The sequence below is a fragment of the Streptomyces sp. NPDC102451 genome (genome assembly GCF_044765485.1).
Classification (GTDB): Bacteria; Actinomycetota; Actinomycetes; order Streptomycetales; family Streptomycetaceae; genus Streptomyces.
This window is the reverse complement of record NZ_JBIWKD010000003.1, coordinates 609,315-663,200: the sequence shown is the minus strand read 5'-3', so window position 1 is coordinate 663,200 and position 53,886 is coordinate 609,315. Positions and strand designations below refer to the sequence as shown.

The window sequence follows — 53,886 nt, the reverse complement described above, 5'->3', positions numbered from 1 at the left end:
GAGGCGGGGGTGACCATGGTCTCCAGATACGACTGGTTCTGCGCCGCGGCGGTGCCCGCCACATCGGCCAGCATCTTGCCGCGGTGCGAGGTCGCGGCGCCGAACTTCCCGAACGTGGCGAAGAAGTGGTCGTGCCCGGACTCGTTCTGCGGGAAGTCCTGCATGGACCAGGCCCGGACGATCTGCTGCCGGAAGGCGGCATCTGTGAGGGCGTCGGCGGCGGGCCGGGTGCCGGTGACGCACGGGGGTGCGACGGCCGTCGTCGTGGCGTCGATACAGAGGCCGTCCTCGGCCGCGAGCTGGATGAGGTACTCGGTCCGCACCGCGCCGGAGAGGTGGTTGTGCAGGTCACCTCCCTTGGGCAGGTCCCGGTAGAAGCGGGCGGCGTCCTTCGGGTGGCTGTCCAGCCAGGCGGCGGTGCGGGCCTCGGCGGGGGTGTCGGCCCGGGGCGGCGGTGCGTAGGCGGGGGCGGCGGCGGCCCGGGCCGGTGTGCCGGTGGGCAGTGAGGCGGCCAGAGCCGCTGCGGCGAGCCCGGCGGCGGTCAACAACCGGAGGCTTCGCGATGAGTTGTGGTGTACGGAGATCACGCCTGCATGATCACGAAGAGCCGTGCGCATGACCCCGGGCCGCGAGGGCGGTGCCCCGTAAACCATCCGTCCGGGTGACGACCGGCCGCCCGGGCCGCCTTACGCGCGGAGTTCCGGGGGGAATCCGGTCCAGCGGAGGTCCTCCGGGAGGTGGCCCATGTCGTTGACCATGAGCAGGGCCGCGGGCCTGCCGGGGGCGTACCGGATGACGGTCAGTGCCGCGTTGGCGTGGTTCAGGCCCAGCCAGCGCCAGGCGGGGGCGTCGAGGGCGTCGCGTACCAGCCAGGCGGCCAGGAACGCGTGGGTGACGACCAGTTCGTGGCGGGGCTCCTCGCCGTCCGCCGGCCCGGTGAACCGTGTCTCCGCGGCGGCGGCCAGCTCCGGGCCCCGGCTGCGTTCGGCCTCCGGGAACTGCTCCACGAACGCGAGGAACCGGTCCGCCGACTCCTCGGGGAGCTCCTCGCGCCGCGGTACGTACGGGACGTAGTCCCCGGCCGGTTCCGCGGCCTGGAGGGGGATGTCCCGGCGGAGCTGCTCATGGACCAGCCGGGCGGTCTGCGCGGCCCGGGGAAGCGGTCCGTGGTGGATGGCTGAGAGGGGTATGCCCCGGAGCCGCTCACCGAGCAGGTCGGCCTGGCGCCGCCCCTGTTCGGTGAGTTCGGTCTCGTCCGGGGATGCCTGGGCGTGGCGGGCGATGTAGAGGAAGCGGGGTGCGGTCGTGGTGGCCGGGGTGGTCATGGGCGCCCTTTCGGCTGGTCCGGTGGATGCCGGGATGGACGGTGTCCCCACCGGGTTGGTTCCGGGTCGCGCGTTCGGGTGATCTTGGCGGAGGGCGTTCCTTGCGGGGGCGGGGCTGCGGGCCCACGTCGTGGGGGTGCCCGGCGTGTCGGGTACGCCGCGTTTGGCACAGTGCCGCTCCGTGATCGATGAACGGGGTGAGTGGGATGACCGTAGTGCACGGGGCGAGTGATCCGGTGGGGAAGCCGGGCGGGGGTGGCGGGGGTGACTGCGGGCCGAGGCTGAAGCACAGCGACGGCCCGTGGCTGCGGGCCGCCGGGGGCGCGGACGAGCTGGTGGCCCAACTGGCGCCGGTGCGGGGCGAGTTGGGTCTGGCGCACCAGGGGCTGATGGCGGGGGCGGGCAGGCTGAGTGCCCTCGCGGAGCTGGCGGCCGTACGGGAGTCGTGGGAGCGGCGGATCCAGGCGGCGCAGGGCGAGTGCGGAAGCCTGGCGGCCAAGCTGCGGGACGTCGCCCGGACGCAGGGAGCCACGAACGAGGCCGTCAGGTCGTCCTTCGCCTCGGTGCTGCCGTGCGGGGGTGACGAACGGTGACGTCGACGCTGACCTGGGCGCAGTTACGGGACCTGAAGTGCGCCGAGCTGGAGGGCGCGGCCGACGGGTGGGGCAGGTCGAGCAACCGTGCCGACGCGGCGCGTGACCGCATCGAGCAGCAGCTGCTCACCGGGCTCCGCGAAACGCAGGAGGGCGAGGCGGCGCAGGCGGCGGTCGCACGGCTGCGGCAGCTGGGGCGGAACTTCCAGTACGTGTACACGGAGTGCGGGCTCCTCCGTACGACGCTGAACTCCCTGGCCCACGAGATGAAGACTCAGCAGCGGGTGCTGAAGGATGCGCTGGACGATGCGGCCGCGCTGAAGTTCACGGTGCACGCGGACGGCTCGGTGACGTACCCGGCGGGCGGCGAGGGCCTGGTCGACGGCGCGCCGCTGCGGGGCGGCACGGCGGCCTCGAACGGGCTTCCGGGGCTGGTGCCGCCCTCGGGGCTGGTCGCTCCGAACCCCAACGTGGCCAAGGCGCAGGACGTCGCGGACCGGGTGGCCGGGGCGGTGCGGGCGGCTGCCGAGATCGACTGGCGGTACGCGGGGATCCTGCGCCGGCTGAAGGCGGAGGAGGGGCTGAAGGTCCCGGACGCCACGTGGAAGGACGCGGCGGGCGACGCGGCGGCGGTCCGGGACGCGGCGGGGGCGTACCTGAAGGACGCGATCCCGCGCGATGCGTCTCCTGCGGAGCGGCGGGACTGGTGGGCGGGGCTGACCCAGGAACAGCGCGAGGAGTACCTCGCGGTGTACCCGGACCAGATCGGAAACCTGGACGGCATCCCGGCCCTGGTCCGCGACGCGGCGAACCGGGACAACTTGTCACTGCTGATCGGCGAGCTGGAGGGCCGGGACGACGAGAAGTCGGCGACGCAGCTGGCGGGGCTGCGGGAGATCGACCGGCAGTTGGGGGCGGGGACGCAACCGCCCATGTTTCTGCTCGGCATCGGCGACGAGGGGAACGGGCGGGCGATCGTTTCGTTCGGCAACCCGGATACGGCGAAGAACGTGGCGGCGTACGTGCCGGGGTTGAATACGTCGCTGGACAGGGACTTTGCGGAGGGCGATCTCAAGCGTGCCAGGGACACAGCCATTGCTGCCCAGGACATCGATCATTCCAGCGCGGTGATCGCCTGGTTGGGGTATGACGCTCCGCAAACCCCTGACGGCTTTGCGAGTTTTGCGGTGATGGGCGACGAGAGAGCTAACGAGGGCGGGCGCGCCTTTAGTGATTTCATGGGCGGAATTGTGGAGACGAATGAAACAGGTGACGCTCACCTGACGGCGATTGGCCATTCGTACGGCTCGCGCACAGTGGGTGCGGCGACACAGCAGGGGGACGGCATCCCTGGAGTCGATGACATCGTTCTCGTGGGCAGCCCTGGGGTCGGCGTCGATAATGCCGATGACCTCAAGGTGGGAAGCGGGCATGTGTTTGTGGGTGCCGCTGAGAACGATGTTGTGACAAAACTCCCGTCCAAGCAGCAGGTAGCTGTCGGGGCGGCGACCGGCCCCTTCGCGTACTTCGTCGGAGACGTCATGGACCAAGGGGACGATGACTTGTGGTTCGGTAAGGACCCGGCTAGTCAAGCATTCGGCGCGAGACGCTTCCCGGTCGACGAAGGTCCGCACCTGGTGGGTCCTCGTGGTGTCTCGATCGACGCCCATTCGCAGTATTTTGATCCGGAAAGGGACGCCGTATCGGCGGATAGCATCGCTCTCATCACTGCCGGTCGGTCAAGTGAAGTCAAGATGGAGGAGCCGCGTTGATGCGCTCGGTCCGGGGGTTGGCGCTCTTGCTGATCTGTTTGTCGCCAGTCGGGTGTGCTGGCGAGGTTATTTCGACGAGTAGCGAAGGGCGATCCGGCATGGATATGCAAGAGGCCGCTGATCGAGCAGATTCCATTCTCGACTCCGCGTTGAATGAGATTCAGCCGAAGGTCAACTGGGCCCACGGGATCACAACCACGGGAAGCTGCGATGTATCCCGCAGGCGTGCCGTTATGACTAGTATTTCGCCTGAGCGTAGGGGCAGCTTCTTGGGTCTGATGGATCGGCACTGGAGGAAGAGCGGCTACCGAATCAAGGCAGTGAACAATAGTGCGGAGCTTCCTGCGATTTACGCCCAGACCGACGAGGGGTTCGGTGTGAGCCTGCGCTTCGGCGGCCAAGGGCAGGCATTCTTCCAAGTGGACAGCCCCTGCGTGGACAAGTCCGAGGTGGCCGAGTCGACCACGCCGCCGAACGGTCCGGCCTACGAGGGCGTCTACCCCCTTCCCCGCCCCAACATCCGCTCGCCCTTCTGGTCCGCCGGCGCCCCCTGACCCCCCGCGGCCGCCCCTGACGCCCCCTCATGCCCCCACCCACCCGTACACACCAGCGAATCGCGTCGTGAACCGCGCCCGAATGGGGGATGGTTGAGGCGTGCGGAAATACTGGGTGTTCGTCGGCGGTGGGGTCGGGCTGGGCCTGTGCTTCATCGCCCTGCTCGTCGTCGGTACGTACTCCGCCGCCGCCGGGATCGCCGGGGCGGCGAGTGGGGCCGTCGGGCTGGCCAAGGGGGCCGTGCCTGCGCGGTATCAGCCGCTCGTGGAGAAGTGGGGCAACCTCTGTCCCGCCATCAACCCCGCCCTCCTGGCGGCCCAGTTGTACCAGGAAAGTGGCTGGAATCCGCGCGCGCAGAGTCACGCCGCCGCGCAGGGCATCGCGCAGTTCATCCCCGGGACCTGGGCCTCCCACGGCATCGACGGGGACAACGACGGCGACCGGGACGTATGGGACCCCGCCGACGCGATTCCCTCCGCAGCGTCCTACGACTGCGAGCTCGCCGGGTACGTCAAGAAGGTGCCGGGCGACGCGACCGACAACATGCTCGCCGCCTACAACGCGGGCGCCTACCGCGTGATCCAGTCCGGCGGTGTGCCCGCGATCAGTGAGACGCAGAACTACGTCAAGATCATCCGTTCCCTGGAGAAGAGCTTCGCCAAGCCGGTCGGCCGGGTGCAGCCCTCGCAGCAGGCGGCCGGGGCGATCTACTTCGCGCAGAAGAAGCTGGGTACGCCCTATCTCTGGGGTGGGAACGGGACGGCGGACCAAGGGGGCCGGTTCGACTGTTCCGGGCTGACCCAGGCCGCGTACCGGACGGTCGACATCGAGCTTCCCCGGGTGGCCAACGACCAGTACAACGCCGGGCCGCACCCCTCCCGCGAGGAGCTCCTCCCCGGTGACCTGGTGTTCTTTTCGGACGATCTGAACAACTCGCGGGCCATCCACCACGTGGGCCTCTACGTCGGTGGCGGCTACATGATCAACGCGCCGTACACCGGTGCGGTCATCCGGTTCGACAAGATCGACACCCCCGACTACTTCGGTGCGACAAGGGTCACGAAGGACGGCGCGGCGGCGCTTCCGACCGCGCTCCCGGAAAGCTGACAGCCAGTCGGCCGTGGCCGGAACTCTCCGTGAAGCCCGGGCCCTGAGCTGCGACGATGAGTCACTCTTCGATAACGTCATGGTGATCATTCGGTGGAGAGCGGAACGCAGAGAGCTGACAGGTCGTTCCCTGGACTGGGACAGCATGCGCACATGACCATGCGTGACTGTCCAGACCGGTCGAGCGTGACGGCATCATGGCGTGACGCGGCACCGAATCCGCACCGACCACGGGGGTCAGACCAAGGCGACGCACGCCCTTGTGCGTCGCAGCAGCAGACAAGACAAGGGGCCGCGGCAGATGGCTGGACTCGCACTCGATGGGTCGAACCCCGACGTCAGCCTGCTCTACGACATCAATGGGCTGGCGAAGGCCGCTCCGACCTGGTTCGACCGGGTCATGGAGTTCGTCGGTGAATTCGGGATCATGCTCGGCATGGTCCTGGCGGTCCTGTGGTGCTGGTGGAGCGTGCGCCGACGCGGGACGACCGAGGACTCGGTGACGGCGGTTGCCGGCCTCGTGTGGGCGCCGCTCGCCGCCGGGATCGCGTTGCTCATCAACATCCCGATCCGGGGTTTCGTGGAGCGGCCGCGTCCGTTCTTCGACCACAAGGGACTTGAGGTCCTGGTGGAGGGGAAGACGGACTTCTCCTTCGTGAGCGACCACGCGACGATGGCGATGGCGATCGCCGTGGGGCTCTTCGTGGCCAACAGGAAGTTCGGCCTGGTGGCGATCGCGCTGGCGCTGCTGGAGGGCTTCTGCCGCGTCTACATGGGCGTGCACTACCCGACCGACGTGATCGGCGGCTTCGCCCTCGGCACGGCCGTTGCCCTGCTGCTCGCCCCGCTCGCGATGATGCTGCTGACGCCTCTGGTGGGGGCCGTGGCCCGCGCCGGTACGGTCGGCCGGCTCGTCCGCTCCCGCACCGTGGTCGCCTCGGCCGACGGACGGGGGGACTCGCAGGGGATTCCCGAGCCGAGCCCGGGTTCCGGCCGTGGCGGTTCGCCCGGCGAGCGGGACCTCGCGGCGTAGGCGGAGCAGAGACCCGGACCTTGCCGCGTAGGAGGAGCAGAGACCCCGACCTCGCGGCCCAGGCGCAGAGACGGACCGGCGGTTCATGGGGGCGTCCCGAGAGGGGCGCCCCTTACGCATGGGCCGAGCGGTACCCGCGACGCATGGGCCGAGCGGTACCCGCGGTGCCTCTCGGCCATGCGGTTCCCGCGCGCCCCGTGACGGGGCATCATGTCCGGAGATCCGGGGGCGGTGGTGCATGTGGCTGGTCGGCGGCCGACGCGGCAGGAAGTCAACCGGCGGCGCGAGCGTACGGGGTTCGTGGGGCGCCGCGGTGAGCTGGCGGTGTTCCGGGAGACGTTCGCGCGCGACCCGGAGGAGCCGGACTTCCCGTTCCTCTTCCATGTGCGCGGGAACGGCGGCGTCGGCAAGTCCACCCTCGTGCGGCAGTGGGAGTCCACCGCCCGCGAGCAGGCCTCCGTGGTCACCGCGTTCGTCGACGATGATGTGCACGACGTGTTCGAGGCGATGGAAGCGGTCAGTGCCCAGCTGGGCCGGCAGGGGCACCCGCTGAAGAGGTTCGACAAGCAGCTGGCGACCTATCGGCAGCGTAGGCATCAGGCCGAGAGCGCCCTCCCCGCACCGCAGCCCGACCCCCTGGACGGCCCGGCCGCCTCGCCGTCCAGCACGGTGGCCGCGCAGGTGGGGCTGGTCGGTCTGGGCATGGTGCCCGGCGTCGGCGCGTTCGTCGGGGCGGTCGATCCGCAGCAGATCGCGCTGGGCGCGGACCGTGTGCGGGCCGCTCTCCACATGCGTCTGCGCAGCCATGACGACGTCCAGCTGGTGATGAATCCGGTAGCCGCCCTCGCCCCGGTCTTCATCGAGGACCTGGCCGATGTCGCGGAGCGGTGCGAGCGCGTGGTGCTGTTCTTCGACGTGTACGAGCGGACCGGGCCGGTGCTCGACGCGTGGCTGCACGACACGGTGTTCGGTGAGGAGTACGGGGGCCTCCCGGTCAACGTGCAGGTCGTGCTGTCCGGGCAGCTGCGTCTGGACAGCCGGGTCTGGGGCGACCGCCTCGGACAGGTCACCGAGGTGAGCCTGGAGGTGTTCACCGAGGAGGAGGCCCGCACGCTGCTCGCCACCCACGGCGTCACCGACGAGCCCAGCGTCGAGCTGGTCCTGCGGCTGTCGGGCCGCCTCCCGCTGCTGGTCGACATGCTGGCCCGGAGCGACCCCGGCGGGGGCGCGGGTGCGGACGATCCGTCGGAGACCGCGGTCGAGAGGTTCTTGAAGTGGGAGCCGGACACGGAGCGGCGCGAGGCCGCACTGGCCTGTGCGCTCCCCCTGCAGATCGATGAGGACATCTACCGCGCGGTCGTCCCGGAGGCCGCCGCCCGGAGCTATGCGTGGCTGCGCGGCTTGGCCTTCGTCTCTCCCCAGGCGGGCCGCTGCCGGTACCACGACGTCGTACGCGCCGCGATGCTGCGTCTGGAGCGGACCCGGTCGCCCGCGCGGTGGCAGCAGGCGCACACCCGTCTTGCCGAGCTGTTCCAGCGGTTGCGGTCGGCGGTGGAGGCGGAGGTCGGCATCGATGACGAGGACCACTGGAAGGACGCCGCCTGGCGGGAGCACCGGCTGAACGAGACGTACCACCGGCTGTGTGCGAACCCTCGTACCGCCCTGCCCGACGCGCTCTGCCAGAGCGCACTCGCCGTCGACCACGATGTCGCCACGCTGCGCCGCTGGGCCCAGATCCTGGGCCGGGCGGGACTCGACACCGACTCGGTGGCCCTCACCTCCTGGGGGCATCGGCTCGAAACCGCGGCCGAGCAGGAGCGGCCGGGCCCGGTCGCGCTGACCTTGTTGCTGGGTGCGTCCGAACTCGACGTACGGGGAAGGGCGTTGGTGCACTCCCTCCGTGCCGCCGAATGCCGGGGTGCGGGTGACGCGCAGGGCGCGCTGGCGGACTGCGAGGCCGCCGTCTCCCTCGCGCCGGACACGGTCCGGCCCCACGCGGGGCTCGGGGAGACCTACCGGATCCTGGGCCGGTACGAGGAAGCGGTCGCCTCCTGCACCCGTGCGGTGGAGATCGACCCGCTGTACGTCCTCGCCTACGGCAGCCGCGGTGACGCCTACCGGAATCTGGGGCGCCACGACGAGGCCCTCGCCGACTTCGCCCGGGCCGTGGAGACCGACCCGCGGTACGCGTGGGCGTACGCCAGCCGGGCGCGGGTGCACGAGGCGATGGGCCGGCAGGACGACGCCCTCGCCGACTACGACCGTGCCGTCGGGATCGACCCGCGCTACGAGTGGGCCCTCTCCAGCCGCGCGCAACTGTTCGAACGGATGGGCCGGTACGAGGAGGCCCTGACCGATTACGGCCGTTCCATCGCCATCGATCCGCAGTACGCCTGGGCCTATGCCAGCCGCGCGAAGGCGTACCAGGCGATGGGCCGGCACGAGGAGGCCCTCGCCGATTACGACCGTGCCGTCGGGATCGACCCGCTGTACGAGTGGGCCATCGGGAGCCGGGCGCAGCTGTTCGAGCGGATGGGGCGGCACGAGGAGGCACTCGCCGACTACACCCGGGCCGTGGAGATCGATCCGCAGTACGCGTGGGCGTACGGCAGCCGTGGGGGGCTCCTCGAGGCGATGGGCCGGCAGGAGGAGGCTCTCGCCGACTACACCCGGGCGATCGAGGCCCAGCCCGGATACGGCTGGGCAGCCGGCAGCCGGGGCGAGCTGTACGAGCGGATGGGCCGGTACGAGGAGGCGGTCGCCGATCTCACGCGGGCCGTCGGGATCGATCCGTCCTCCGACTGGACCCTGTGTGCCCGTGCCCGGGTGTATCTGCGCCTGGGCAGGCACGAGGACGCCGTGGCCGACTGTGCCCGGACCGTCGAGATCGACGCCGAGGACGGCTGGAACCAGATGCTGTACGCCCTCGCACTGCGCGTGGCGGGCGACGGCCGGGGGGCGGAGGAGCGTTTCGGGCGTGCCCTGCGCATCTTCACCGCTGCCGAGGGGGGCGACGACGGCGTGGCCGTGGACGCACGCCAGGGCCTGCTCGTTCTCGCCTGTGCCCTGCTCGACGGTGACGCTGCCGCTGCCCGGTGCGAGGCGCTCCTCGGGATCGGGGAGGCCCTGATCGCGGAGACGGTCGAGGACCTGCTGTTCCTCGGTGAGGTCTTCCCGGAGGCGGGGCCGGGCGCCGAGGCCGCCGTGCGGCGCCTGCGGGAGGCGCTCTAGCCGTCCGTTTCCGGCGTCCCGAGGTGCTCCGCCGCGTCCGTGCGGGCCCGGTCGCGGGCGCGCCGGGCCGGTCCTGACCAGCCGCAGACACAGCGGGCCAGACAGAACGAGCCCCGTTCGACGGTCGTGGTGCTGTGTGCCGGAGCGGGGTTGTGGACGGGGGAGTCCGGGGGGTCCTGATGCACGCGTCCACGCTACCGGGGAGCCGTACGGCGGTCGGCGTGTGGGCCGATCGGCTTCCGGAAGGGCGCCGGTGGCGTGACGAGGTGCTCCGGCCGTCGTTAGGCGAGGCGGGCGGGAACCCGGTCAGGTGTACGTCGTTGGGGGTTGGCAGGCGATGGTGGTGCAGCAGCGCAGGTGCGGAGGCGGGGCACTGGCGGTGTTGGCCCTGACTGTCGCAGGTGTGATGACGGTGGGCAGCGGATGCTCGGGCGCGGGCGGTGACGGTGGTGACGGGGCCGGTGAGCGAGTCGCCGGGGACGGCCCGGCCGGGTCGCCGGCGGCCGTGGTCGGGCGGGCGGCCGAAAGGCTGGCCGATGCGGGCAGCGCCGAGACGCGTACGTCGATGGAGACCGCGGCCGGTGGGACCCGGGTGACGATCAGGGGCCAGGGTGCGTACGACTTCCGCCGACAGCTGGGCCGGATCAAGGTCGTCCTGCCGAAGGACGCCGCCGGGGCCGAGGAGCACCGGCCGATCACGGAGCTGCTGGCACCCGGCGCGCTGTACATGAAGAACCGCGGTGCCGGGGTGCCCGACGACAAGTGGGTGCGGATTGACACGACGTCCCTGGAGGACGGCAATCTGGTCACCGGCGGGGTGACCGATCCGACGGCCGCCGCCGAGCTGCTGCGCGGTGCGGGGGGCGTGACGTACGTCGGGCGGACGGAGCTGGCCGGGGTCACGGTCCGGCACTACCGGGGGACCGCGGATCTCGGGCGGGCGGCGCGGGAGGCGTCGCCGTCCTCGCGCGGGGCGCTGGCCGCCGCGGCGAAAGGGTTCAGCACGGACGCGGTGCCCTTCGACGCCTATCTGGACGACGCGGGTCTGCTGCGTAAGGTGCGCCACCGCTTCACCTTCGCGACCGAGGGGCCGGCGGTGACGGTGGTCTCGACGATGCTGCTGTACGGCTTCGGCGCACCGGTCTCCGTGAAGCTGCCCCCCGAGGAGGACATCTACACGGGGCGGGTCCAGCAGAGCGGGAGTGGCCCGGAAACGCCGTAGGGAGGGGGCCGAAATGGTCCTTCCGTGCCATGCGCGGTGTGTGCCGCGCTCCCTACGCTAGGTCCACACAGGACCCACGGAGTCGGTGCGCCAGGAGTCGGCGACAGCAGAGAGAGGTGACGCAGGTGGTGACGCTCAGCGCTCCGAACGCTCAGGACTGTGTGGCTCTCGCCGAGATCGAGCTGTGCGGCGAGCTCATGATCGCGGCGGCGGGCGCGCTTGAGGACCGGCTCAGTCCCGACCGTATCGACGAGGTGCTCAACGTCGGGGTGGATGCCCCCGAGCCGGTGCCGACGATTCCCCGGCAGGCCCGCCACCGGGGATGACGGGGTGAGTTATCCCTCGCCCGGCTTTCCCTCGCCCGGCTTTCCCTCGCCCGGCTTTCCCCCGCCCGGCTTTCCCCCGCCCGGCTTTGCCTCCCCCGGCCGCCGTCAGGTCCGCAGGAGGCGGGCGATCGCCTTCGTGGCCTCCTCGACCTTCGCGTCGATCTCCTCGCCGCCCTTGAGAGCGGCATCTGCGACACAGTGGCGCAAATGCTCCTCCAGCAGCTGGAGCGCGAAGGACTGCAGGGCCTTGGTGGAGGCCGAGACCTGGGTGAGTATGTCGATGCAGTAGACGTCCTCGTCCACCATCCGCTGGAGGCCGCGGATCTGGCCCTCGATGCGGCGCAGCCGCTTGAGGTGCTCGTCCTTCTGGTGGTGGTAGCCGTGGATCCCGCGGTCGTGGTCGGTGACGACCGCTTCCGTACCGGCTGCGTCGGCGGCCTCGGTGGTGGTCATGGGGTCCTCCCGTTGTCCTCGTGGCCTGCGGTGAGCGTGCCGTTCTGTGCGGTCTGTATACCCCCGCCGGGTATATCGTAACGAATCCAGCCGAAACGTGACCGGGGGGCCGTGCTGATCACTGTGCCCGATGCGCGACACTGAAGAACGCCGGTTAGCCGTGGCCGGATGATGCGCCTAGCATCAGCCTGACCGAATCCAAAGCACCCCGAGGACCCCACGTGCGCTTTCGTCTGACCCCCAGGGAGACGAGCTTCTACGACATGTTTTCCGCATCCGCGGACAACATCGTCACGGGCTCGAAACTCCTGATGGAACTGCTCGGGGCGGATTCTGCCTCCCGAGTCGAGATCGCGGAGCGTATGCGGGCAGCGGAGCACGCGGGGGACGATGCCACCCACGCGATCTTCCACCAGCTGAACTCCTCCTTCATCACGCCGTTCGACCGCGAGGACATCTACAACCTCGCGTCGTCGCTCGACGACATCATGGACTTCATGGAGGAGGCCGTCGACCTGGTCGTGCTGTACCAGATCGACGAGCTCCCGAAGGGTGTCGAGCAGCAGATCGAGGTCCTGGCCAGGGCGGCGGAACTGACCGCCGAGGCCATGCCGAGCCTGCGGACCATGGACAACCTCACGGAGTACTGGATCGAGGTCAACCGTCTGGAGAACCAGGCCGACCAGATCCACCGCAAGCTGCTGGCGCACCTCTTCAACGGCAAGTACGACGCCATGGACGTGCTGAAGCTCAAGCAGATCGTGGATGTGCTGGAAGAGGCGGCTGACGCGTTCGAGCACGTCGCCAACACCGTGGAGACCATCGCGGTCAAGGAGTCCTGAACCTCGTGGACACCTTTGCGCTGATCGTGACCATCGGCGTCGCGCTCGGCTTCACGTATACGAACGGCTTCCACGACTCGGCGAACGCCATCGCCACCTCGGTCTCCACCCGGGCGCTGACCCCGCGTGCGGCTCTGGCGATGGCCGCTGTGATGAACCTCGCAGGTGCCTTCCTGGGCCAGGGGGTCGCCAAAACCGTCAGCGAAGGGCTGATCGCCACGCCCGAAGGCCAGAAGGGGATGGGCATCCTCTTCGCGGCACTGGTCGGCGCGATCATCTGGAACCTGGTCACCTGGTACTACGGCCTGCCGTCCTCGTCCTCGCACGCCCTGTTCGGCGGCATGGTCGGTGCGGCGCTGGCCGGCGGGACGCTGGTGCACTGGGACGGGGTGCTCGAGAAGATCGTCATCCCGATGTTCCTGTCTCCGGTCATCGGCCTGGTCGTCGGCTATCTCGTGATGGTCGGCATCATGTGGATGTTCCGGAAGTCCAACCCGCACAAGGCCAAGCGCGGCTTCCGTATCGCGCAGACGGTCTCGGCGGCGGGCATGGCCCTGGGCCACGGTCTGCAGGACGCCCAGAAGACGATGGGCATCGTGGTGATGGCCCTGGTCATCGCCGATGTCGAGGGCCCGAACGACGAGATCCCGGTCTGGGTGAAGCTCGTCTGCGCGCTGATGCTGTCGCTGGGGACGTACGCCGGTGGCTGGCGCATCATGCGCACGCTCGGCCGCAAGATCATCGAGCTGGACCCGCCGCAGGGCTTCGCCGCCGAGACGACGGGCGCGTCGATCATGTTCGGCTCGGCGTTCCTGTTCCACGCGCCGATCTCCACCACTCATGTGATCACCTCGGCGATCATGGGCGTCGGCGCCACGAAGCGGGTGAACGCGGTGCGCTGGGGGGTGGCCAAGAACATCATCCTGGGGTGGTTCATCACCATGCCGGCTGCGGCGCTGGTCGCCGCGCTGAGCTACGGGATCGTCGTCCTGCTCTTCGGGTGAGCGGGTCCTGGTGGTCGGTGGCCGCTTCGCCCTCAATCGCCGGTCAAGCTTGAAACGATGCCCTCAATCGCCGGGCGGGCTTGATGGTGCTGGGCCGATGGCTGTCATGGGTCCGCCCCCGCTCTCCTGTCGGAGAGTGGGGGCGGACCCTTTCGCCTTGTGGTGGCACCGCCATGCAGCACCCCAAGGCCGTCTGGGGATGTTCCGGTTATCCGAAGCGGCCGGAGATGTAGTCCTCGGTCGCCTGGACGGACGGGTTGGAGAAGATCCGCTCCGTCTCGTCGATCTCGATCAGCCGGCCGGGCTTGCCCACCGCCGAGAGGTTGAAGAAGGCCGTACGGTCCGAGACGCGTGCCGCCTGCTGCATGTTGTGCGTCACGATGACGATCGTGAAGCGCTCCTTCAGCTCGCCGATCAGGTCCTCGATGGCGAGGGTCGAGATCGGGTCGAGCGCCGAGCACGGCTCGTCCATCAGCAGCACCTCGGGCTCGACCGCGATCGCGCGGGCGATGCACAGGCGCTGCTGCTGGCCGCCGGAGAGGCCGGAGCCCGGCTTGTTCAGGCGGTCCTTGACCTCGTTCCAGAGGTTGGCGCCCCGGAGGGACTTCTCGACGATCTCCGACAGCTGACTCTTGCGGTACGAGCCGTTCAGCCGCAGGCCCGCCGCGACGTTGTCGAAGATCGACATGGTCGGGAAGGGGTTCGGGCGCTGGAAGACCATGCCGACCGTGCGGCGCACGGTGACGGGGTCGACCCCGGAGCCGTACAGGTTCTCGTCGTCCAGCAGCACCTTGCCCTCGACGCGGCCACCGGGGGTGACCTCGTGCATGCGGTTCAGGGTGCGCAGGAAGGTGGACTTGCCGCAGCCGGAGGGGCCGATGAAGGCGGTCACGGAGCGGGGCTCCACCGTCATCGAGATGTCCTCGATGGCCTTGTGGGAGCCGTAGTAGGCGGTGAGGCCGCCGATGTCGATGCGCTTGGCCATGTGGATCACTGCTTCTTTCGGGTCGCCGATGGCCGCGTCAGCGACCGGTCTTGGGGGCCTTCCAGCGGGCGATGCCGCGGGCCACCAGGTTGAGGATCATGACGAAGGCGATCAGGACCAGGGCTGCGGCCCAGGCGCGGTCGTAGGACGCGGCCTCTCCGACCTTGTACTGCTCGTAGATGTAGAACGGCAGCGAGGACTGGGCGCCTTCGAAGGGGTTCGTGTTGATCAGCTGGCTGCCGAAGACCAGCAGGATGATCGGGGCCGTCTCGCCGGCGATGCGGGCGATGGCGAGCATGACGCCGGTGGTGATGCCGCCGATCGCGGTGGGCAGGACCACCTTGAGGATGGTGCGCCACTTCGGGATGCCGAGAGCGAGGGAGGCCTCGCGGAGCTCGTTGGGGACGAGCTTGAGCATCTCCTCGGTGGAGCGGACCACGACGGGGATCATCAGGATCGTCAGGGCCAGCGCGCCCATCAGGCCGGAGGGCTCGATGCTCGCGATCAGCATGATCGACAGGATGAAGAGACCGGCCACGATGGACGGGATGCCCGTCATGACGTCGACGAAGAAGGTGACGGCCCTGGCGAGCGTGCCCTTGCCGTACTCGACCAGGTAGACCGCGGTCAGCAGACCCAGCGGGGCGGAGATCACCGTGGCGATGCCGACCTGCTCCAGGGTGCCGATCAGCGCGTGGTAGACACCGCCGCTGTCCTCGGCCCCGAGGACCCCGGCCATCGAGTGGGTGAGGAAGTAGCCGTCGAGGCGCTCGGCGCCCCGGCTGACCGTGGTCCAGAGCAGCGAGGCGAGCGGGACGACGGCGACGAGGAAGCAGACCCAGACGACGCTGGTGGCGAGGCGGTCCTTGGCCTGGCGCTTGTTCTCGACGGCGGTCGTCGCGACGTACGAGATCGCCAGGAAGAGCAGGGCCGAGATCAGGCCCCACTGCACGCGGCTCTGCCAGCCGGCCGCCAGGGAGATCCCGACGCCGAGCACGACCGCCACGGCGGCGAAGCCGAGCGGGGCCCAGCGGGGGAGGCTGCGGCTGCTGAGCGCCTGCTTGCGGGGTTCCGGCGAGGTCCGCGGACGGTCGTCCTGGATGTCGGCGGTGGTGGCGTGGGTCATGCGTTGGCCCCCGAGTACTCCTTGCGGCGGGCGATGATGAGCCGGGCCGCGCCGTTGACCAGCAGGGTGAGGACGAAGAGGACGAGGCCCGAGGCGATCAGGGCGTCGCGCCCGAATTCGTCGGCCTCGCCGAACCTCGCCGCGATGTTCTGGGCGAAGGTCCCGCCGCCCGGATTGAGCACGTGCAGCGAGATGAGGAAGCTCGGCGACAGGACCGTGGCGACGGCCATCGTCTCGCCGAGCGCGCGGCCCAGGCCCAGCATCGAGGCCGAGATGATCCCGGAGCGGCCGAACGGCAGGACCGAGAGGCGGATGACCTCCCAGCGGGTGGCGCCCAGGGCGAGCGCCGCCTCCTCGTGCATCTTCGGGACCTGGAGGAAGACCTCGCGGCTGACGCTGGTCACGATCGGCAGGATCATGATCGCGAGCAGGATACCGACGGTGAAGAGCGAGCGGGCGACGCCGACCTCGGTCTTCTCGAAGATGTACGTCCAGCCGAAGAACTGGTCGAGCCAGAGGTTCAGGCCCTCCAGGTACGGGACGAGGACGAGGGCGCCCCAGATGCCGTAGACGATGCTGGGCACCGCGGCGAGGAGGTCGACGACGTACGCGATCGGGGCGGCCAGCTTGCGCGGCGCGTAGTGCGAGATGAACAGGGCGATGCCGACAGCGACCGGAACCGCGATGACCATCGCGATGACCGAGCTGACGACCGTGCCGAAGAGCAGGACCGCGATGCCGAAGACCGGCGGGTCACCGGCCGGGTTCCAGTCGAGGGTGGTGAGGAAGTTGCCCTCGTCCTTCGAGATGGCGATGACGGAGCGGTAGCTGAGGAACACGGCGATCGACGCCATGATCACGAGCAGCAGGATGCCCGAGCCGCGGGAGAGGCTCAGGAAGATCTTGTCGCCGGCACGCCCGGTGGACTTGGGGCGGCCGCGTGTTTCCGGCGGAGCCGGTGGGATGTCGAGCGGTGTAGTGGAAGCCATGGTCTTTCCGGTCTGTGTGGGGGAACCGGCGGGCTCCCCTGGCGGCGGTGCACCGGATGGGTCGGGCGGTGGGGGCCGGTCCGGAGGGGTGCGCCGGACCGGCCCGCCTGTGCGTGCGCGTCGTGCGGTGGGGCTACTCGAGACCGGCGACGGTCTCGCGGACCTTGGCGTTGATCGCCTCGGGGATCGGGGCGTAGCCGGCGTCGGTCAGGACCTTCTGGCCCTCCGCGGAGGAGGTGTAGGTCAGGAAGGACTTGACCGTTCCGAGGGTCTCGGCCTTGTTGCCGGTGTCGCAGACGACCTCGTACGTCACCAGGACCAGCGGGTACGCGCCCTCGGCCTTGGTGGTGTATTCGAGGTCGAGCGCCAGGTCCTTGCCGGTGCCCTTGACCTTGGCGGCGGCGATGGCCTTGGAGGCGTTCTCCGAGGTGGCCTTCACCGGGGCGGCGCCACCGGTGTTGATGTCGACGGTGGTGATGTCCTGCGAGGCGGCGTACGACAGCTCGAAGTAGCCGATCGCGCCGTCGACGGCCTTCACCTGGGTGGCGACACCGGAGGACTGCGACGCGGCCTGGCCACCGGGGGCCGGCCACTTCTTCTCGGCCTCGTACTTCCAGTCGCTCGGGGCCGCGGCGTTCAGGTACTTGCCGAGGTTCTGCGTGGTGCCGGAGTCCTCGGAGCGGTGGAAGGGCTGGATGGCCTTGTCCGGGAGGTCGACGCCCTTGTTGAGCGCGGCGATCGCCGGGTCGTTCCACTTCTTGATCTTGGTGTCGAAGATCTTGGCGAGGGTGGAGGCGTCCAGCGTGAGGCTGTCGACGCCCTCCAGGTGGAAGCCGATCGCGATCGGGCCGCCGACCATCGGGAGGTTGATGCCCTGGCCGGTCTTGCAGATCTTCTTCGACTCGGTGACCTCTTCGGGCTTCAGGGCGGAGTCCGAGCCGGCGAAGCCGACGGTGCCCTGGTTGAACGCGACGATGCCCTCACCGGAGGACGAGGAGCTGTAGTTGATCTCCACGCCGGAGCAGGCGGCCATGTAGTTCTTGACCCAGAGGTCCATCGCGTTCTTCTGGGCGCTGGACCCGGAAGCGCGCAGCTGGCCCTCGGCGCCGTCGCACTTGATGTTCGACGCGGCGGCGCTGGTCTTGCCGCCCTCCGCCTCGGCACCGGTGTTGTCGTCCGAACCGCACGCCGTGAGGACCAGGGCGCCGGAGACGGCGAGGGCACCGAGCGCGGTGGCACGAAGCCGGTTCTTGCGCTGAAGCTTCACTTTCGGGGTGTTCCTTCCAGGAGCCGCCGCGGCTGGTGGGGACGAGGCGGCGTGCGATGAGGAGTGGTGCTGCGGCTTGGCGCCGTGCACCTGGTACGTCCGAAATTAGGCAGAACAGGTGAAGCGGCCTACGGGGGAGAGTGAACGGCGGGTGAACCGTGTCGGGCGGGCTGGTTCCGGCGCCCTCAGACGTGCGGGTGGTTCTCCAGGAAGGCGTCCAGCTGGACGCGGTCGCCCGGGCGGCTCAGACGCGCGCGGGCGGAGCCGGGGGAGAGCCACGCCAGCCGGTCGACCTCGTCGTTGGGCGAGAACGTGCCGTCCGTCGCCTCCGCCGCCCAGTAGCTGACCTCTTTGGGGCGCCCGTTCGCCATGTAGTGGGCCGTCGGCAGCTCGGTGCCCGGCGCACAGTGGTGGCCCGTCTCCTCCAGGACCTCGCGCAGGGCGCCCTCCAGCGCGGTCTCACCGCGCTTCAGCTTGCCCTTGGGGTACGACCAGTCGTCGTAGCGGGGTCTGTGGACCAGGCAGATCTCCAGGCCGCCGCCGTCCGGGGTGCGGCGCCACAGCACGCACCCCGCCGCCCGTACGGGCGTATCGCTCATGGCGCGGTCACGGCCGCCGCGTACGGCCAGCTCTCCCGGAACACGGCGCGCGCCGCCTCCACCTCGTGCCGCTGGTCGGCGTGGAGCACCCCCAGGGCGTACGCCGTCGCCGGGGCGATGCGCGGGGTGCGCGCCGCGGCGGCCGCGGCCGCCGCCGCCTCGGCCGCGTCCCGCTGCAGGTCCAGGGCGTGCCCCGGCCCGGCCAGGGACGGATCGGGGGCGCCCCGCAGCATCTCGTACGCGTACCGGTGGAGCCGCAGCAGCAGCCGGGCCTGGTGCCAGAGGGCGTCGTGGGCCTCGTTGTACGGCTCCACCGCCACGTCGGGCGGGAGCGCGGCCACCGAATCCAGCATCAGCTGCTCGGCCAGCTCGGCCGGGGCGTGCAGCGCACCCTCCACGGGTACCGCCGCCGAGGGCGACAGGGGGACCTCGGAGGCGAGCAGCGCGACGGCGTCGGCGACGGCGTGGAAGCGGGAGGAGCCCAGTGCCTGGAGCGCCGCCGAGTGGGCGCGGGTCCGGGCGAGGGTCAGCCTGCGTTCCAGCAGGGCTCCGGCCCGGGCGGCGCCGACGCCGAGCGCCGCCCGGTCCGTGCCGCTCCCGTCCGGGTTCTCCCCCGTGGCCGTGCGGGCCGCCGGGAGGGAGGAGCCGGAGAGCTGGTGCAGAGCCTCCAGGAGCCGGCCGAGCCGGGTGGCGTACGCGTGCTCGCGTGCCAGGGTGCCGGAGAGCCAGGCCAGCTCGGTGCGGAGCTGGTCGGCCCAGGCCGGGTCGAGCGCTCCCCGGAAGGTGTGCAGCGTGCCGCTGATCCGGCGTGCCGCGTGGCGCAGCGCGCGGGCGGCCTCGTCGGCGCTCCGGCTGCCGGCGTCCGCGGGGGCGCTGTGCTCGCGGTGCAGCCGCAGGCCCCGCAGGAAGCAGGCGGCCTGCTCGCGCAGGTAGGGCGCGAGGACCGCTTCCGCGGAGAGGGTCGTCGTCTGGTGGTCAGGGCGTCGCACGCCGGCGCCTCCGGGCGTCAATGAGCATCTCTTGTACGTGCCTCAGCGGCTGCCCGTCCGCGTCCGTGGAGTGCCGGGTCCAGTTTCCGTCGGGGCCCAGGTGCCAGGAGGAGGTGGTGTCGGACATGCCTGTTTCCAGGAGCCTGCTGAGGGCGGCGCGATGCGCGGGGTCGGTGACGCGGACCAGTGCTTCGATCCGGCGGTCGAGGTTACGGTGCATCATGTCGGCGCTGCCGAACCAGACTTCGGGCTCGCCGCCGTTGCCGAAGGCGAAGACCCGGGAGTGTTCGAGGAAGCGGCCGAGTATCGAGCGGACCCGGACGTTCTCGGAGAGGCCGGTGACGCCGGGGCGGATCGCGCAGATGCCGCGCACCCAGATGTCGATGGGCACTCCGGCCTGTCCCGCCCGGTAGCAGGCGTCGATGACCGCTTCGTCGACCATCGAGTTGACCTTGATGCGTACGTAGGCGGGCCGGCCCGCGCGGTGGTGGGTGATCTCCTTGTTGATCCGGGCGATCAGTCCGTCGCGCAGGGACTTCGGGGCGACAAGCAGTCGGCGGTAGGTCTCGCGGCGGGAGTAGCCGGAGAGCCGGTTGAAGAGGTCGGAGAGGTCGGCCCCGACCTGCGGGTCGGCGGTGAGCAGGCCGAGGTCCTCGTAGAGCCGTGCGGTCTTGGGGTGGTAGTTGCCGGTGCCGACGTGGGAGTAGCGGCGCAGCGTGTCGCCCTCCTGACGGACGACGAGCGACAGCTTGCAGTGGGTCTTGAGGCCGACGAGGCCGTAGACGACGTGGCAGCCGGACTCCTCCAGCTTGCGGGCCCACTTGATGTTGGCCTGCTCGTCGAAGCGGGCCTTGATCTCGACGAGGACGAGGACCTGCTTGCCGGACTCGGCCGCGTCGATCAGGGCGTCCACTATCGGCGAGTCGCCGGAGGTCCGGTACAGGGTCTGCTTGATCGCGAGGACGTCCGGGTCGCCCGCCGCCTGCTCCAGGAAGGCCTGGACGGAGGTGGAGAACGAGTCGTACGGGTGGTGCAGCAGCACATCGCGTTCGCGCAGGGCGGCGAATATGTCGGGCGCGGAGGCGGACTCGACCTCGGCGAGGTCGCGGTGGGTGCCGGCGACGAACTTGGGGTACTTCAGCTCGGGCCGGTCCAGCGACGCGATGCCGAACAGTCCGGTGAGGTCGAGCGGGCCCGGCAGCGGGTAGAGCTCGGTCTCGGAGATCTTCAGCTCGCGCACGAGCAGGTCCAGGACGTACGGGTCGATGGACTCCTCGACCTCCAGCCGGACCGGCGGGCCGAAGCGGCGCCGCATGAGCTCCTTCTCCAGGGCCTGGAGCAGATTCTCGGCGTCGTCCTCCTCGACCTCCAGGTCCTCGTTCCTGGTGACCCGGAACATGTGGTGGGCGAGGACCTCCATGCCCGGGAAGAGCTCTTCGAGGTGGGCCGCGATGATGTCCTCTATGGGGACGTAACGCTGCGGGGACGCCTCCAGGAAGCGGGTGAGCAGCGGCGGCACCTTGACCCGGGCGAAGTGCCGGTGGCCGCTGACGGGGTTGCGCACGACGACGGCGAGGTTGAGCGAGAGCCCGGAGATGTACGGGAACGGGTGCGCCGGGTCGACGGCCAGCGGGGTCAGCACGGGGAAGACCCGCTGCCGGAAGAAGGTGAACAGGCGGGCCTGCTCCTTCTCGGTCAGCTCGGGCCAGCGGACCAGCTGGATCCCCTCGTCGGACAGGGCGGGCGCGATGTCCTGCTGGTAGCAGGCGGCGTGGCGGGCCATGAGCTCGCGGGAGCGGGTCCAGATCAGGTCGAGGACCTCGCGCGGCTGGAGTCCGGACGCGGACCGGGTGGCGACACCGGTGGCGATACGGCGCTTGAGACCGGCGACCCGGACCATGAAGAACTCGTCCAGGTTCGAGGCGAAGATCGCGAGGAAGTTAGCCCGTTCGAGGAGCGGTGTGGCGGGGTCCTCGGCGAGCTCCAGAACACGTTCGTTGAACGCGAGCCAACTGCGCTCCCGGTCGAGGAACCGGCCCTGCGGCAGCTCGTCGCCGTCGCCCTCGGGCTCGTACGCGTCCGGGTCGTTGTCCAGATCGGGGTCCAGGTCGGCGGCTGTGGACAGGCCTGCGGGTACCGCGCCGGCGACCGCGTGCGGCCGGTGGGCGGCGAGGGAGCCGACCGACGGCTGGGCGGGCTGGACCGGGACCTCGGAGCTGGGCTGCTGGCTCATGGACCTATTCTTCCGCGCGTTCGGCTCCTGGGGCGCGTCGGAGCCCGTAAAGATCGCGGGAGAAGCGGAAGTGGCTCCTGGACCGGGGCCGCTCCCGTTGCGGGGGGTGGGCAGAGCTGGCTGCATCCCGTGAGGGTCGCAAGCCCGTCTGAATGGCCGGTAACGGTGACATGACGTACAGGAAGCGGTGTGGCTGCGGTGTGTATCCGGCGCTCACCGTCGGTGAACCCCCTGCCCGGACTCCCCCCGGGGCCCGGACAGGGGTGGTCTCTCAGCCGGTGCGGCGGCGCAGCATCCGGAAGGCGAGCACGAGGGCCAGGGCGGCGAGGGCGAGCAGGATGCCGGTCTCGACGAGCTGGATCGGCCAGAAATGGGAGGCGGGGTGGTAGTCGGCGAACCGGCCCGTGATGCCGCGTTCAGCGACGCAGCGGGCCTCGTCGGCCCCCTGCCCCCAGCACACGTCCACCGGGAGCCGTTCGCCGCTGCTGGTGATCTGGCCGCTCTCGACGATCCAGGGGTTCGTGAGGCCGTCGAGCGCGCCGAGGGCGAACTCCGTCGGCCAGAGGCTCTTCCGGACAGTGCCGATGGCGGTGAGTACGGCGGTGACGGCCAGCGCCGCCAGCGCCATCGCGGGCACGGTGCGGCGTACCAGCAGCCCGGTGAGGGCGCCGACGGTGAGCCCGAGCAGGGCGTGGGCGAGGGGAGCGGTCCCCACGGTGGCGTAGACCGGGGCGTCGTACCAGTCGGCGGGGTACTCGGTGCCCGTCCTCCCCCGCACCCAGGAGAAGGCGGCGGACAGGACCGAGACGCCGGCGAGCAGCAGCACCGTGGGCACCGCGAGCTTCGCGGCGAGCCACCGGGCGGGGCTCACGGACTGCGACCAGGCCAGCCGGTAGGTTCCGGTCTCCAGCTCGCGGGCGATCAGAGGGCCGGCGGCGAAGGCGCCGACGAGGACCGGCAGCACCAGCATGAGCAGCCCGGCGTAGACCAGGACGCAGTGCAGCAGGTACTGGTCGTCGAGATAGCTCCGTACGGTGTCGCCGCACCCGAGCACCGTGTGCTCCACCGAACACCCGGTGGCCGCGAACCGGTCGGCGAACCGGGCCGTCAGCAGACGCGTGGCCGCCAGGACGGCGGCCCCCAGGACCACGAGGGCCACGGCGATCCGCAGCGTCCACCGGTGCTGGCGTACGACGACGCGGGCCGGGCCGCGCAGCGTGGTGAGGGTGCTCATCCGGCGGCCACCTCCTCGCGGGCGTGCGCGCTCGGCGTCAGCAGCGGTGGTGCCTCCGGCGAGCGGAGGTGGGCGAGCAGCAGCTCCTCCAGGGAGGGCTCCTTGACGTCCCAGGCGGCGGGGTCCACCGGGCCCTCCTTGCGTACGAGTGCGGTGAGCTGACGTCCCGTCGTGCGGGACTCCACGACGGTGTGCGGGGCGAGGTCGCGGGCCTGGCCGGTGACCAGGGCGTGCGCGGCGACGATGTCCTCGCTCTCGCCGCCGAGCCGGACCCGGCCGCCGTCGACGAGCAGGAGGTAGTCGCAGGAGCCCTCCAGCTCGGTGAGGATGTGCGACGACATCACGATCGTGGTCCCGTGCTCGGCGGTCTCGGCCATCAGGACGCCCATGAGCTGGTGCCGGACGAGCGGGTCGAGGTCGGCCATCGGCTCGTCCAGCAGCAGCAGTTCGGGCCGCTTGCCCAGTGCGAGCGCAAGGGCGAGCCGGGTGCGCTGACCGCCGGAGAGGGTACGGATCTTCGCGTCCCGGGGGAGCGGTCCGGCGACCCGGCCGGCTGCCTCGCGGTCCCAGGTGGCGGGGTTGAGCTCGGCCCCCGCCCACAGGGTGTCGGCGACGGTGAGCTGCGGGTACAGCGGCTTGTCCTGGGAGACGTACGCGATGCGGGGCCGCACCTCGGCGGGGGCCGCGCCGAGCACCCGCAGGGACCCCTCGGTGGGCCGCAGGAGGCCGGCGGCGAGGCCGAGCAGCGTGGACTTGCCGGCTCCGTTGGGGCCGACGAGGGCGCAGATCCGCCCGGCGGGCAGCCGGAACGAGCAGTCGCGCAGGGCCCACCCGCGCTTCCGTCCGTAGGTCATGCCGAGGCCGTTCGCCTCGATCGCGGCACCGGTCATCAGTGCTGGTCCCCCTTGAATGTGCTGTCCAGTACGTCGGTGAAGAGCGCGCTCACGTCGTCCTTGTCCAGTCCGGCCGCGCGGGCCCTGCGGGTCCACTCGGTGAGTTCGGCGCGCAGGGGCGCGTCGGTGGTGACCGCCGCGCTGCCGAGGGTGCGGCGGACGAAGGTGCCGAGGCCGCGCCGGGCCTCGACGAGGCCTTCGCGTTCCAGTTCGCGGTAGGCCTTGAGCACGGTGTTCGGGTTGATCGCCGTGGCCTCGACGACCTCGCGGGCCGTGGGCAGCCGGTCTCCCGGCTCCAGCACACCCAGGCGGAGCGCCTGCTTGGTCTGCTGCACGATCTGGAGGTAGGTGGCGACGCCGCTGCGCCGGTCGATGCGGAATTCGACCGCTGCGGACTCTGCCATGTGCACCACCCTTTCACTAATTGAGTAGTGAAAGGGTGTCGGAAAGAAGGGGCGGCGTCAAGTGACGCCGCCCCTGGGGGTGTTGGTGCTGCTCAGGACTCCGTGCGGTACATCAGGTCGACCTCGTGCGTGGCGAAGCCCATCCGCTCGTAGACCGACAGGGCCGCCGGGTTGTCGGCGTCCACATAGAGCATCGCCGTCGGCAGTCCCCGGGAGGCCAGGTGGCGCAGCCCGATCGCGGTGAGGGCCTTGCCGAGGCCGCCGCCCTGGGCGTCGGGGCGGATCCCGACGACGTAGACCTCGCCGAGCTCGTCCTCGGCGTGCACCTTCGTCCAGTGGAAGCCGATGAGCTCGCCGTCGCGCTCGGCCAGGAAGAAGCCCTCCGGGTCGAACCAGGGCTCGGCCTTGCGGTCGTCCAGGTCCCGCTGGGTCAGGGAGCCCTGCTCCGGATGGTGGGCGAACGCGGCGCTGTTGACGGCGAGCCAGGCCGCGTCGTCCTGCCCGGGCACGAAGGTGCGCACGGTGACGCCCGGCGGGAGCGCCGGCTCGGCGATGTCGAGGTCGGTCAAGGGGCGCCGGAGCTGGCGCAGTTCGCGGAAGAGGGAGAGGCCGAGCACCTGCGCGAGGTGCCGGGCGGCCGACTTGCCGCCGTGCGCCCAGACCCGCAGCCGCTTCCCGGTCGCGGCGAGGAGCGCGGCACCGAGCGCCCGGCCGTGCCCGCGGCCCCGGTGGGCGGGGTCCACGACCAGCTCGGCTGCGGGGGCCTCGACGGGGTCGGTGTCCTCCAGCTGCGCGTATCCGGCCAGCGCCCCGTCGACGGTGAGCAGGAAATGCCGGACGCCCTCGCGGTGCCCGCCCCTCAACTGCAGCCGCCCCTGCTCGGACACGGCCTGCCGGCCGTCGGTCCCGGCGGCCTCGCCGAGGAGGGCGAGGACCGCGTCGGCCTGCTCGGGGGTGAGCGCGTCGAGGGTCTCGATCTCACGCCCGGGGGAGGGGAGGGGTGCGTCAGTCGTCATGGGTACGAGCGTACGGCGCGGGGGGTGGGGCGTTCCATGGCGTCGGGGCTGCGCCGCCGGAAACGCCCCACCGGGCCCGGTGGAGCTACTGGATTTCCTCGAAGCCGGGGACGGAGTAGCCGGCCTGGGCGGCCGTGAGCTTCACGGTCTTGTACCCGCCGTCGCCCTTGTCGCCGCCGTACTTGCTCCAGAACTGGCACGTGTCACCGATGTCGGTCCCCCAGTCGACGGCCTTGGCGGCGGGGAGCTCCTCGCAGGACAGCTTGCTCGCGTCGCTGCGCCCGGACTCGGCGCCGTACTGCTCGAAGAACGCCTGGTACGCGGCCTTCGCGACCAGCAGGCCCTTGTCGGCCCGTGCCTTGTAGGAGGTGATGAAGCTGCCCTCGCGGTACGAGTCGCTGATCGTGACCGTGTAGGGGATCTCGGCCCCCTCGTACGTCACGGTGCACCGGCTGACCGCACTGGCCTTCTGCGTCACGCCGTCCGGGCAGGTGGCCGAGGTCTTACCGGGAACCTTCACTTCGGAGAGCACGGTCTCCTGCAGCTTGTGCTCGATCTGCTTGGTGAACGACGCTCCCTGAGCGGGCTTCGGGGTGACCTTGAGGCCCTCGTCGCCGCTCTTGAGGACCTCCTTCTGCGGGCCGTCGATCAGGACCGCGAGGTCGCCCTCCGGCGCGGCCGCGGAGCCGCCGCCCTCGTCGGAGTCGTTGCCGGAGCCGGAGCCGTGGTTCGAACGGGACTTTCTGTGCGAGCCACCGTCGTCACCGTCGCCGGAGTTGCAGCCGGCGGTGAGCAGTCCGGCGGCGAGCAGGGCTACAAGAAGCTTTGAATTCCTCATGAGGCGGAGACTAGAGGGCCCCTCCGACACGGCTTCCGGACCGGAAGGAGGGCCAGTTGAGGCTGTTCCGGGCGGGAATGACGCCATATGGCGGGGCGATCTCAGCCTCCGGTGCCCGGTTTGCGGGCCCCGGCCCGGGCCCGTGCTGATCGGCTTGTGGCGTGCCTGTCGTCCAACCGTGACAGTGACCACCCGTCAGCAGAGCGTTCCGGGCCTCCCGTCAGGTATGCGCCGTTTGCGGGCTGTGCGGCTTCCCGACCCGGACGCAACCTGCTCGTAACCGCACAACCCTGTCGCGCTACGCGCGTTGACTCTAGGCTGCGGCAGCAGGATCCAGAAGACTCGAAGGGGACCGATGTCAGCGAATCCACAGAAGAACCGTGCGTCCCGGCGGGTGCTCGCCGCCACCGCCGGGCTCGTCACCGTCGGCGCGCTCGTCGCCGCGATGCCGGCCGGTGCGCACGACCGGGGCAAGGGGCACGGCCACGGCCACCAGTCCCGCACCGTCGATGTGCAGCTGCTCTCCTTCAACGACCTGCACGGCAACCTGGAGCCGCCGGCCGGTTCCGCCGGGACGGTCAGTGAGACGCAGGCCGACGGCACGGTGACGTCCGTCCCCGCCGGTGGCGTCGAGTACCTCGCGACCTCGCTGCGCACCGCGCGCAAGGGGAACCCGTACTCCGTCACCGCGGCCGGCGGCGACATGGTCGGCGCGAGCCCGCTGCTGTCGGGGCTCTTCCACGACGAGCCGACCATCGAGGCGCTCAACGGGCTCGACCTCGACGTCACGGCCGTGGGCAACCACGAGTTCGACGAGGGGGCCACCGAGCTGGCCCGCCTCCAGAACGGCGGCTGCCACCCGGTCGAGGGCTGTTACGAGAAGGGCAAGAAGTTCAAGGGCGCGGACTTCCCCTACCTCGCGGCCAATGTGACGAGCGAGAAGACCGGCAAGCCGATCCTCAAGCCGTACACGGTCTGGAAGAAGAACGGCGTCAAGATCGGCTTCATCGGGGTGACCCTGGAGGGCACGCCGAACATCGTCACGGCCAACGGCGTCAAGGGCCTGAAGTTCCACGACGAGATCGAGACGGTCAACAAGTACGCCAAGGAGCTGGACCGCCAGGGCGTCAAGTCCATCGTCGCGCTGATCCACGAGGGCGGGGCCCCGGCCTCGGCGTCGTACAACTACGACTGCGACAGCCCCGGGGCCGGTGACGGCATCTCCGGGCCGATCGTGGACATCGCCAAGGGCATCACGCCGAAGGTCGACGCCCTGGTCACGGGCCACACCCACCAGGCGTACGTCTGCACGGTCCCGGACCCCTCGGGCAAGCCGCGCATGGTCACCTCGGCGTCGTCGTTCGGCAAGCTCTACACCGACACGACCCTCACCTACGACCGCCGGACCAATGACATCGTGCGTACGTCGGTGGAGTCGGCGAACCACATCGTCAGCCGGGACCAGGCCAAGGCCACCGACATGACGAAGCTGATCGCCCGCTGGAACACGCTCGCCGCCCCCATCGCGAACCGGCCGCAGGGCTGGATCACGGCCGACATCAACGGCCGCGGCTCCACGGCTCCCGAGAAGCCGCTCGGCAACCTGATCGCCGACGCCCAGCTGGAGGGCCTGGCCCCCGCGGACAAGGGCGGCGCGGTCGTCGCGTTCATGAACCCGGGCGGCATCCGCGCGGACCTGGTGCACGCGGCGTCCGGCAGCGAGGGCGACGGGGTGGTGACGTACGGCGAGGCGTTCACGGTCCAGCCGTTCACCAACATGATGAACGTCGTCGACCTGACGGGCGCGCAGCTGGTGGCCGCGCTCCAGCAGCAGGTCAGCGGCTCCAACGAGGCCTCCCCGAAGATCCTCCAGGTCTCGAAGGGCCTCACGTACACGCTGGACCTGACGAAGTCGGGCGCGGACCGGGTGGTCGCGGACACGATCCGGCTGAACGGTGAGGCGATCGACCCGGCGAAGTCGTACCGCGTCGCGATGAACGAGTTCCTCGCGGGCGGCGGCGACGGCTTCGCGGCCCTCGGCGCGGGCACGAACAAGCTGGTCGGCGCGTCCGACCTGGACCTGTTCAACGCGTACCTGGCGGCGCACTCCACCGCCGACGCCCCGCTGGCCCCGCCGGCCACGGACCGGATCACGCTGGTGCAGTAGCCCCGCGTCCTGAACCCCTGCCGGGGACGGCCGCACAGACCGACGGCCCGCCACACGATGTGGCGGGCCGTCGGCCTTAAGGGCCGGGTGCCCCCGGGGGGCGGATCGCGGCCCCTGCGTCGCTGCCGTCCGCTGCCCGGAGGGAAGCGCCCGAAGGGGCGGCACGGAGCCCTGATCATTCACGGTGCCAGCGAGTCGACCCGGCCCGCTTCGCGGCGTAGGCGCACAGCCGGGCCCCGTAGAGGTCCAGGGCGTCGTCCGGGTCCTCGTCGTAGTGGGCGGCCACCTCGTGCCACCGGTCCCAGGCGTAGAGGCGGGCGTGGCGGCGGTCGTCGTCCGTGCGCGCCGGGGCATCGGCCTGGCGGCTGCGCAGCCACTGCTGCCACTCCTGGTGGGCGGCGGGGTCCGCCGTCCGTTCCTTGTCCGGCCGGTGAACCGGATCGGCCCGCCGGTCCCGGGCGAGGGCGGCGGTGATGTACGCGGCCGGTCGCGCGGGGCGCCAGCCCATGGCCAGGCCGACCAGCTCGGCGGCGATGTCGTGGGCCTCCAGGCCCTGGTCGATCAAGGGCCGCAGCGCGAAGGCCAGGCGGCGGAGTCCTTCCCGCTGGGTCCAGCCGACGAGGGGCCGGACCTGCTCCGCGACCCTGATGTCGCGGGCCACCTGCCACGGGCTCCGGGGCGACGGGCCACGTCCTGTGCGGGCCTTCCGGCGTGTCCGGCCTCCGCCCTTTGCGCGCGAAGCGCCTATGCGCGACGTGTAGTTGAGCCCGCCGTCCAGATCAGAGACAGGTACGTCGTGGTGGGAGCCAGGAGAATGGGGTGCACCTTGTGCGGAACGACGCGTACCGGAGGGCATGTTGTCCACAGGCTGTGCGTTCGTGCGGGCGGCGCGTGCCGCGCGTGCCCGCCCGTGGTCCGTCACCCCGCGCACCCGGGCGCCGTAGCCGGTGCCGGTGAGCCGGTGGGCCATGGCCTCGTCGTACGCGGCCGGGATCGTCGCCGCGTAGATCGTGGCGGTGGCTGTGTACGGGCGGCCCGGGAGCCGGAGGTTCCTCTTCGTGCCGTGCCGTTGCCACGCCAGCGCACCCAGCTCCCGCAGCACCCGGACATGGCGTTTCACCGTCGCCGTCGACACCCCGCATCGAGCGGCCGTGCCGTCGAGGTCGTACAGCACGAAGCCGCGCACGTAATCCATCCGCGCGGCGAGGTCGCGGGCGACGGACAACGTCGTCTCTCCTGCGCGCGGGTGCAGTCCCGCGCCGATCAGCCACGTCACGGCAGGCAGCCATGCGCGCGGCTGGGCATGCCGGGCAGCGGTCGAACCGACCTCCTGCAGGGCGCGGGGAACGGGGGTCCAAACCGGATCCGGGCATGCCGGAGGAGCGCAGCGCGAAGCCGCGCCGGTGGTGCGGCGCATCAGTGTCCGTCGGGGTGGGGCGGGCCGGTGACCGGCCACGCCGGTGGATCACGGCGGGCGGTCAGGCCTCAAGTGCCGTGCGGGCGCGGAGCCGGGCGTTACACGGCGACCCGCGTGTCAGCGGCGAGCGTGAACCACACCGCCTTGTGGCTGGGTGTGCAGCACCCGCAGACGTCCGACCCCCAGGCCAGGGCGAGCTGCTCCAGGAGGATCAGTCCCCGCCCGCACTCCTGCGTGGGGCCGCTGGGCATCCCACCTGGTGCGGGCGCGGTCCAGGGTGCGTCGTCGGCGACGGAGACGGTCACCTGCTCCCGGCCGACCGTCACATGCACACGGATCAGTGAAGTACGGGTGTGGCGATGGGCGTTGGCCACAACCTCGGTCACGCAGAGGCGCGCGTCGTCGACGATGGCGCTGTGCGCGGTGCCGGTGAGCAGCGAGGTGACGAAGTGCCGGGCCACCCCGGCCGACCGCGCGGTGTTGGGCAGGGAGAGCCGGTAGTCCTCGCCGTCCTGAGGGAGTGGTGAGACGGAGGGTGCGGTGGTGTGGACGCTGGTCATGTCGTTCTCCCCACGTGGCGCGCTCCGAACGGGCACGCTGCTCGTTGACCCTGGTGGCGATGCGGTGATCAGGGCTCTACCAACCGATTACCTCACGCGTTGGGTATAGATGGGTAACGTGGTGGGTTAAGTGCATCCCATCGGGTGACGGGTCACACTGGGGGCCGATGGGGAGGGGAATCCGATGGCGTCGAGGAAGTCGCCCACGGCGCGCCAGCGCAGGTTGGGTACTGAGTTGCGCAAACTCCGGGAGCGCACAGGCCTGTCGCTCACGGAGGCGGCTGCCGCGTTGGGTACGGACCGCACCACCGTCAGCAACAGCGAAGCGGGACGGTTCGGAGTGAGTGCTGCACGCGTCCGCACATGGGCCGGTCATTACGGGTGCCCGGACGCCGCCTACGTCGACGCCTTGGCCGGCATGGCGGAGGAACGAACGAACGGCTGGTGGGAGGACTACCGGGGCGACCTTGTCAGCGGGGCGCTCGATCTGGCGGAGCTTGAGCATCACGCCGTAGCGATCCGGTCGGTGCAGATCATGTATATGCCGGGGCTGTTGCAGAACGAGGAGTACGCCCGCGCCGTGTTCGCGGAGGTCGTACCGCCCCTGAGCCCGGAACGCCTCCGCCGTCAGCTCTCGCACCGGCTGCGACGCCGTGATGTGCTGGACAGGGAAGGCGCGCCCGCCTGCGTGTTTCTCCTCCACGAGGCCGTGCTGCGGATGACGTACGGCGGCGCCGACGTCGCGTACAGCCAACTCAGGTACCTGCTGCAGGAGTCGGAGCGGGACAACGTTGCGGTCCGGGTGATCCCCTTCGCGGCGGGCGGTTTCCCGGAGGTCGGGAGTTCGACACAATACGTCTGCGGCCCAGTCCCACAGCTCGACACCGTGCAGACGGACACGGCGACCGGGCCTGCGTTCATCGACGCCGAAACCCGACTCGTGAACTACCGAGCCGTGCTGGACCGGGTGGAGAGCCGGTCCCTCGATCCGAAGAGTTCACGGGACTTCATTCGCGGAATCGCAGAGACTATGAAGGCGTGAGAATCATGGAAATTCAGTGGCGCAAGTCCTCGAAGTCATCCGGCGCCGAGGGCAATAACTGCCTCGAACTCGCCGAGCACGACGGCGAGATACTGCTGCGTGAGAGCGACCACCCGGACGTGGTCGTACGCACCACCCGGGCCAAGCTCCGCGCCTTCCTCGGCGGGGCGAAGGAGGGCGAGTTCGACGATCTGGCCTGAGCGGGCAGGTACGTGATCCGGATACGCCGGGGCGGCGCACGGCCGTCGAGCCTGGTCCGCTGCGTGGCTTGTCGGCAGCCCGGGGAGGTTCCTCCGGGGTACATCACTGCGGCCGCCCCAGGCGCGCGACCGCGCTCACGCGTTCGGTGTGGCCGCGTTCGTGTCCCGGTGGTAGCGGCACCCAGGCCCCGACAGCCCCAAGCGTCGGTCGGCGACGCCTTTCAGCCCTCAGGCAGTTCCGCGCTTGAGGCCCACGCCGCCACGGAACCCCATATCGTCAGGCCCCTCGGACACCGATGCGTCCGGGCGCCAGCGGTCGACGGTCACTACGCCCGGCTCCAGCAGTTCCAGTCCCGTGAAGAATTCCTCGATCTGCTTCTGCGTGCGCAGCACCACGGGCTTGGAGACTTTGTTCTGCCGGTAGAAGGCCGATGCCTCCGCTGCCCTGACGGGATCTGCGTCACCGCAGGCATGGGACAACGCGACGTACGAGCCGGCCGGAAGAGCGTCCACGAGAACCCGCAGGACACCCGCCGGGTCCTCGTCCTCGTCGAGGAAGTGCAGGATCGCGGCCAGGACCAGGCCCACCGGACGTGTCATGTCGAGTGTCTCGGTCACCTCGGGCGATTCCAGTACCGCGCGCGGGTCACGCAGGTCGGCTTGCAAGTAGGTCGAGCGGCCCTCCGGTGATACCGGGGTGAGCAGCGCCTCGGCGTGCCGCAGCACCACGGGGTCGTTGTCCACGTAGACGATCCGGGCCGACGGCACCATGCCTTGAGCGATCTCGTGCAGGTTGGGCCGGGTGGGGATGCCGGTGCCGATGTCCAAGAACTGGGTGACACCGCCCTCCTTCACCATGTGCCGCACAGCGCGTGCCATCCATGCCCGGTTCTGCTGCGCACTGCGCTGGATTTCCGGCCAGCGCTGGGCGATGCCCTCCGCGACGGCTTGGTCCACCGGGTAGTTGTCCTTGCCACCGAGGAGGCTGTCGTAGACCCGCGCCGGGTGCGGCTTTCCCTGTTCGAATGCCCCGTTGGGGAACACACGGTCTCCTTCGCGCGATGGCACGTCAGGTTCACACAACAACGCTCTGTCCAGAGCCATTTGAACATACTGGGTAGTTCCGCGCCGGCCACCTGGTCGTCGAGGAACCACGCGACCTGCAGAACGCTGCGCGCGAGGTGTCCGGCCAGTCCGCCCACCGACATCCCCGGCAGCACGGACTCCCTGTCCCGCACACTGCCCCGCCTCGGCGAGCGGAACTCTACGAGCCGCTCCGGTCGCCCGACAGCGTGGACCCCGAGGGCGGGGGCTGGGGTGCTCCCGGGAGGCGGATCGTGGCCTTCGTGCCGCCGCCGTCGGCCGGGCTCAGGGCGATCTCGCCGCCCGCCTGCTGGACCGTGCGGGCCACGATCGAGAGGCCGAGGCCGGAGCCGGGGAGCTGGCGGGCCGAGGGGGAGCGCCAGAAGCGGTCGAAGACGTGCGGGAGTTCCTCGGCGGGGATGCCGGGGCCGTGGTCCCGCACGGTCAGCTCGCCGCGGTGCAGGGCGACGTCGATCGTCCCGCGCGGGGGGCTGAACTTCACCGCGTTGTCCAGGACGTTGACGACCGCGCGCTCCAGCGCCGCCGGTTCGGCGCGTACGTACCAGGGGGCCAGCTCGGCGGTGATCGTCAGCTCCGGTCCGCGCAGCCTGGCGCGCTGCAGAGCGGTCCGGGTGATGTCGTGCAGGGCGACCACCTGGAGCGGGCCCGGCTCCGCGGCGTCGGGGCGGGAGAGCTCCTGGAGGTCGCCGATGAGCGCGGCGAGCTCCGTCATCTGCGCCTTCACCGAGGCCATCAGGGCCTTGCGGTCCTCGGGCGGGATGGCCCGGCCCGTGTCGTCGCTGCGGGAGAGCAGCTCGATGTTCGTACGGAGCGAGGTCAGCGGGGTGCGCAGCTCGTGGCCGGCGTCCGCGATGAGCTGGGACTGGCGGTCGCGCGAGGTGGCCAGGGAGCTGGTCATGGAGTTGAACGACCGGGAGAGCCGGGCGATCTCGTCCTCGCCCTCGACCGGGATCCGTACGGTCAGGTCCTCCGTGCGTGCGACGTGCTCGACGGCGCCCGCGAGGTCGTCGACCGGGCGCAGCCCGGTACGGGCGACCCACAGGCCGGCCGCCCCCGCGCCGACGACGCCGATCCCCGAGACGAGGAGCAGGACCCAGGCGAGCGTGGAGAGCGGATCGGTGACCTCGCTCATGGGGCGGGCGAAGGTGACGGCGAGGCTTCCGGGCCCGGAGCCGGGGGCCCGGCGGATGTCCAGCTGGGAGGTGTAGACGCGCATGCTCGCGCCGTCCTCGTCCGTCTCCGTGTGCAGGGCGTAGGAGCGCTGCCGCGTCGTCACTTCGAGGTCCTCGTCGCTCACCGGCAGCTTCGCAGCGTCGGGAGCGATGCAGACGGTGCCCTGGGAGTCGATCAGCTGGACCGTCCCGCCGGTGAAGGGCCGGGGCGGCAGTGTGGTGCCGCCCTTGCAGTACGTGTACAGATCCGTCAGGTACTGCTCGTCGACCTTGGACCCGCGCAGTGACTGGTCGAGCTGCTGCTGCAGCTGGTCCCGTGTCACGAACCAGCAGGAGACGGCCACCGCCGCCACCGCCACGGCGACCGCCATGGCGACCAGCAGGGCGAGCCGTGAGCGCAGCGGCAGGGCGCGGAGCCGGCGTCTCAGGCCGGTCACCCCTCACCGCCGCCGGAGCGCAGGGCGTACCCGACGCCCCGTACCGTGTGGACGAGGCGCGGTTCGCCGCCCGCCTCCGTCTTGCGGCGCAGGTACATCACGTACACGTCCAGGGAGTTGGAGCTCGGCTCGAAGTCGAAGCCCCAGACGGCCTTCAGGATCTGCTCGCGGGTCAGCACCTGCCGGGGGTGCGCCAGGAACATCTCCAGCAGGGTGAACTCGGTGCGGGTCAGCTCGACCCGGCGCGTGCCACGGGTGACCTCACGGGTGTTCAGGTCCATGCGGAGGTCCGCGAAGGACAGCACGTCGTCGTCCGGAAGGGGCCCGCCCGCCGCGACCGCGTACGAGCTGCGGCGCAGCAGGGCGCGGATACGGGCGAAGAGCTCGTCCAGCTCGAAGGGCTTCACGAGGTAGTCGTCGGCGCCGGCGTCGAGGCCGGTGACCCGGTCGCCGACGGTGTCGCGGGCGGTGAGCATCAGGATGGGGGTGGTCGACCCGGTGGAGCGGATGCGCCGGGCGGCGGTGAGGCCGTCCATGCGGGGCATCTGGATGTCCAGGACGATCAGGTCGGGGGCGTACGACTCGGCCTTGGCGAGGGCGTCGTAACCGTCCACCGCCACCTCCGTGCCGTACCCCTCGAACGCCAGGCTGCGCTGCAGGGCCTCGCGCACGGCGGGCTCGTCGTCGACGATCAGGACGCGCTGGGGATCGTCTTCGGCGGGGCTCATCGCTTCTTCGTCCTCTTCCTTCGGGCCGGGTGCGGGGTGCTCGGTTCTCAGCCTCGCACGGCCGCCGCACGGCGTCGCGCGGCACGGCGCTTGCGGCCGGTGCCGGTGGTGCGGACCTCCGGCGGGCGGGGGTCCGCCGCGGTGGAGGCGCGGCCTGCCAGCTCGGCGGCCAGGGCGAGGGGGAGGGCCAGGCCGGAGGGACCGGCGGCCACCGGGGTGTCGGGGTTCATGGAGTCCTCCTGGTCAGGAGCCGTCGCCGGAGCGCAGGGCGTCCAGGTCGGCCTTGACGGTGTTGACGGGGATGGCGAAGCCCAGGCCGACGCTGCCCGCGGCGGAGCTGCCCGAGGTGCTGGACGAACTGGGGGAGTACATGGCGGAGTTGATGCCGATGATCTCGCCGTTCATGTTGATCAGGGCGCCGCCGGAGTTCCCGGGGTTGAGCGAGGCGTCGGTCTGGATGGCCTTGTACGTCGTCTTGGACGAGCCGGTCTCGCCGTTGAACTGCTGGCCGCCGAACTCGAACGGCCAGTTCTGGCCGCCCTGTTGCTGCTGCTGTTCCTGCTCGTCGTCCTTGGCGACCGTGACATCACGGTCGAGCGCCGAGACGATGCCGCTGGTGACCGTGCCGGTGAGGCCCTCGGGGGAGCCGATCGCCACGACCTGGTCGCCGACCTTCACCGAGGAGGAGTCGCCGAGCGAGGCGGTCTTCAGGCCGCTCGCGCCCTGGAGCTTGATGAGCGCCAGGTCCTTGTCGGCGTCCGTGCCGACGACATCCGCGGTGTACGACTTGCCCGTGCTGAGGGCCACCTTGATCGTGGAGGCGCCCGAGATGACGTGGTTGTTGGTGACGATCTCGCCGTCCGCCGTGATGACGACACCCGAACCGGTGGCGTCGCCCGCCGAGGACGTCGCGCTGATCTCGACGATGGCCGGTGACACGGCCGTCGCCACACCGGAGACGGTGCCGGCGCTGCTCTGCGAGACGGTGGTGCCGTTGGCGACGCCGCTGGATCCGGAGCTGCTGGAGCTGCCGTTCGCGAGCTCGCCGATCAGGGTGGCGGTGCCGCCGCCGATCGCCGCGGCGGCGATGGCCACGGCCGCCAGCAGGGCGAGCGGCCGCTTGACCCGGCGCTCGGACTTCGGGGCGTCGTCGGCCGGGGCGGGCTCGGGGGCCGGGGCGGGCCAGGCGTGGGCGGCTGCGGGCACCTCGGCGGTCCCCTGCTCGGGCCGGTAGGCCGGCGGCGGCGGGTAGGCCGCCTCGCCACCGCCGTACGGAGCGGAGCCGTGCGGAGCGGCACCGTACGCACCTGTGCCGTACGCGCCGGTGCCGTACGAGTCCGTGCCGTACGGACCGTTGTCGCGCGAACCGTTGTCGTGCGAGGGGGACATCGGGTACTCGCCGCTCGGGCGGTGGCTGTCGGTCATGTCTACGAGAGTGGCCAGCGAACATGAGAGCAGCCTGAGTGCCCGCTGAGAAGCCCGGCAGAACCTCGTATGCCCGATATAAGGGAGCGCGCCGCTACCGGGCGGTGACCGTCGGTTCGCCGCAGCCGCAGGACCGGCGCACCACCAGCGCGGACGGGAACTGCTTCAGCCGCTCGCGCCGTGACCCCGAGACCCGCAGCGAGTCGTCGAGGACCAGGTCCACGGCGGCCCGGGCCATCGCCGGGCGGTCGGAGAAGACCGTGGTGAGCGGCGGGTCGGTCAGCCCCGCCTCCTTCACGTCGTCGAAGCCCGCGACCGCGAGCTCACCCGGTACGTCGATCCGCAGCTCGCGCGCGGCCCGCAGCACCCCGATGGCCTGGTCGTCCGTGGAGCAGAAGATCGCCGGGGGCCTGTCGGGGCCGGCGAGCAGCTTCAGGGCCACCTGGTAGGCGTCGTAACGGTTGTACGGGGCGTGGAAGAGCCGGCCCTCCGTGGGCTTCCCGGCCTCCTGCATCGCCCGGCGCCAGCCCTCGATGTGGTCGGCGACCGGGTCACCGACCACCGGGGTCGACTCCATGCCGCCGAGGCACGCCACGTAGGCGTTGCCGTGCTCCAGGAGGTGGCGGGTGGCGAGCTGGGCGCCGCCGACGTCGTCGGTGACGACCGCGACGTCGTCGATCGCCTCGGGGCGCTCGTGCAGCAGCACCACACGGGCGTCCCACGCCTCTATCTCGGCCGCCGCACGCTCGCTGGGGCCCTGGCTGACCAGGATCAGCCCGGAGACCCGCATGCCGAGGAAGGCCCGCAGATAGTGGACCTCGCGCTCGTCGCGGTAGTCCGAGTTGCCGACGAGCACCATCTTCCCGCGCTCCGCCGCCGCCTGTTCGACCGCGTGGGCCATCTCGGCGAAGAAGGGCTGCCGGGCGTCCGGCACGATCATCCCTATGAGGTCGGTGCGCCGCGAGGCCATGGCCTGGGCGACCCGGTCGGGCCGGTAGCCCAGCTCCTTGATCGCGGCGAGCACCCGCTCGCGCGTGGCCGGGGCGACCGGCCTGGGTCCGTTGTTGATGACGTAGCTGACGACCGCTGTCGAGGTCCCCGCCAGTCTCGCCACATCGTCCCGCGTCACCTTGGCCACGCGCGGCAGTCTACGCGGATGGAACTACCTCTTGGCAGGCCGTACCGGCGCTTCTTCGGTGATCTCAGCCTCCACCGGCTGCTCCGAACGGGTGACCCCCTCGTCCGTGGGCACCGATGCCGCCTTGGCCTTGGCGTCCTCGCCGCCCCGGTCCCCCTTCTCGGGGGTGACGAAGCGGTAGCCGACGTTGCGTACGGTGCCGATCAGCGACTCGTGCTCGGGGCCGAGCTTGGCCCGCAGCCGCCGTACGTGGACGTCGACCGTGCGGGTGCCGCCGAAGTAGTCGTAGCCCCAGACCTCCTGGAGCAGCTGGGCGCGGGTGAAGACCCGGCCCGGGTGCTGCGCGAGGTACTTGAGCAGCTCGAACTCCTTGAAGGTCAGGTCGAGGACCCGGCCCTTGAGCTTGGCGCTGTATGTCGCCTCGTCGACCGACAGATCGCCGTTACGGATCTCCATGGGGGAGTCGTCGGAGGTGATCTGCTGGCGGCCGGTGGCCAGCCGCAGCCGGGCCTCGACCTCCGCGGGACCCGCGGTGTCCAGCAGGACGTCGTCGATGCCCCAGTCGGCGGTGACGGCCGCGAGGCCGCCCTCCGTCACGACGAGGATCAGCGGACAGCCGGGCCCGGTGGACCGCAGCAGCTGACAGAGCGAGCGCACCTGGGGGAGGTCCCGGCGGCCGTCGATGAGAATGACGTCGGCACCCGGGGTGTCGACGAGCGCGGGTCCCTCGGCGGGGGCGACCCGCACGCTGTGGAGCAGAAGACCGAGGGCGGGGAGCACCTCCGTCGACGGTTGAAGGGCATTCGTCAGAAGCAGCAGTGAACTCATCGCCGCCCACCTGCCTGGGTCGTCGGTCGATCGTGCACGTTCAGCTCGCCCATTACGTCGGTCCTCCTCGTTCCCTGCGAGAGGGGCACTCCCGGGTCGGACCCGGGGGAGTATGCGGCACTGCTTCGTACTCCCGTACGTCGGTCGTCACCCGCGACGGCCGTCATACGTTTTTTACTGTGCGGTCCCGTAACCGGGGACCGCTGAGCTTGTCGAAACGCTGTCGTAACAACGCTCGGAAAGCACAAAAGGACCCGGGGGCTGCATTGCCCGGATCCTCTTCGCAGCAGAATAGCCCACATGAGTTCTGTGTCCGAGGGTCGATTCCCGAGTTCTTCTGTTCCCTCGATCACGCCGGCCACTCGGCGCACCACGTTGCTGACCGGTGACGGGGTCCGTATCGAGGCGGTGTACACCCCGTGTACGGCGGGTTCCGGGGTCGCCGGGGGCGGTGCGTCCGGAGGGCCCGCGGTGGTCCTCGCGCACGGCTTCACCGGCGCTGCCGACCGGCCGGCGCTGCTGCGGGCCGCCGAGGTGTTCGCGCAGCGTGCGGCCGTGATCACGTTCTCCTTCCGGGGTCATGGAAGGTCCGGCGGACGGTCCACCGTGGGCGACCGCGAGGTGCTCGATCTGGCGGCCGCGGTCGCCTGGGCACGGTCGCTGGGACACCGGCGCATCGTTACGGTCGGCTTCTCCATGGGCGGTTCCGTGGTGCTTCGGCATGCCGCTCTGTATACGGCGCCGGAAGCCGGTGAATTCATCGACGAGGAATCGGGAACGGCGGGGGCCGAACGGGTGGGGCGGCGCACCGGGGCGGACAAGGCGCACGAGGGGCACAGGGGGCGCGCAAGGGCGCACGAAGGCGCGCATACGGATGCGGTCGTCTCGGTGAGTGCGCCGGCCCGCTGGTACTACCGGGGTACGGCCCCCATGCGCCGGCTGCACTGGGTCGTCACCCGCCCCACGGGCCGGCTCGTCGGCCGCTACGGCTTCCGCACCCGGATCCACCGCGAGGACTGGAACCCCGTGCCGCTCTCGCCGGTGGAGGCCGTCCCGCTGATCACCGTGCCCCTGCTGATCGTGCACGGCGACCGGGACCCGTACTTCCCCGTCGACCACCCCCGGATGCTGGCGGGAGCGGCGGGGGACGGGGCGGAACTCTGGATGGAGCACGGCATGGGTCACGCGGAGAACGCCGCCGACGAGGGGCTGCTGGGCCGTATCGCCGACTGGACGGACTCGGCGTGATCCATGATGGACGCCGACGTACGACGAAAGGGGTGCCGCCATGGCAGCGGGGACGATCCGCTACTGGGCCGCGGCCAAGGCCGCCGCAGGGACCGCGGAGGAGCCGTACACGGCGGAGACACTCGCCGAGGCGCTCGACGGGGTGCGCGAGCGGCACCCCGGTGAGCTGACGCGCGTACTGCTCCGATGCTCGTTCCTGATCGACGGGAATCCCGTGGGGACCCGTGGTCATGAGACCGTACGGCTTGCCGAGGGCGGCACGGTCGAGGTGCTCCCGCCGTTCGCAGGAGGGTGAACCGCAGACCATGAGCAACAGCGATCAGCAGTATCCGTACGACCCGGGACACGGGCAGCAGTACCAGGGGCAGCAGTACCAGGGACAGCCGCCCTACGACCCCGAGTCAGGGCAGGCCTACGGGCAGCAGCAGCCCGCGTACGGACACCAGCAGCCGTACGCCCAGCAGCAGCCCCCGGTCCACCCGGAGCAGGGCGCCTACCCGGAGCAGGGCGGCCACCGGGCCGCGTACCCCGCGGACCAGGGCGTGACCCAGACGTGGCAGGGCCAGACCTGGGACACCCAGTACCAGCCGACGATCCAGCCGCAGCACCAGGCCGCGCCCGCCGCGCCTGCCGCGCAGGAAGCGCAGGCGGCGCAGGAAGCACACGGGCCGCAGGGAGCGCAGGGTGCCTACCCCCTGCCGCCCGAGGCCCCGGCCGCACCGCCCGCCCCGACGGCCCCGCAGGCCCCGGCCGCCGCTGCCGACGCTTCCGGCTACAGCGCGCCCACCACTCTGGGCAACAGCCGGATCACCGATGCCCAGCGGGCCCGCGCCGAGGGGCGTTCGCCGATCATCGCGCCGGGGATGCAGCCCGCCGCGATCACCGCGGGCCTCGGCCTGCTCCTCGCTCTCGGTGCCGCGATCGGGCCCTACGCCCTGCTCGTACCCCTGGTCCTGCTCCAGGCCGTGACGGCCGCGGGGTGGTTCCGGCTCAACGGCATGTGGCCGGCCAGGCAGGGCATCGCGCTCGCCTTCGCCGGCGGTGCGGTGGCCGACGCCGTGCTGCTCGCGGCGGGCCGGAGCAACGCCCCGGCGGCGATCCTCGGCACGCTCGGCGTCTGGGTGCTGCTCACCCTCGTCCTCCAGCTGCGCAGCCGCGCCGGGGCCGACGAGCGGATGTACGGCCTGACGGCCACCGTCGCCTCGGCCGCGCTCGCCGTGCTGGCCGCCGGACATCTGGCGGCCGTCCCCGACGCCGTGACGGTGGGCGGCATCGCGGTCGCCCTGGCCGTGCTCGTCAGGGCCCTGCCGCTGCCCGGTCCGGCCTCGGTCGTCGTGGCACTGCTGGCCGCGGCGGGTGCGGGCCTGGCCGCAGGGGCGCTCACTGACTTCGGCGCGCAGGCCGCGTACCTCGGGTTCGCGGCGGGCGGCTGCGCACTGATCGGCCTGCGGGTCGCGAGCTACGACTACCCGTCCCGCTTCGTGCACATGACGGCCGGGGTGGCGCTGCCGCTCACGGCCGCGGCCCCCGCCGTCTATCTGATCGGCCGTGCGATCGCCTGACGGCGCGGGCGTATCCGACGTATCCGACGTATCTGACGTCCCCTCACTCACACTCCCCGGGCCCGGGGAACCGGCCGGGCCTCCCGCTCGTCGATCACTCGGGGCGCGCCGCACACGCGGCAGTAGGCTCACGTGCACCAGGGGTCCGGCCGGTCCGAGTGGGGGAACAACAGGCATGCGAGCACTGCGAATACTGCTGATCATCGCCGTGGTGCTGGGCGGCGTCTTCGTCGCCGTGGACCGCGTGGCCCTGCATTTCGCGGAGTCGGAGGCCGAGGGGCGGATCTCCTTCGGCGGGGCCGAGGCCGGGACGACCCGGGTCTCGATCAAGGGCTTCCCCTTCCTGACCCAGGTGGCCGGTTCCGAGTTCGACCGTGTCGACGTGACGGTCACGGAGGTCCAGGCCGGAGCGGGCGGGCGGCATCTGCAGATCAGGAAGATCCAGGCCCAGCTGCACCACCTGAAGGTGGCCAGCGGTTACTCCAGCGCGACGGCCTCCCGGGCCACCGGGACGGCCCTGGTCTCGTACGAGGCGCTCACCGCGGCCGCCGAGGACGGCGTCACGGTCGCCTACGGCGGCGACGGCAAGGTCAAGGTCACCGGCGCGGTCCGGATCCCCCTGCTGGGGCAGACGGTCACGCGCAGCGTGCTCTCCACGGTCACCCTGGTCGACGGGGACACCGTCAAGGTGCACGCCGACGAGGTCCCGGGCGAGGGCATCCCCGGCCTGGAGGGCCTGGTCAGGAAGAAGACCGACTTCGAGCGCGGGATCGGCGGGCTGCCCGAGGGCCTGGAGCTGGAGAAGATAGAGGTGGCGCCGGGAGGCCTGGAGATATCGATGTCCGGAGCCGACATCCGGCTCGCGGGCTGACGGAGCCGGCGCCCACGGATAACCCGCGGCGGGGCGGGGTAGGGGGACCGCGGAGGCGGTCCGGACGGCCGATCCGGATAGTGAGACGGACGGGTCCGTTCCGTAGATGAACGCCGCCCGAGGGCCGCCCGATCCGGGGCCGCCGAGGGGCCGGGAGCGGCGCGCGTCTCGCATAGCGGACGATCGTGTCTCATCATCCGACACGACGGTGACATCTCCACCCGTACCTCCCTACGATCGGACGCATGAAGCGACAGGCGGACCTCACGAAGCGGCGGGCAGTAGACCTGTGCCGCGTCGCCGCCATGCTCTGTCGCACCTTCTGAGCGGGACCTTTCTCCCGTTTCCCCCCGGCCCTTCGACGATGTCAGGGCCGAACCCGTGCCTCCCGTACGCGTTCCGCTCCAAGCACCTGCGCGTACACCTCGCACCTCGCACTCCGCACCACCCCGCCGCAGACTGCCCCGGAGGAGAAACACATGAGCCGCGCAGACGTTCTGGTCGACGCCGACTGGGTCGAGGCCCACATCGACGACCCGCAGGTCGCCATCGTCGAGGTCGACGAGGACACCTCGGCGTACGAGAAGAACCACATCAAGAACGCGATCCGGATCGACTGGACCAAGGACCTCCAGGACCCGGTCCGCCGTGACTTCGTGGACCAGGCCGGCTTCGAGAAGCTCCTGTCCGAGAAGGGCATCGGCAACGACACGCTGGTCGTGCTCTACGGCGGCAACAACAACTGGTTCGCCTCCTACGCGTACTGGTACTTCAAGCTGTACGGCCACGAGAGCGTGAAGCTGCTCGACGGCGGCCGCAAGAAGTGGGAGCTCGACTCCCGCGACCTGACCGACGCCGTCCCGACGCGCCCGGCCACCCAGTACAAGGCCAAGGCCCAGGACGAGTCGATCCGCGCCTACCGCGACGACGTCGTGAAGGCCATCGGCAGCCAGAACCTGGTCGACGTACGGTCGCCCGACGAGTTCAGCGGCAAGCTGCTCGCCCCGGCGCACCTCCCGCAGGAGCAGTCGCAGCGCCCCGGCCACGTGCCGAGCGCCCGCAACATCCCGTGGTCGAAGAACGCCAACGACGACGGCACGTTCAGGTCGGACGACGAGCTCAAGGCCCTCTACGAGGACGAGCAGGTCGACCTGGCCAAGGACACCATCGCGTACTGCCGCATCGGTGAGCGCTCCGCGCTCACCTGGTTCGTGCTGCACGAGCTGCTCGGCCAGGAGAACGTCAAGAACTACGACGGTTCGTGGACCGAGTACGGCTCCCTCGTCGGCGTGCCGATCGAGCTCGGCGCCAACAAGTAATCCAGCAGCACCCTGATCCGCAGGACCCCGACCAGAAGGACAGAACACCATGTGTGGAGCACAGGCCGGCGGCCCCGACGCTTCGACGATCAAGCCGGGCGAGACGACGATCCAGGGCAGCGTGACCCGTGACGGCGAGCCCGTCACCGGCTACGTCCGTCTGCTGGACTCGACCGGTGAGTTCACCGCCGAGGTCCCGACCTCGGCGACCGGGCAGTTCCGCTTCTACGCGGCCGAGGGCACCTGGACGCTCCGCGCCCTGGTTCCGGGCGGCACCGCCGACCGCACGGTCGTGGCGCAGACCGGTGGTCTCGCCGAGGTCGCCATCGCCGTGTAGTTCACGCGCACATACGGCCGGAGGGCCGCACCCCAGGGGGTTGGACGCCACCTGATCAGGGGTGCGGCCCTTCGTGCCGTTCAGCGTTCGCGTCCTCGCGGGAGAGCTCTACGCTGGATATATGTACGAGCGGCGCAGGCGCGTCTATTTCCTGATGATGGGCGGATGCCTCTTCCTCTTCGTCTCCGCCTGGGCCTTCGTGCGCCTGTGGTCCATCCCGGCGGCCGTCGCGATGTGCGTGGTCGCCATGGTCATCCCGCCCGTCGCCGCGATCGTCGCCAACCGCCGTGGGCCCGAGGACCGTTGGTACGACGACCCGTCCCGGGTCTCCCGCCCGCCCGGCCGCCCCACGACCCGCGAGAAGCGCACGGGCGACCCGCAGTCGGACGAGTGGTGGGACGAGCTCGACGGCAGGGACCACCGCCGGTGATGCGGTGATCCGCTGATACGGATCAGTAGACGAGGGCCTGGGTGCCGTCCGCCATGGCCTCCTGCACGAAGACCTGGGCACCGGCGATCCGCACGCCCTCCAGGACGTCCGCCTCGGTGATGTCGCGCCGCGCCGCGCACTGGGTGCAGAGCGTGATCCCGCCACCGGCCAGGATCGAGTCGATCAGGTCGGGCAGCGGCGCCGCGTGCGGCAGTTCGAACTCGGCGGCGCGTCCTGGCAGGGCGAACCAGGCGGACTCGCCGGTCAGCCACAGCGAGACCTCGACCCCGCTGGCGACGGCCACGGCCGCCACGGTGAAGGCCTGCGAGCAGCGCTCGGCGGCATCGGCCCCGGCGGTCACCTTGATCACGAGCTTCTTCGGCATGTACCGAACTGTAATCCTCGGCCGGGCAACCTCCCCTGTGACCTGTGGGTCAGTTGTGTGCGCAGGTAATGGAACCTGCGCCTCAGGTCTCTTGGGGGGGACCCCTTTTGGAACCGAACGACACCATTTCCGGCGCGCCCGCCGAGCCGCCGGCCACGGCACCCGCCGAGCCGCCCGCCGCATCCGTACGCCCGCGCCCACGGGGCCGTACGACGCTGCTCATCGCCGCCGCGGCCCTGCTCGGCATCTCCGGTGGCACGGCGATCGGCTACGGCATCCAGGCACAGCGGCCTCCGTCGCAGTTGCCCGCGCTGTCGCAGACGGAGCTGGCCTACCCGGCGAAGCCGCTTCCCGCGGACAAGGTTCCGGCCCCGCTGCCCGCCTCCCAGGACCACCAGGTCGCGACGGACGGCGATCTGCGCAAGCTGATCATCGACCGCCCGGCGGGCTGGAGCGAGAACAAGGACGCCGACTGGCTGGACGACGGCTGGATGAGCGTGGGGGACCTCGCGCGCGACTTCACCCACGACGACTCCACGTACGAGTACTTCCTGGAGTCCGACATACGCCGCATCGCGGGGGCGTCCTGGAAGAAGGGCGCACATCGCGAGGCGGCGATCCGTCTCGTCCAGTTCTCCTCCGGGGCGGACACGGCGGCCGCAGGCTTCGCCGACGGCCAGCGCTCGTACATGCCCGAAGCACGGGGTGCGGGCAACGAGGGCGATGCGGTCAAGGGGAGCGGCGAGGGCCGCTACTACGTCTACGGCGTCGACCGGAAGCCCGGCTATCTGCCCTTCTACCGGGCCAGGGCCGTCATGCACCGCGGCGACATCATGATCGAGGTCAATCTCTACGACAACCGGCCGATCAGCAAGAAGGACATCCGGACGCTGGCCGAGCGACAGCTGGAGCGCGTGTGAACGACATGACCCCGCCCGAGCCCTCCGGCGCGGCACCGCTCCCCGGGACGCCCGACACCCCGGACGCCCCCTCGCGGTCCCGCCGGGCCCGGCGGATCCTGCTCACGGCCCTCCCCCTCGTGCTGGTGCTGGGCGCAGTCGGAGGTGCCGCCGGCTACACGAAGGCCACGGTGGACGGTGCGGACCGCACCGTGGAGACCACCATCTGGAAGGTGTCCGAGCGTGAGCCCGGCAAGGACCCTGCGGGGGACACGAGCCGTGGCAGGCACGACACCGAGCTCAGCAAGCTGCTGCTGCCGGTGCCCAAGGGCTACCGGCTCGGTCCGGACGACGGTGAGCACGGCAACGACGACGAGGTGGACGGCAGGCGGGCCGTCGCCGCGATGAAGGAGTCCAGCCGAGGGCTCGCGGGCAAGAAGCGCCGGGAGTACGACAAGCAGATCGACAAGCTCCGCGTGCAGGGCCTCGCTCTCCGGTCGTACGTCTCCGAGGACAACGACCTGGAGGTGCACGCCGAGATCGTGCGGATGAAGGACACCGGCGCCGTCCGGAACTTCTACACCTTCCAGACAGAGCTGTTCGACCTCGTCGGAATCTTCCGCGACGGCCCGAAGGTCAAGGGCCACACCCGCAAGGCGACCTGCTACCTGCAGCCCAAGGACAGCGACAGCGGCATCGAGGACATGGTGTGCGCGGCGTACGACGGTGAGCTGAGCATCACCTACCGGGCGACCGGCATCAAGCCCGTCGACAAGGCGGCCGTCGCCGAACTGCTGAAGGACCAGCTGGACCACATCACGTCCCCGGGGGAGTACATATGACCGAGCAGACGGCCCCACCGGCCGACGTGACCGCTCCCGCCCCGGCCACCCTCCCGCCGGTGCCGCAGGACCCGCCGCCTCCTCCCGCGCAGGAGGAGGACCCCGGGCCCGCCGCGCCCCGCCCGCCGCGCCGCGTCCTGCGGGCCGTCCTCCGGTGGACGGCCGCCGTGCTCGTCATGGGCGGGCTGGGAGCCGGCACGGTCGCCGGCATCACGTCGATGAAGCGCACCGACGTACCGGGGCTCGCCACGCGGGACGACGGGAGGTGGGACTACCCGGCACTGACCCTGCCCGCCCTGCCCGCCGGCGCGCCCCGTCCGTTCAGCGACTCCAACACCGCGGAGGTCCACCACGCGGACCTGCGGCGCCTGCTGCTGCCGGCGCCGGCCGGGGCCACGGTGGACAAGGAGCTCGACGGCGGCTGGGTGGACACCGCCCGGTTCACCGCCGAGTACGGCAAGGGCGACCGGGCCGTTCTCGACCAGCACCTCAAGGACTCCGCCCTGCGGCACACAGCCGCCCGCGGCTGGACCATGCCGGACGGGACGTCGTCCCGGATCTATCTGCTCCAGTTCAACTCGGTGGCGTACTCCACGGCCTTTTACGACGAGCTCTACGGGGACGACTCGCTGCCGCGCCCCCTCGCCGGGACCACCGAGCCCGTGTTCGACGAGGACTGGACGTCCACGGCCGGGGCGGAATTCACCACGGCGCACGTCTACTCCGTGCCCGAGCCCCACGGCGCCGAGCAGGTCCGCTACGCCTACGTGCTGGCCGGGGACACCGTCGCCCTGGTCGTCCACAGCCGCAAGGGGAAGGCGGGCACGGAAACCGTTCCGTTCCACCAGACGCTGATCCTGCAGAACCAGCTCCTGGGCTGAGCCGACCGGGCCCGGGGGAAACCCCGGGCCGCCGTGCCGGGCCCCCACCCATTAGGCTGGAGGCCCGGCCGCTTGCTGCCGTCATGTCGTTCGTTCCGAGGAGCTCCCGTGCTTGAGGCTTTCTTCTCCGCCCTGCTGGTCCTGGTCTGCGTCGGCGTGCTCGCCTTCGCCGCCGTGACCGTGAAGAAGCTGTACCAGGGCCAGCGCTGACCCTCGCCGAACACCTTCCGACACCCTCACAGATCGTCTGAGCCGCTCATGATCGAGATTCCGTCCGACCTTCACCCGGACCTCGTGCCGCTGGCCTTCCTCCTCGGCAACTGGGCGGGTGCGGGCGTCTCCGACTTCCCCGGCGCCGAGAAGTGCAACTTCGGCCAGGAAGTCACCTTCAGCCACGACGGCCGCGACTTCATCGAGTACGTCTCGCACTCCTGGGTGCTGGACGCCGAGGGCAAGCAGGTCAAGCCGCTGGAGTCCGAGTCCGGCTACTGGCGCGTCGACAAGGACCGCAAGGTCGAGGTCGTCATGGTCCGCGACCAGGGCATCGTCGAGGTCTGGTACGGCGAGCTCGCGAAGCAGAAGCCGCAGATCGACATCGCCACCGACGCGGTGGCCCGCACGGCCGCCTCCGGCCCGTACAGCGGCGGCAAGCGCCTCTACGGCTATGTGAACAGCGACCTGATGTGGGTCGGCGAGAAGGCCACCCCCGACGTGGAGCTGCGGCCGTACATGTCGGCGCACCTGAAGAAGGTCGTCACCCCGGAGGAGGTCGCCGAGATGGCGAAGAGCCTCGGGGACATGCCGGACGACGGCATCGCCTTCTTCAAGTAGACGGTCTTCAAGTAGGCGGTCTTCAAGTAGGCGGTCCGCTTCTCCGAGTGGACGGTCCGCCGGGATCCTCGGCCTGCGGGTGCTCGCCCCGCCCTACACTGGGCGTGTGGTGAGCACCGACTGGAAGACCGATCTTCGGCAGCGTGGCTACCGGCTGACGCCTCAGCGTCAGCTGGTCCTGGAGGCCGTGGACACCCTGGAGCACGCGACGCCCGACGACATCCTCAGCGAGGTGCGCAGGACGGCGTCGGGTGTGAACATCTCCACCGTCTACCGGACCCTGGAGCTCCTGGAGGAGCTCGGGCTGGTCAGTCATGCCCACCTCGGGCACGGCGCGCCGACCTACCACCTCGCCGACCGGCACCACCACATCCACCTCGTCTGCCGTGACTGCACGAACGTCATCGAGGCCGATGTCGGTGTGGTCTCCGACTTCACGGCGAAGCTGCGGGACACGTTCGGCTTCGAGACGGACATGAAGCACTTCGCGATCTTCGGGCGCTGTGCCGACTGCGCGGCGAAGGCGGCGGCGGCCGGACCGCAGGACGAACCCGGCAGCGCCCGGTAGACCGGGACGCACGGGTCGTACGCTGGTCGCATGAAGAGCCCCTTGCTGTCCCTGCCCGGCGCCGTCCCCGCCGAGGGGCGCGACGAAGGCGTCGCCGCGCACTACGGCGACCTGTTCCGTGAGCAACGCGCACTGGCCGACGGCGGAGGTCTCGTCGATCTCTCGCACCGCGCGGTCGTCACGGTCACCGGCGACGACCGGCTGGCCTGGCTGCATCTGCTGCTCACCCAGCACGTCAGCGACCTCGCGCCGAACCAGGCGACCGAGGCGCTGATCCTCTCCGCCAACGGGCACATCGAGCACGCCCTCTACCTGGTCGACGACGGTACGACGGTGTGGATGCACGCCGAGCCGGAGACCCAGGGGGAGCTGATCGCGTACCTGGAGTCGATGAAGTTCTTCTACCGGGTCGAGGTCGCCGACCGCACCGCGGACATCGCCGTCGTGCACCTCCCGGCCGGCTCCATCGCCGAGGCCCCGGCCGGTGTCGCCGTACGGGAGACGCCGCACGGCCGCGACCTCTTCCTGCCCCGGGCCGACCTGGAGGCGTACGCCGCCGCGCACGGCCCGGTGGCCGGGATCCTGGCGTACGAGGCGCTCCGCGTCGAGGCGCACCGCCCGCGGCTGGGCTTCGAGACCGACCACCGCACCATCCCGCACGAGCTGGGGTGGATCGGCAGCGCCGTGCATCTCCAGAAGGGCTGCTACCGGGGGCAGGAGACGGTCGCCCGTGTCCACAACCTGGGGAAGCCGCCGCGCCGTCTCGTCTTCCTGCACCTCGACGGCAGCGAGGTCCATCTGCCCGGCCACGGGACGCCGGTCCGGCTCGCCGCAGACGGCGAGGAGGGCCGCCAGCTCGGCTTCATCACCACCTCGGCACGCCACCACGAGCTGGGGCCGATCGCCCTGGCGCTGGTGAAGCGGAACGTCGCGGTGGACGCGGAGCTGATCGCGGGTGACACCGCGGCGGCCCAGGAGACGGTCGTCGAGCCGTAGACGCGCCGGAGAGGCCGTCTACACCTCGACCAGCACGGTGAACGGGCCGTGGTTCGTGAGCGTGACGCGCATGTCCGCCCCGAACCGGCCCGTCTCCACCTGTGCGCCGAGCGCGCGCAGCTGGGCCACCACCTCGTCGACCAGCGGCTCGGCGACCTCGCCCGGCGCGGCGGCGTTCCACGTGGGCCTGCGGCCCTTCCTGGCGTCCCCGTAGAGAGTGAACTGCGAAATGACCAAAAGCGGTGCATTCACGTCCGAGCAGGACTTCTCGCCCTCCAGGATCCTCAGGGTCCACAGCTTGCGGGCGAGCTGTGCCGCCTTCTCCGCGGTGTCGCCGTGAGTGACTCCCACCAGCACACACAGGCCCTCGCCGACGATCTCGCCGACCGTTCCGGTCCCCGACGCGTCGTCCGCGGCGCCCGCCACGGTGACGCTCGCGCCGTCCACTCTCTGTATCACTGCACGCATACAGACCAACCTATCTTGGGCTGAACGGGTACAGAGCACCTGCGTGAACACCCTGCGTAGTGGCACCATGCACGGTGTCGGTGTGCCGACGCACCGGTCGAGGGGACGGAACATCATGACGACACAGGGAACCGGGCCATCACCCGGTGCCGTACCAGGGACACGTACAGCCGCCGGTCTGCGGCCGCCGGTGCAGCGGACCGGTACCCCACCGGGCCAGCTGCCCGCCCCGCCCGTGCAGCTGCCGGGCGCGGTGTCCGTGCCGGGGCAGACCGGGGGCGGTGCGGTCGAAGGACTGGCCTCCGTACGTCCGCAGCCCGGCTTCGGCGGACTGCGGCTGCCGGAGCTGCGCACCCTGCGCCGTGACGCACAGCGCGACGAGGCGGACCTCAGTTACGTACGCCGTCTGGTGCAGGGCCGGATCGACATCCTGCGGGCCGAGCTCGCCCGCCGGGTGGACCCCGAGTCGCCCGTGGTGGACCGGCTCTCGGAGATCCTCGCCGACACCCCGTCCGTCCACCGCTCCTCGGCCCGGCACGTCACCCTCACCACGCCGCGCAGCGACGAGTACCGGCAGCTGGCGGCGGACACGCTCGCGGAGGTCGAGCTCTCCGACCTCGACGCCCGGACGGACGAAGAGCTCCTCACCGCCATGGGACGGCTCGTCCGCTACGAGCAGCAGGTGTCCAGGCGCCGCCACCGGCTCCAGCGGACCGTCGACGATTGCAGCGCGGAGATCGCCCGCAGGTACCGTGACGGGGAAGCACAAGTAGAGGACCTGCTCGCCTGAGGCGACCCTTCCGGGGGCGGGTCACGCCCGTCCCCGGAAGGCCACCCACCCCATGACCTCCTCCATAGCCTCCTTCTCCTCGCCGTCGTCCGTGCCCCCGGTGCTCGCCGAGGTCGTACGGTCCGGTTTCACCGAGGGCCACCACCGGGGGTCGCTGGTCGTCCTGGCCGCGGACGGGAGCGTCGAGTTCGCGCTCGGCGACCCGGCGGCCCCGGTCTTCCCGCGCTCCTCCAACAAGCCGATGCAGGCCGCCGCGATCCTGCGGGCCGGGCTCGACCTCTCGGGGGAGCGGCTGGCCCTGGCGGCCGCGAGCCACTCCGGTGAGGGCTTCCACCTCGAACTGGTCCGCACGATGCTCGCCGAGCACGGGCTGAAGCCGGACGACCTGCAGACGCCGCCCGATCTGCCGCTGGACCCGGTCGAGGCGGAGGCGTACCTCGCCGCCGGGGGCGTGCGGGAGCCGCTCACCATGAACTGCTCCGGCAAGCACGCGGCGATGCTCGCCGTCTGCGTACGGAACGGCTGGGACACGGCGACGTATCTCGACCCGTCCCACCCGCTCCAGCGGCTGGTCGGCGAGGTCGTGGCGGAGGCGGCGGGCGAGCCCGTCGCGGCGATCGGCACGGACGGCTGTGGGGCGCCGCTGATGGCGATCGGCCTGGTGGGTCTGGCCCGTGCCTTCCGGTCGTTCGTGCTGGCGGAGCCGGGCAGTGCGGAGCGCCGGGTCGCGGACGCGATGCGGGCGCACCCGGAGTACGTCGCGGGGACACGGCGGCCGGACACCTGGCTGATGCGGGAGGTGCCGGGCACGCTCTCCAAGATGGGCGCGGAGGCGGTCCAGGCGGTGGCGCTCCCGGACGGCCGGGCCCTGGCCTTCAAGATCGACGACGGCTCCGTCCGCGCCCTGGGCCCGGTGCTGGCCCGCTCCCTCGAACTGCTGGGCGTGGACGCCCCGGTGGTGTCCCGCATCGGGCGTGCGCCGCTGCTGGGCGGCGACGCGGAGGTGGGCGGGATCCGGGCGGCGTTCTGAGCGGGGGTCCCGGGCAGGAGCGGGCCGGAAAAGCGCGCGACATCCCGGACGCGTCGTGTCTAGCGTGGGCCGTATGAGCCTTGATCCGCATACCGTCTCCGCAGCCGAATTCCCCGACTGGATGCGCGCCGTGGGGACCGGTTTCCTCCGGGCGTCGGCTTCGGTGCCGGCGGAGGAGGAGGTCGCGGTGCGCCTGGAACACACCGATCTCTCCCGTGTCCAGGGGGTGTTCGACGCGGGGCGCTGTGTGGCGACCTTCCGGTCGTTCGCGCAGGAGCTGACCGTCGTCGGCGGCGCGAAGGTCCGGGCCGACGGGATCACGGGCGTCACGGTCACCCCGACGCACCGCCGGCGCGGGCTGCTCAGCCGGATGATGGCGAGGGACCTGGCGGCGGCGAAGGAGCGCGGCGACGTGGTCGCCTCGCTGATCGCGGCCGAGTACCCGATCTACGGGCGGTACGGATTCGGGCCCGGCTCCTGGACCACCGAGTGGGAGATCGACGTCCCCCGGGCGGGCCTCGACCCGCGCGCCCGGGTCCCCTCCGGGGCGGACGGCGGCCGGATCGAGCTGGTGGACGGCGCGGACGTACGGAAGCTGGGCCCCGAGCTCCACGCGCGTCTCGCCGCACGGCAGCACGGCGTGGTCTCCCGGGACGAGCGCTGGTGGCAGCGCAACACCGGTGTGGACATCCCGGCGTCCGAGACATGGACGGAGCCGTTCTACGCGGTGTACCGGTCGGCGGACGGCGATACGGACGGGCTGATCGCCTACCGCGCCGACGACAACTGGGGCGACCGCAAGCAGCCGCTGAACAAGGCGACGGTGGTCGACATGCTCGCGACGACCCCGGCGGCGGAACGCGCCCTGTGGCACTTCGTCTGCTCCATCGACTGGATCACCACGGTCCGCTCGGGCTACCGCGCCCCCGACGACCTCCTCCCGCTGCTCCTCCCGGACCCGCGCGCCGCCCGCGTCGTGACCCAGGCGGACTGGCTGTGGCTGCGCGTCCTGGACATCCCCCGCGCCCTTGAGGCACGGACGTACGCGACCGACGCCGCCCTGGTCCTGGACGTCCGGGACGGGACAGGCCTGGCGAGCGGCCGCTTCCTGCTGGAGGTCTCCCCGTCCGGCGCCTCCTGCGTGCCCACGAAACGGGACCCCGACCTCATGCTGGACGTGGCGGAACTGGCGGCGCTCTACCTGGGCGACGAGTCCCCGGTGCGGCTGACGGCGCTGGGGCGGATCGACGAGCACCGCCCGGGAGCGTCCGCCAGGGCGGAGGCGGTGTTCCGGACGGCGCGGCGGGCGTGGTGCCCGGACGTGTTCTGACGCGTTCGTGTCCTGACGTGTCCTGACGGGTGTCAGAGGGCTGTACCCACCACGAGGACGGCGAGGAGCACCGCCCCGGCGGTGGCGCACTGTCCGCTGCCGGACTTCAGGCCTCCTATCAGCAGCGAGGCGGCGAAGGTGCTCATGACGCCGAATTTCCATTCCAGGTACCGCTCGACGGCGAAGATGACGATTGGCATGGCGGTCCCTCCTGAGGAGGTGGGGAGCCAGGGCTCCGGGAAGCGGCCGATGCGCGAGCTGTACCCGTACGGCGTTGGACGGGGCAGCCATGAACTGGGTTACGTACGGGGGGGTGTTGGTCAAGTTGGTCACCAACCCCCTTAGGATTGTCCCCACTTGGTCGGTGGTAGTAACCAACGCGCGAACATCTTCCGCCAGATGGCAAGAAGTTGTAGCGTTCTGTTGTGACCCCTGAGCGCACAGCGACGAACGGCGCCGGAAGGCCCTCCGCCGAACAGGTGGCGGGCATCCTGCGCACGCGTATCCACACCGGCGAACTGCGGGCCGGTGATCACATGCCGACCCAGGCCGAACTCGTCCGGGAATTCGGAGTCCAGCGCGGCGCGGTCCGGCGCGCGCTGGAGCACCTGAAGGCGGAGGGCCTGCTCACCGACGTGACCAGGGGAGCCCCGGCCCGTGTCGCGGGCCCGCTCCCGGCCACCGGCCCGGCCGACGGCGAGGAGCCGCAGCAGACGGCGGCCGGCCTGGGACCGCGGATCCTCGCGGCGTTCGACGAGCCCGACGTGCGCATCGACGCGCTCTGCCTGACGGCGGAGTCCCTGGCACTGGCGCTGGCGGAGCCCTTGCAGCGGATACGGTCCGGC

59 protein-coding genes (2 of these 59 running past the window's edge) are annotated in these 53,886 nt (G+C 70.9%); 31 read left to right on the top strand and 28 right to left on the bottom strand.

Annotation, left to right across the window (positions count from 1 at the left end; genetic code table 11):
* Together ACIRD8_RS10245 and ACIRD8_RS10240 are read right to left on the bottom strand one after the other, a co-directional pair.
* On the bottom strand, positions 1–617 hold the start of the coding sequence (locus ACIRD8_RS10245) for an adenosine deaminase (protein WP_403988622.1). The gene continues 985 nt to the left of window position 1, outside the view; only the first 617 of its 1,602 coding nucleotides appear in the window; it begins with the start codon at positions 615–617; its stop codon lies beyond the left edge, outside the window.
* Between the two features lie 69 nt (positions 618–686).
* A complete protein-coding gene (locus tag ACIRD8_RS10240; protein WP_403988620.1) occupies positions 687–1,325 on the bottom strand; it encodes a histidine phosphatase family protein in 639 nt (212 codons plus the stop codon).
* 206 nt (positions 1,326–1,531) lie between these two features.
* On the opposite strand from ACIRD8_RS10240, the gene ACIRD8_RS10235 reads away from it, so the two are divergent.
* The 6 genes from ACIRD8_RS10235 to ACIRD8_RS10210 all read left to right on the top strand — a co-directional run bounded on the left by ACIRD8_RS10235 (position 1,532) and on the right by ACIRD8_RS10210 (position 9,616).
* Complete coding sequence (locus ACIRD8_RS10235) at positions 1,532–1,918, top strand: hypothetical protein (RefSeq protein WP_403988618.1); 387 nt, start codon at positions 1,532–1,534, stop codon at positions 1,916–1,918.
* On the top strand, positions 1,915–3,690 hold the full coding sequence (locus ACIRD8_RS10230; RefSeq protein WP_403988616.1) for an alpha/beta hydrolase: 1,776 nt from the start codon (positions 1,915–1,917) through the stop codon (positions 3,688–3,690). Before ACIRD8_RS10235 ends, ACIRD8_RS10230 begins: the two co-directional genes overlap by 4 nt.
* Complete coding sequence (locus tag ACIRD8_RS10225) at positions 3,687–4,244, top strand: hypothetical protein (RefSeq protein ID WP_403988614.1); 558 nt, start codon at positions 3,687–3,689, stop codon at positions 4,242–4,244. Before ACIRD8_RS10230 ends, ACIRD8_RS10225 begins: the two co-directional genes overlap by 4 nt.
* A 100-nt stretch (positions 4,245–4,344) precedes the next feature.
* Positions 4,345–5,352, top strand: a complete 1,008-nt coding sequence (locus tag ACIRD8_RS10220; protein ID WP_403988613.1) for an NlpC/P60 family protein — start codon at positions 4,345–4,347, stop codon at positions 5,350–5,352.
* Between the two features lie 301 nt (positions 5,353–5,653).
* Positions 5,654–6,385, top strand: coding sequence for a phosphatase PAP2 family protein (locus ACIRD8_RS10215; protein WP_403988611.1), 732 nt, complete (start codon positions 5,654–5,656; stop codon positions 6,383–6,385).
* 240 nt (positions 6,386–6,625) lie between these two features.
* Positions 6,626–9,616: a tetratricopeptide repeat protein gene (locus tag ACIRD8_RS10210; RefSeq protein ID WP_403988609.1), complete on the top strand. Its 2,991-nt coding sequence runs from the start codon at positions 6,626–6,628 to the stop codon at positions 9,614–9,616.
* On the opposite strand, the gene ACIRD8_RS10205 is transcribed toward ACIRD8_RS10210, so the two are convergent.
* Entirely contained in the window at positions 9,613–9,801 is a 189-nt protein-coding gene (locus ACIRD8_RS10205; protein WP_403988607.1) for a hypothetical protein, read from the bottom strand. The two genes, ACIRD8_RS10210 and ACIRD8_RS10205, sit on opposite strands and share 4 nt — an antisense overlap.
* 152 nt (positions 9,802–9,953) lie before the next feature.
* Between ACIRD8_RS10205 and ACIRD8_RS10200 the strand changes: the two genes are divergently transcribed.
* Both ACIRD8_RS10200 and ACIRD8_RS10195 read left to right on the top strand, forming a co-directional pair.
* Positions 9,954–10,838: a hypothetical protein gene (locus ACIRD8_RS10200; protein WP_403988605.1), complete on the top strand. Its 885-nt coding sequence runs from the start codon at positions 9,954–9,956 to the stop codon at positions 10,836–10,838.
* Positions 10,839–10,954: 116 nt separating this feature from the next.
* A complete protein-coding gene (locus ACIRD8_RS10195) occupies positions 10,955–11,164 on the top strand; it encodes a hypothetical protein (RefSeq protein WP_403988603.1) in 210 nt (69 codons plus the stop codon).
* Between the two features lie 105 nt (positions 11,165–11,269).
* Here ACIRD8_RS10195 and ACIRD8_RS10190 read toward each other — a convergent pair whose 3' ends face one another.
* Positions 11,270–11,617 (bottom strand): metal-sensitive transcriptional regulator, encoded by a 348-nt coding sequence (locus tag ACIRD8_RS10190; RefSeq protein ID WP_124273934.1) that lies wholly within the window; start codon positions 11,615–11,617, stop codon positions 11,270–11,272.
* A 221-nt stretch (positions 11,618–11,838) separates the two neighbouring features.
* Between ACIRD8_RS10190 and ACIRD8_RS10185 the strand changes: the two genes are divergently transcribed.
* Together ACIRD8_RS10185 and ACIRD8_RS10180 are read left to right on the top strand one after the other, a co-directional pair.
* Positions 11,839–12,459 carry a DUF47 domain-containing protein gene (locus tag ACIRD8_RS10185; RefSeq protein ID WP_073743490.1) on the top strand — a complete coding sequence of 207 codons (621 nt, stop codon included), beginning with the start codon at positions 11,839–11,841 and terminating at the stop codon, positions 12,457–12,459.
* Positions 12,460–12,464: 5 nt separating this feature from the next.
* Positions 12,465–13,463: an anion permease gene (locus ACIRD8_RS10180; RefSeq protein WP_403988601.1), complete on the top strand. Its 999-nt coding sequence runs from the start codon at positions 12,465–12,467 to the stop codon at positions 13,461–13,463.
* A 208-nt stretch (positions 13,464–13,671) separates the two neighbouring features.
* Here the strand turns inward: ACIRD8_RS10180 and pstB are convergent, their stop codons facing one another.
* The 12 genes from pstB to ACIRD8_RS10120 form a co-directional block, all read right to left on the bottom strand.
* Complete coding sequence (gene pstB / locus ACIRD8_RS10175) at positions 13,672–14,448, bottom strand: phosphate ABC transporter ATP-binding protein PstB (protein ID WP_403988600.1); 777 nt, start codon at positions 14,446–14,448, stop codon at positions 13,672–13,674.
* Positions 14,449–14,485: 37 nt separating this feature from the next.
* Entirely contained in the window at positions 14,486–15,574 is a 1,089-nt protein-coding gene (pstA, locus tag ACIRD8_RS10170; RefSeq protein ID WP_403988598.1) for a phosphate ABC transporter permease PstA, read from the bottom strand.
* Complete coding sequence (pstC, locus tag ACIRD8_RS10165) at positions 15,571–16,563, bottom strand: phosphate ABC transporter permease subunit PstC (RefSeq protein ID WP_403988596.1); 993 nt, start codon at positions 16,561–16,563, stop codon at positions 15,571–15,573. Before pstC ends, pstA begins: the two co-directional genes overlap by 4 nt.
* 133 nt (positions 16,564–16,696) lie before the next feature.
* Positions 16,697–17,830 (bottom strand): phosphate ABC transporter substrate-binding protein PstS, encoded by a 1,134-nt coding sequence (gene pstS / locus ACIRD8_RS10160; protein ID WP_403988594.1) that lies wholly within the window; start codon positions 17,828–17,830, stop codon positions 16,697–16,699.
* Positions 17,831–18,015: 185 nt separating this feature from the next.
* Positions 18,016–18,429, bottom strand: a complete 414-nt coding sequence (locus ACIRD8_RS10155; protein ID WP_403988592.1) for an NUDIX hydrolase — start codon at positions 18,427–18,429, stop codon at positions 18,016–18,018.
* Entirely contained in the window at positions 18,426–19,418 is a 993-nt protein-coding gene (locus ACIRD8_RS10150; RefSeq protein WP_403988591.1) for a CHAD domain-containing protein, read from the bottom strand. Before ACIRD8_RS10150 ends, ACIRD8_RS10155 begins: the two co-directional genes overlap by 4 nt.
* Positions 19,405–21,651, bottom strand: a complete 2,247-nt coding sequence (locus ACIRD8_RS10145; RefSeq protein WP_403988589.1) for an RNA degradosome polyphosphate kinase — start codon at positions 21,649–21,651, stop codon at positions 19,405–19,407. The genes ACIRD8_RS10150 and ACIRD8_RS10145 overlap by 14 nt, the downstream gene beginning before the upstream one ends.
* Positions 21,652–21,922: 271 nt before the next feature.
* Positions 21,923–22,885: a hypothetical protein gene (locus ACIRD8_RS10140; RefSeq protein ID WP_403988587.1), complete on the bottom strand. Its 963-nt coding sequence runs from the start codon at positions 22,883–22,885 to the stop codon at positions 21,923–21,925.
* A complete protein-coding gene (locus ACIRD8_RS10135; protein WP_403988585.1) occupies positions 22,882–23,775 on the bottom strand; it encodes an ABC transporter ATP-binding protein in 894 nt (297 codons plus the stop codon). Before ACIRD8_RS10135 ends, ACIRD8_RS10140 begins: the two co-directional genes overlap by 4 nt.
* A complete protein-coding gene (locus ACIRD8_RS10130; protein WP_403988583.1) occupies positions 23,775–24,182 on the bottom strand; it encodes a GntR family transcriptional regulator in 408 nt (135 codons plus the stop codon). Before ACIRD8_RS10130 ends, ACIRD8_RS10135 begins: the two co-directional genes overlap by 1 nt.
* A 92-nt stretch (positions 24,183–24,274) precedes the next feature.
* A complete protein-coding gene (gene mshD / locus ACIRD8_RS10125) occupies positions 24,275–25,198 on the bottom strand; it encodes a mycothiol synthase (RefSeq protein ID WP_403988581.1) in 924 nt (307 codons plus the stop codon).
* Between the two features lie 85 nt (positions 25,199–25,283).
* Complete coding sequence (locus ACIRD8_RS10120; RefSeq protein WP_403988579.1) at positions 25,284–26,036, bottom strand: hypothetical protein; 753 nt, start codon at positions 26,034–26,036, stop codon at positions 25,284–25,286.
* A 355-nt stretch (positions 26,037–26,391) separates the two neighbouring features.
* Here ACIRD8_RS10120 and ACIRD8_RS10115 point away from each other — a divergent pair, with 355 nt between their 5' ends.
* The gene (locus ACIRD8_RS10115; RefSeq protein WP_403988577.1) at positions 26,392–28,203 is read left to right on the top strand and encodes a bifunctional metallophosphatase/5'-nucleotidase; all 1,812 of its coding nucleotides are present in this window, start codon (positions 26,392–26,394) and stop codon (positions 28,201–28,203) included.
* A gap of 175 nt (positions 28,204–28,378) precedes the next feature.
* Here ACIRD8_RS10115 and ACIRD8_RS10110 read toward each other — a convergent pair whose 3' ends face one another.
* Complete coding sequence (locus ACIRD8_RS10110; RefSeq protein WP_403988575.1) at positions 28,379–29,479, bottom strand: cell wall protein; 1,101 nt, start codon at positions 29,477–29,479, stop codon at positions 28,379–28,381.
* Positions 29,480–29,718: 239 nt separating this feature from the next.
* A complete protein-coding gene (locus tag ACIRD8_RS10105) occupies positions 29,719–30,180 on the bottom strand; it encodes an ATP-binding protein (protein ID WP_403988573.1) in 462 nt (153 codons plus the stop codon).
* A 184-nt stretch (positions 30,181–30,364) separates the two neighbouring features.
* Here ACIRD8_RS10105 and ACIRD8_RS10100 point away from each other — a divergent pair, with 184 nt between their 5' ends.
* The gene (locus ACIRD8_RS10100; RefSeq protein ID WP_403988571.1) at positions 30,365–31,222 is read left to right on the top strand and encodes a helix-turn-helix domain-containing protein; all 858 of its coding nucleotides are present in this window, start codon (positions 30,365–30,367) and stop codon (positions 31,220–31,222) included.
* A 5-nt stretch (positions 31,223–31,227) separates the two neighbouring features.
* Entirely contained in the window at positions 31,228–31,422 is a 195-nt protein-coding gene (locus tag ACIRD8_RS10095) for a DUF397 domain-containing protein (RefSeq protein WP_031093559.1), read from the top strand.
* 228 nt (positions 31,423–31,650) lie between these two features.
* Here ACIRD8_RS10095 and ACIRD8_RS10090 read toward each other — a convergent pair whose 3' ends face one another.
* From ACIRD8_RS10090 to ACIRD8_RS10060, 7 genes are all read right to left on the bottom strand, one after another.
* Positions 31,651–32,466 carry an SAM-dependent methyltransferase gene (locus tag ACIRD8_RS10090; protein ID WP_403988725.1) on the bottom strand — a complete coding sequence of 272 codons (816 nt, stop codon included), beginning with the start codon at positions 32,464–32,466 and terminating at the stop codon, positions 31,651–31,653.
* 220 nt (positions 32,467–32,686) lie between these two features.
* A complete protein-coding gene (locus tag ACIRD8_RS10085; protein ID WP_403988569.1) occupies positions 32,687–34,135 on the bottom strand; it encodes a sensor histidine kinase in 1,449 nt (482 codons plus the stop codon).
* Entirely contained in the window at positions 34,132–34,863 is a 732-nt protein-coding gene (locus ACIRD8_RS10080; protein WP_403988568.1) for a response regulator transcription factor, read from the bottom strand. The genes ACIRD8_RS10085 and ACIRD8_RS10080 overlap by 4 nt, the downstream gene beginning before the upstream one ends.
* Before the next feature lie 47 nt (positions 34,864–34,910).
* A complete protein-coding gene (locus tag ACIRD8_RS10075) occupies positions 34,911–35,093 on the bottom strand; it encodes a hypothetical protein (RefSeq protein WP_403988566.1) in 183 nt (60 codons plus the stop codon).
* Between the two features lie 13 nt (positions 35,094–35,106).
* The gene (locus ACIRD8_RS10070) at positions 35,107–36,288 is read right to left on the bottom strand and encodes a S1C family serine protease (protein WP_403988564.1); all 1,182 of its coding nucleotides are present in this window, start codon (positions 36,286–36,288) and stop codon (positions 35,107–35,109) included.
* Between the two features lie 94 nt (positions 36,289–36,382).
* Positions 36,383–37,426 (bottom strand): LacI family DNA-binding transcriptional regulator, encoded by a 1,044-nt coding sequence (locus ACIRD8_RS10065; protein ID WP_403988562.1) that lies wholly within the window; start codon positions 37,424–37,426, stop codon positions 36,383–36,385.
* A 24-nt stretch (positions 37,427–37,450) separates the two neighbouring features.
* Entirely contained in the window at positions 37,451–38,254 is an 804-nt protein-coding gene (locus tag ACIRD8_RS10060; protein WP_403988560.1) for a response regulator transcription factor, read from the bottom strand.
* A gap of 300 nt (positions 38,255–38,554) precedes the next feature.
* Between ACIRD8_RS10060 and ACIRD8_RS10055 the strand changes: the two genes are divergently transcribed.
* The 8 genes from ACIRD8_RS10055 to ACIRD8_RS10020 all read left to right on the top strand — a co-directional run bounded on the left by ACIRD8_RS10055 (position 38,555) and on the right by ACIRD8_RS10020 (position 44,021).
* Positions 38,555–39,502, top strand: a complete 948-nt coding sequence (locus ACIRD8_RS10055) for an alpha/beta hydrolase (protein WP_403988558.1) — start codon at positions 38,555–38,557, stop codon at positions 39,500–39,502.
* Positions 39,503–39,542: 40 nt separating this feature from the next.
* The gene (locus ACIRD8_RS10050) at positions 39,543–39,797 is read left to right on the top strand and encodes a MoaD/ThiS family protein (RefSeq protein ID WP_099174183.1); all 255 of its coding nucleotides are present in this window, start codon (positions 39,543–39,545) and stop codon (positions 39,795–39,797) included.
* Between the two features lie 10 nt (positions 39,798–39,807).
* Positions 39,808–41,064 carry a hypothetical protein gene (locus tag ACIRD8_RS10045; protein ID WP_403988556.1) on the top strand — a complete coding sequence of 419 codons (1,257 nt, stop codon included), beginning with the start codon at positions 39,808–39,810 and terminating at the stop codon, positions 41,062–41,064.
* Between the two features lie 175 nt (positions 41,065–41,239).
* A complete protein-coding gene (locus ACIRD8_RS10040) occupies positions 41,240–41,935 on the top strand; it encodes a DUF2993 domain-containing protein (RefSeq protein WP_403988554.1) in 696 nt (231 codons plus the stop codon).
* 245 nt (positions 41,936–42,180) lie between these two features.
* A complete protein-coding gene (locus ACIRD8_RS10035; RefSeq protein ID WP_350310325.1) occupies positions 42,181–42,261 on the top strand; it encodes a putative leader peptide in 81 nt (26 codons plus the stop codon).
* A 153-nt stretch (positions 42,262–42,414) separates the two neighbouring features.
* Positions 42,415–43,254, top strand: a complete 840-nt coding sequence (locus ACIRD8_RS10030; RefSeq protein ID WP_403988552.1) for a sulfurtransferase — start codon at positions 42,415–42,417, stop codon at positions 43,252–43,254.
* 49 nt (positions 43,255–43,303) lie between these two features.
* Positions 43,304–43,591 carry a DUF1416 domain-containing protein gene (locus ACIRD8_RS10025; protein WP_014154938.1) on the top strand — a complete coding sequence of 96 codons (288 nt, stop codon included), beginning with the start codon at positions 43,304–43,306 and terminating at the stop codon, positions 43,589–43,591.
* 121 nt (positions 43,592–43,712) lie between these two features.
* Positions 43,713–44,021, top strand: a complete 309-nt coding sequence (locus tag ACIRD8_RS10020; RefSeq protein WP_403988723.1) for a DUF3099 domain-containing protein — start codon at positions 43,713–43,715, stop codon at positions 44,019–44,021.
* A gap of 22 nt (positions 44,022–44,043) precedes the next feature.
* On the opposite strand, the gene ACIRD8_RS10015 is transcribed toward ACIRD8_RS10020, so the two are convergent.
* Positions 44,044–44,406, bottom strand: a complete 363-nt coding sequence (locus ACIRD8_RS10015; protein WP_403988550.1) for a DsrE family protein — start codon at positions 44,404–44,406, stop codon at positions 44,044–44,046.
* Positions 44,407–44,513: 107 nt separating this feature from the next.
* Here ACIRD8_RS10015 and ACIRD8_RS10010 point away from each other — a divergent pair, with 107 nt between their 5' ends.
* From ACIRD8_RS10010 to ACIRD8_RS09985, 6 genes are all read left to right on the top strand, one after another.
* Positions 44,514–45,326: a hypothetical protein gene (locus ACIRD8_RS10010; RefSeq protein WP_403988549.1), complete on the top strand. Its 813-nt coding sequence runs from the start codon at positions 44,514–44,516 to the stop codon at positions 45,324–45,326.
* A complete protein-coding gene (locus tag ACIRD8_RS10005) occupies positions 45,323–46,147 on the top strand; it encodes a hypothetical protein (protein ID WP_403988547.1) in 825 nt (274 codons plus the stop codon). The genes ACIRD8_RS10010 and ACIRD8_RS10005 overlap by 4 nt, the downstream gene beginning before the upstream one ends.
* Positions 46,144–47,028 carry a hypothetical protein gene (locus ACIRD8_RS10000; RefSeq protein ID WP_403988545.1) on the top strand — a complete coding sequence of 295 codons (885 nt, stop codon included), beginning with the start codon at positions 46,144–46,146 and terminating at the stop codon, positions 47,026–47,028. The genes ACIRD8_RS10005 and ACIRD8_RS10000 overlap by 4 nt, the downstream gene beginning before the upstream one ends.
* A 258-nt stretch (positions 47,029–47,286) precedes the next feature.
* Positions 47,287–47,859 carry an FABP family protein gene (locus ACIRD8_RS09995; protein ID WP_403988543.1) on the top strand — a complete coding sequence of 191 codons (573 nt, stop codon included), beginning with the start codon at positions 47,287–47,289 and terminating at the stop codon, positions 47,857–47,859.
* Positions 47,860–47,965: 106 nt separating this feature from the next.
* Positions 47,966–48,427, top strand: coding sequence for a Fur family transcriptional regulator (locus tag ACIRD8_RS09990; protein WP_403988541.1), 462 nt, complete (start codon positions 47,966–47,968; stop codon positions 48,425–48,427).
* Positions 48,428–48,457: 30 nt separating this feature from the next.
* Positions 48,458–49,423 (top strand): YgfZ/GcvT domain-containing protein, encoded by a 966-nt coding sequence (locus ACIRD8_RS09985; RefSeq protein WP_403988539.1) that lies wholly within the window; start codon positions 48,458–48,460, stop codon positions 49,421–49,423.
* 18 nt (positions 49,424–49,441) lie between these two features.
* On the opposite strand, the gene dtd is transcribed toward ACIRD8_RS09985, so the two are convergent.
* Positions 49,442–49,891 carry a D-aminoacyl-tRNA deacylase gene (dtd, locus tag ACIRD8_RS09980; RefSeq protein ID WP_403988537.1) on the bottom strand — a complete coding sequence of 150 codons (450 nt, stop codon included), beginning with the start codon at positions 49,889–49,891 and terminating at the stop codon, positions 49,442–49,444.
* A 115-nt stretch (positions 49,892–50,006) separates the two neighbouring features.
* Here dtd and ACIRD8_RS09975 point away from each other — a divergent pair, with 115 nt between their 5' ends.
* The 3 genes from ACIRD8_RS09975 to ACIRD8_RS09965 all read left to right on the top strand — a co-directional run bounded on the left by ACIRD8_RS09975 (position 50,007) and on the right by ACIRD8_RS09965 (position 53,041).
* Positions 50,007–50,681, top strand: a complete 675-nt coding sequence (locus ACIRD8_RS09975) for an ABC transporter substrate-binding protein (protein ID WP_403988535.1) — start codon at positions 50,007–50,009, stop codon at positions 50,679–50,681.
* Between the two features lie 52 nt (positions 50,682–50,733).
* On the top strand, positions 50,734–51,711 hold the full coding sequence (locus ACIRD8_RS09970) for an asparaginase (RefSeq protein WP_403988533.1): 978 nt from the start codon (positions 50,734–50,736) through the stop codon (positions 51,709–51,711).
* A gap of 73 nt (positions 51,712–51,784) precedes the next feature.
* The gene (locus ACIRD8_RS09965) at positions 51,785–53,041 is read left to right on the top strand and encodes a GNAT family N-acetyltransferase (protein WP_403988531.1); all 1,257 of its coding nucleotides are present in this window, start codon (positions 51,785–51,787) and stop codon (positions 53,039–53,041) included.
* A 32-nt stretch (positions 53,042–53,073) separates the two neighbouring features.
* Here the strand turns inward: ACIRD8_RS09965 and ACIRD8_RS09960 are convergent, their stop codons facing one another.
* Complete coding sequence (locus tag ACIRD8_RS09960) at positions 53,074–53,241, bottom strand: hypothetical protein (RefSeq protein ID WP_403988529.1); 168 nt, start codon at positions 53,239–53,241, stop codon at positions 53,074–53,076.
* A 225-nt stretch (positions 53,242–53,466) separates the two neighbouring features.
* Here ACIRD8_RS09960 and ACIRD8_RS09955 point away from each other — a divergent pair, with 225 nt between their 5' ends.
* A protein-coding gene (locus tag ACIRD8_RS09955) for a GntR family transcriptional regulator (RefSeq protein ID WP_403988527.1) crosses the window boundary here: on the top strand, positions 53,467–53,886 show its 5' end (the start). The gene runs 471 nt beyond the window's last position; 420 of the gene's 891 nt are visible here — the first part of the coding sequence; its start codon is at positions 53,467–53,469; its stop codon lies off the right edge, out of view.

Bases quoted from the DNA above. Each gene is read 5' to 3' on its own strand.
- ACIRD8_RS10025 (WP_014154938.1), top strand. From the start codon at position 43,304: ATGTGTGGAGCACAGGCCGGCGGCCCCGACGCTTCGACGATCAAGCCG.
- ACIRD8_RS09995 (WP_403988543.1), top strand. From the start codon at position 47,287: ATGATCGAGATTCCGTCCGACCTTCACCCGGACCTCGTGCCGCTGGCC.
- ACIRD8_RS10140 (WP_403988587.1), bottom strand. From the start codon at position 22,885: ATGAGCACCCTCACCACGCTGCGCGGCCCGGCCCGCGTCGTCGTACGC.
- mshD (WP_403988581.1), bottom strand. From the start codon at position 25,198: ATGACGACTGACGCACCCCTCCCCTCCCCCGGGCGTGAGATCGAGACC.
- ACIRD8_RS10135 (WP_403988585.1), bottom strand. From the start codon at position 23,775: ATGACCGGTGCCGCGATCGAGGCGAACGGCCTCGGCATGACCTACGGA.
- ACIRD8_RS10115 (WP_403988577.1), top strand. From the start codon at position 26,392: ATGTCAGCGAATCCACAGAAGAACCGTGCGTCCCGGCGGGTGCTCGCC.
- ACIRD8_RS10055 (WP_403988558.1), top strand. From the start codon at position 38,555: ATGAGTTCTGTGTCCGAGGGTCGATTCCCGAGTTCTTCTGTTCCCTCG.
- ACIRD8_RS10015 (WP_403988550.1), bottom strand. From the start codon at position 44,406: ATGCCGAAGAAGCTCGTGATCAAGGTGACCGCCGGGGCCGATGCCGCC.
- ACIRD8_RS10000 (WP_403988545.1), top strand. From the start codon at position 46,144: ATGACCGAGCAGACGGCCCCACCGGCCGACGTGACCGCTCCCGCCCCG.
- ACIRD8_RS09970 (WP_403988533.1), top strand. From the start codon at position 50,734: ATGACCTCCTCCATAGCCTCCTTCTCCTCGCCGTCGTCCGTGCCCCCG.
- dtd (WP_403988537.1), bottom strand. From the start codon at position 49,891: ATGCGTGCAGTGATACAGAGAGTGGACGGCGCGAGCGTCACCGTGGCG.
- ACIRD8_RS10020 (WP_403988723.1), top strand. From the start codon at position 43,713: ATGTACGAGCGGCGCAGGCGCGTCTATTTCCTGATGATGGGCGGATGC.
- pstC (WP_403988596.1), bottom strand. From the start codon at position 16,563: ATGGCTTCCACTACACCGCTCGACATCCCACCGGCTCCGCCGGAAACA.
- pstA (WP_403988598.1), bottom strand. From the start codon at position 15,574: ATGACCCACGCCACCACCGCCGACATCCAGGACGACCGTCCGCGGACC.
- ACIRD8_RS10070 (WP_403988564.1), bottom strand. From the start codon at position 36,288: ATGACCGACAGCCACCGCCCGAGCGGCGAGTACCCGATGTCCCCCTCG.
- ACIRD8_RS09975 (WP_403988535.1), top strand. From the start codon at position 50,007: ATGACGACACAGGGAACCGGGCCATCACCCGGTGCCGTACCAGGGACA.
- ACIRD8_RS09960 (WP_403988529.1), bottom strand. From the start codon at position 53,241: ATGCCAATCGTCATCTTCGCCGTCGAGCGGTACCTGGAATGGAAATTC.
- ACIRD8_RS10120 (WP_403988579.1), bottom strand. From the start codon at position 26,036: ATGAGGAATTCAAAGCTTCTTGTAGCCCTGCTCGCCGCCGGACTGCTC.
- ACIRD8_RS10155 (WP_403988592.1), bottom strand. From the start codon at position 18,429: ATGAGCGATACGCCCGTACGGGCGGCGGGGTGCGTGCTGTGGCGCCGC.
- ACIRD8_RS10060 (WP_403988560.1), bottom strand. From the start codon at position 38,254: ATGAGTTCACTGCTGCTTCTGACGAATGCCCTTCAACCGTCGACGGAG.
- ACIRD8_RS10100 (WP_403988571.1), top strand. From the start codon at position 30,365: ATGGCGTCGAGGAAGTCGCCCACGGCGCGCCAGCGCAGGTTGGGTACT.
- ACIRD8_RS10030 (WP_403988552.1), top strand. From the start codon at position 42,415: ATGAGCCGCGCAGACGTTCTGGTCGACGCCGACTGGGTCGAGGCCCAC.
- ACIRD8_RS09985 (WP_403988539.1), top strand. From the start codon at position 48,458: ATGAAGAGCCCCTTGCTGTCCCTGCCCGGCGCCGTCCCCGCCGAGGGG.
- ACIRD8_RS09965 (WP_403988531.1), top strand. From the start codon at position 51,785: ATGAGCCTTGATCCGCATACCGTCTCCGCAGCCGAATTCCCCGACTGG.
- ACIRD8_RS10130 (WP_403988583.1), bottom strand. From the start codon at position 24,182: ATGGCAGAGTCCGCAGCGGTCGAATTCCGCATCGACCGGCGCAGCGGC.
- ACIRD8_RS10095 (WP_031093559.1), top strand. From the start codon at position 31,228: ATGGAAATTCAGTGGCGCAAGTCCTCGAAGTCATCCGGCGCCGAGGGC.
- ACIRD8_RS10045 (WP_403988556.1), top strand. From the start codon at position 39,808: ATGAGCAACAGCGATCAGCAGTATCCGTACGACCCGGGACACGGGCAG.
- ACIRD8_RS10235 (WP_403988618.1), top strand. From the start codon at position 1,532: ATGACCGTAGTGCACGGGGCGAGTGATCCGGTGGGGAAGCCGGGCGGG.
- ACIRD8_RS10040 (WP_403988554.1), top strand. From the start codon at position 41,240: ATGCGAGCACTGCGAATACTGCTGATCATCGCCGTGGTGCTGGGCGGC.
- ACIRD8_RS10215 (WP_403988611.1), top strand. From the start codon at position 5,654: ATGGCTGGACTCGCACTCGATGGGTCGAACCCCGACGTCAGCCTGCTC.
- ACIRD8_RS10145 (WP_403988589.1), bottom strand. From the start codon at position 21,651: ATGAGCCAGCAGCCCAGCTCCGAGGTCCCGGTCCAGCCCGCCCAGCCG.
- ACIRD8_RS10105 (WP_403988573.1), bottom strand. From the start codon at position 30,180: ATGACCAGCGTCCACACCACCGCACCCTCCGTCTCACCACTCCCTCAG.
- ACIRD8_RS10200 (WP_403988605.1), top strand. From the start codon at position 9,954: ATGGTGGTGCAGCAGCGCAGGTGCGGAGGCGGGGCACTGGCGGTGTTG.
- ACIRD8_RS10190 (WP_124273934.1), bottom strand. From the start codon at position 11,617: ATGACCACCACCGAGGCCGCCGACGCAGCCGGTACGGAAGCGGTCGTC.
- ACIRD8_RS10080 (WP_403988568.1), bottom strand. From the start codon at position 34,863: ATGAGCCCCGCCGAAGACGATCCCCAGCGCGTCCTGATCGTCGACGAC.
- ACIRD8_RS10050 (WP_099174183.1), top strand. From the start codon at position 39,543: ATGGCAGCGGGGACGATCCGCTACTGGGCCGCGGCCAAGGCCGCCGCA.
- ACIRD8_RS10240 (WP_403988620.1), bottom strand. From the start codon at position 1,325: ATGACCACCCCGGCCACCACGACCGCACCCCGCTTCCTCTACATCGCC.
- ACIRD8_RS10075 (WP_403988566.1), bottom strand. From the start codon at position 35,093: ATGAACCCCGACACCCCGGTGGCCGCCGGTCCCTCCGGCCTGGCCCTC.
- pstB (WP_403988600.1), bottom strand. From the start codon at position 14,448: ATGGCCAAGCGCATCGACATCGGCGGCCTCACCGCCTACTACGGCTCC.
- ACIRD8_RS10035 (WP_350310325.1), top strand. From the start codon at position 42,181: ATGAAGCGACAGGCGGACCTCACGAAGCGGCGGGCAGTAGACCTGTGC.